Source organism: Arthrobacter sp. TJ-270 (assembly GCF_058269075.1).
The window spans coordinates 56,900-113,044 of the sequence record NZ_JBZCNB010000009.1; the positions used below are offsets into that span (position 1 = coordinate 56,900).

The following is a 56,145-nucleotide window of genomic DNA, read 5'->3' on the forward strand; positions in this document are numbered from 1 at the left end:
ATTCTGGAGCAGCTCATCGCCCTTGAAATGCTCGGCAATTACGACGAACTTCTACGATTCCGGGAGGTACAGCTTGCCGAGGGACGCCGCCGCCTTGAGGGTATGCTGCGGGAACGGCTGCCGCAGTGGGACGTGCCGCACGTCTCAGGAGGACTCACGACTTGGGTCAATATTGGACAACCGGTCAGCTCGCAGCTCGCCCTGGCAGCCCGTGACCGCGGCCTCCTGCTGGGTGCCGGCCCCCGGTTCGGCATAGGCGGCGTCTTCGAGCGCTTCCTGCGTCTCCCTTTCAGCTACCCGGAGGAGGAAACGCGCCGGGCGGTGAATATCCTCACGGAATCGTGGCGCTTGGTAGAACCAGACCGGAGGGTGAGCACAGATTTCGAACCGGCCCTCGTCTAGCCGGTCTATTCCCTTCCGGGCGGGCCACTCGTCTCGAATTGGCCCGCGAGAAGCAGGCCGATGCGGCCGTAGGATCTCCAATCATGGAGATCCTCACGTACCGCGCCTTCACCACGTCGGACTCGAATCCGCGTTCGGGCAACCCTGCCGGGGTCGTCGTCGACGCCGAAGCGCTCTCCCGGGCCGACATGCTGAGAATCGCGGCCGAACTTGGGTTCAGCGAAACTGCGTTTCTCACCGCGGTTACGTCTACATCAGCGAACATCCGTTACTTCACGCCTCGCGACGAGATCGCCTTTTGCGGACACGCGACCATCGCCTCAGGAGTCGCGCTTGCTCGGCGAGGCGCCGGACCCGCCGTGGCCCTCAAAACGAACGTTGGAGAGGTGCTCGTGAGGGTCTCGTCTGACTCCGCGACCCTCACTGCAGTTGACACAGTCGTCGACCCGCTAAGCGACGAGCTGTTGAACCAGTTGCTCGCCGCCCTCCGCCTCTCGAGTGACGACCTCGACCCCGCTTTACCAGCGGTGTTCGTGCGCGGAGGGAATCCGCATCCAATCGTCTTCGTGAAAGAAGGGGTTCTGGCCTTGCTCAACCACGATGACGAGGCGGTTCTGCGCATTCAGGACCGCGAGCGTTGGGACGGCACCATCCCTGTCGTCCACCGAGTCTCAACTGACCGGTTTATCTCCCGCAATCCGTTCCCCCGCGGCGGCATCCGAGAGGACCCTGCCACCGGGTCGGCTGCGGCAGGCCTCGGATTCTGTCTTCGGGCAGGTGGACACTTGGCGTTACCCGCCGTGATCCAAGTTGAACAGGGCGCGGAGGTGGGGCGGCCTTCGTTGATAAACGTCGAGATCCCGCTCGACGGTCGTGTTTGTGTGACGGGCAGCGCGTCAGAGCTGTAGCTACCCCCGCGCCGCCCGCTCAGCGCGAACTGCAGGCCCTCGACCATCGGTCAGAGCGGCGCTACCGTTGAGATGGAGGCTCGAATGCAGGAGTTCGATCAACTGCTGGCTGCTGCGCATACCGCGTATGCGCAGGGGGATTGGCGCGCTGCCTACGGAGACCTCTCGCAAGCCCGAGCGGTGGCGGAACTATCCGCTGAAGACCTGAGCTTGCTGGGCAGCGCCGCGTGGTGGCTGGGGCAGGTGAAGGAATCGCTGGAGCTCGCAGAAGACGTTTACCACAGGCTCGAAAACGACGGCGATGCCGCCGGTGCTGCCATGAAGGCGCTGGACCTCGGGCTGGTCTGGCTCATTCGCGGCGATGTTGTCATCTCGTCAGGCTGGATCAGCCGCGCGCGCCGGATCCTGCAGGAACTTCCGGAAGGACCGGAGCACGGATACCTCATCTACCTGGATGCCGCAATCGCCTGGGAGAGCGGGAATTTAGCGGCGGCCCGGGAAGCCGCGGTGAAACTACGGGATTTGGGGCGTCGGCTGCGCAACCCGGCATTGACTTCATTCAGTCTCGTTCTTGCCGGGCTCTCGGACATCAGCAACGGCAACACCGCGTCCGGTTTCGCTCAGCTGGACGAAGCCATGCTGCCTGTCCTTGCCGGCCAGGTCCTGCCGGAGTGGGCCGGAGGGATCTATTGCACCGTCATTCACGCCTGCCACAACCTCGGTGACCTTCACCGGATGCGTGCGTGGACCAGGGCAACCGAGCAGTGGTGCGAACAGTTCTCAGGTGACGTGGTGTATTCGGGGATCTGCCGTATCCATCGGCTCCAGTTGGCCAGCATCGAAGGTGATTGGGAAGCCGCGGAAGCTGCAATCGAGCAAAGCGGATCGGAGCTTGTGGGCCGCAACAATTGGGTAGCCGGTGAGGCCTTCTACCAATTGGGTGAACTGCGACGGCTCCGGGGGAACGTTACGGGAGCCTTCAAAGCCTATGCCAGGGCGCGAAGCCTGGGCACCGATCCACAGCCCGGGGAGTCGCTGCTTCAGCAGGCTTCCGGAGAGAAAGATGCCGCCTGGTCCGGACTATGCGAAGCATTGGCAGGGAGGGATCGACTGACCTGTGCACGGCTACTGCAGTCCGCCGTCGAGATCGCACTTGCCCGCGGGTTCATGGATGAGGCGAACCGCCTGTGCATACAGCTCGAAGAAACAGCAGAAGACTTCGCCACCACGGGATTTCGTGCCTGGGCCGGCCAGGCGCGGGCAGCACTGCTGATCGCACAGTCGCAGTATGGAGAAGCTCTGCCAATCCTGAAAGCCACCGCCGGAGAATACCGGGAGATGCATGCCCGCTACGAAACAGCCAGAACCTACGAACTGCTGAGCCAGGCACACCGCGGGTTGGGCCGGACGGGAGAAGCGGCCGCGGATTTGGCGGCGGCCCTTGCCATCTATCGTGAACTCGGCGCGCTGCCGGACATCCAGCGGCTCGACGGAGGACAGCTGCCCGGCGGCCTCACCCGGCGGGAGGCAGACGTGCTCGCACTCATTGCTGCAGGCGCAACCAACAAGGAGACAGCCGAGGCCCTGTTCATCAGCCAGAAAACTGTCGGCAGGCATCTGGCCAACATCTTCGTCAAGATAGGCGTATCTTCCCGCACGGCGGCGGCCGCCTGGGCGCACGGACATGGTTTGCATTCCAGTGCGCTCCCGGATGAAATCCGCGGCGCAAGTATGTAGCCCGCGCAGAACCTACCTCCTTGCGCGCGTTCATGCATAGTTTGCGCCATTGCTTCGCGGCGGAAACTGAGTATTCCGCCCGACGCCGGGGGTATCGCCTGCTTCGTAACGTGGGACACGCATCATCCCCACGAACGTCGAAGAAGGAACACGTCATGAATGCTGATTTAGCAATCCTGGCAGGAGGTATCTCCACCGTCATCTTTGCCTGCAGCGTCATGCCGATGATCCTGAAGGCGGTGCGGACCCGTGATCTTGCGTCCTACAGCCTGACCAATCTGCTGATGAGCAACACGGGCAATCTGATTCATTCCGTCTACGTCTACAGCTTGCCTGCCGGACCGATCTGGGTACTTCACGCCTTCTACCTCATCAGCACGGCTTTCATGCTCGCGATGTATCTGCGCCACGCGCTCCGGTGGGGTCACCGGGGTCGCTTCGGACAGAAGATCGCAGACGAGGCGTCCGGGCCGTCCGACGCCGCACTGATACCCGGGTATCAATCCCTATCAACACCGATTCGTATAGGAGAAAAATCATGACCATCGACCAGATGGAAGCGCGGGACGAAGCCGCGTTCGACGAGGCCTCCGCCGAGGCCTTCGCCGGACGCTTCGTCGGCATTCTGAACGACGCCGCGATCGCGGTGCTGACCAGCATCGGCCACCAGACCGGTTTGCTTGACATCCTCGCAACGCTACCGGCCGCCACCAGTGAGCAGATTGCAGACGCCAGCGACCTCAACGAACGTTATGTCCGTGAATGGCTGAACGGAATGACTGCGGCTCGGGTGGTTGAATACGACGCCGGTGCCGGGACGTACCGGCTCCCCAGGGAGCATGCAGCCGTGATCACCAGCGCTGCAGGTCCGGACAATCTGGCGATCCTGATGCAACACATCACGATGATGGGTGAAGTGGAGCAGAAGATCATTGAGCGGTTCCGCCGAGGAGGTGGGTTGGCCTATACGGAGTACACCCACTTCCACAGGAACATGGCTGAAACCAGTGCCGCGGTGCACGACGCAGTACTGGTGGAGGGAATACTTCCCCTCGTTCCAGGACTGGTTGGGCGGCTCGCGGACGGTATCGAGGTCGCGGACATCGGCTGCGGCCACGGCCATGCCATCAACCTGATGGCACAAGCGTTCCCCGCCAGCCGGTTCACCGGTTTCGACTTCTCGGAGAGTGCTATCAAGGCTGCCCGAGCGGAAGCGGAGCAAATGGGACTGGATAACGCGACATTTGAGGTGCTGGACGTTGCCACGATGGATGTCGAGTCCCGCTTTGATGCAGTGACCGCTTTCGACGCCATTCATGATCAGGCCCATCCCGCGGCTGTGCTGTGCAACGTACATCGTGCGTTGCGTGATGGCGGTTTGTTCCTGATGGCGGACATCAAGGCATCCAGCAACGTGGAGGACAATATCGAACTCCCGTGGGGCAGCTATTTGTACGCAATTTCGACCTTTCACTGCATGAGCGTCTCCCTGGGGCTGGACGGAGATGGCCTGGGCACCGTCTGGGGCACACAGCGGGCGTTGTCGATGCTGGCCGAAGCCGGATTCAGGGACATCGAGTGCAAGGATGTGGAGGAGGATCCCTTCAACTCCCACTTCATTGCCTGGAAGTAGCCAGTTAGGAAATTTCGGCTGGGGCTCTGCATGTCCAGGGCCCCATCCGTGCGGAGTCACAACCCGTGAGTAAAGGTGTCCTTCCGCTACCGTAAAAACCATGGATACCGGGACGCGAGGACGCGCCGAAACGACTGACCGCCCCAACCCGCATTCGGTGACGCTGCGCTTTCTCGCCGCGCCGACGGACCTCGGACACAGCGGTTCGGTGGACGCCGGAACAGTCCTCGAATGGGTCGACAAAGCGGCATACGCGGCCGCCGTCGGCTGGGCGAAAAGCTACTGCGTGACGGCGTACGTCGGCAATATTCACTTCGCCGACCCGGTGAACGTCGGTGACATGGTCGAGGTCGAAGCAACCATCGTCTACACCGGCAGGTCCTCGCTCCACATCCGCACCATCGTCTCCTCGGGGGACGTCAAAGGCGGAGAGGCGACGATGCGCAGCCAGTGTCTCGTGATCTTCGTGGCCGTGGGACCGGACGGCAAACCCGTACCGGTGCCGCAGTTCCAACCGGAGACGCCCGAAGAGATCGAACTGCGCGACCAGGCAATTGCCCGGATCGAGGTGCGCGATGCCATCGTCGCCGCCATGAACGGGCAGGAATACACCGACGCCGGCACCGCCGAACGCGTAACCCTCCGTTTCCTTGCCGCGCCCGCGGACGTGAACTGGGGCGGGAAGGTGCACGGCGGCACCGTCATGGACTGGATCGATGAAGCCGCCTACATCTGCGCCACGCGCTACTGCGGTCAGGACACAGTGGCCGTCTTCTCGGGCGGGGTGCGCTTCTACCGGCCGCTGCTGATCGGTGACCTGGTCGAGGTGGAGGCACGCCTGGTCTACACGGGCAACAAGGGCATGCACATCGCCGTCCATGTCCGTTCCGGTAAGCCCACCGGGCGGGACATGCAACTCACCACCTACTGCCTCACCGTGATGGTCGCGCGCGACGAGAGCGGCACCGCGGTGCCCGTTCCGCCGTGGATACCACGCTCCGACGAGGACGAGCGGCTCGCAGCGCACGCCCGTGAGCTGCTTGAGATCCGGGGTCGAGCGCCGGGGAGCAGCTTGCCAAGCCACCTCTCGGAGTAGCGTCGGGCAGGATTGGCTCATGGACATCCGGCACCTGAAGTATTTTCTCGGCGTCGTCGACCACGGCGGTTTCGCCAGGGCCGCAGCGGCGCTGCACGTCGCCCAGCCCTCGCTGTCCCAGGCAGTGCTGGCCCTTGAGCGGGAGCTGGGAGTGCAGCTCTTTCACCGCACGGGCCGCAGTGTCGTAGTGAGCGCCTCGGGCCGCGCGCTCATAGAACCCGCGCGGAGAACAGTCCGTGACCTCGATTCTTTCCGTTCCACGGTCGGCGCCCTCCGGGGCAAGGAGGCCGGACTGGTGGATCTCGCCCTCATGCCGTCGCAGTCGGTGGAGCCGTTCAGAACAATCGCAGTGCGTTTCGGGCAACTCCACCCCGGGATGACAATCAGCGCACACTCGGCGTACACAGGAGACGACGTCATGCGTCTTCTTGGTAGCGGCAAATGCGAACTTGGCCTCTTCGGCAGTGCCGGCTTCCGTCCACCTGCCGGCATTCAGCTGGAGCCGGTCGAGGAACAAGCCATGGTGCTGATTGGGCTTCACGGCCAACCCTTCAAAGACGGATCGGTGGTGCACTACCGGGAGCTGTCCGGGCAGAGGTTCATCACCTCCCAGGAGGGAAGTGTCATGAGGCTGGTTGTGGACGAGATCCTGGCCAGCGGCGTCGACGCCACCGTGGCGGTTGAAGTTGCCCACCGGACGGCGGTCCTGCCGCTCGTGCTCGCAGGAGCGGGAGTGGCAGTGCTCGCCGCCGCCTGGGCTGACTTCGCCCGAAAAAGCGGTGCCGCCGTCATGCACCTTGAACCCACACACACGCTCCAGGTGACGTTGGCCTACCGAACGGGGCCGCTCACTCCCGCAGCCGAGGCCTTCGCAGCCGTAGTCCGCCAGTATGTTGCTGACAAGGCGTTATAGGCTGAACCTATAGCCCGAAGAGGATCTAGGTCTGAGACATCTGTCACGATCTGGCCTAGTCTCGCACCATGACTCCACAGGCATTTCGCATTGCAGCCATACCCGCCGATGGCATCGGTCAGGAGGTCACCGCCGCGGGGCAGAAGGTACTCGACGCGATCGCTAAGAACTCCGATGGAGCCTTCTCCTTTGACTGGACGGAATTCCCCTGGGGCTCCGACTACTACGCGGAACACGGCGTCATGATGGCCGACGACGGCCTCGACCAGCTGAAGGATTTCGACGCAATTTACTTCGGTGCAGTTGGTTGGCCGACGGTGCCCGACCACGTCAGTCTTTGGGGTCTCCGACTGGCTATCTGCCAGGGATTCGACCAGTGGGCGAATGTCCGGCCAGTGCATTTTCTTCCCGGCGTTACCAGTCCCCTCCGCAAGGCGGATGACACTGAACTGGACTGGATCGTGGTGCGCGAGAACAGTGAAGGCGAGTACGCAGGACTTGGCGGACGCAATCTCGGTGCGCGGGGACAGGGCGGTGAGGTTGCGGTGCAGTCCTCGCTCTTCACTGAGGTTGGCTGCGAGCGGATCATCCGGTTCGCTTTTGAGATCGCTCGTACGCGTGACCGGAAGAAGCTCTCCAGCGTCACGAAGAGCAACGCCCAGCAATACGGGATGGTGCTCTGGGATGACGTCTTCAAGCGGGTTGCCAAGGATTACCCTGATGTTCAAACCGAGAGCGTCCTTGTCGACGCCATGGCAGCCAAATTCGTGCTGAAGCCTGAAGAGCTTTCAGTTGTGGTTGCGTCCAACCTGAACGCTGACATTCTTTCCGACCTTGGCAGTGCCCTCGCCGGTAGCCTTGGTCTTGCCAGTAGCGCAAATTACAACCCCGAGCGGCGTTTTCCCAGCATGTTCGAGCCTGTGCACGGCTCCGCACCGGATATCGCCGGCCAGGGCATTTCTAATCCCATCGGAGCCATCGCCAGTGCCGGCCTGATGCTGGAGCATTTCGGTCTGACCGATGAGGCGAGGAATCTCGCCGAGGCGATCCGCTCCACTACCGCCTCCGGGCTCCTGCCGAAGGACCTGGGCGGCTCGGCCACGACCGATGACGTCACCGACGCCATCATTGACTTCCTTAAGTAACAGGTCCACCGTGAACAGTATGTGCACCAAGGTGACGCACATCACAGTAGTGGCACAGCGTAGTACCGGCTAACCCATCCGAATCGAACCCGCACCACCAACGAAGCGCCAACTCTTACCAATGGAGGTAAAGATGAAAAGCCGCCGTATGCTCGCATCCATCGTCGGAACGATCGCCGTCGCACTCGCAGCGACCGGCTGTGGTGGAGGAGGTGGGGGAGGCGGTGAGGCCGGCGGAGGAGCGGCGGATGATTTCCCGCAGAAACGCCTCGAATACATCCTGCCCTTCGACGCCGGTGGAGAGTCCGACATCACGGCGCGCCTGCAGCAGGAGAAGCTGGCTGAGGTACTCGGGCAGACTGTTAACATCTCGTACAAGCCCGGCGGCGGCGGAGCGCTCGGCTGGTCCGAGCTCACGCGTATGGAGCCGGACGGCTACAAGTTCATGGGCAGCAACCTTCCGCACATCATTCTGCAGCCGATGCTGCGCGATGACGCCGGCTACGAGACCGAGGACCTCAAGCAGGTCTACATCTTCCAGAGCACCCCGAACGCGCTGCTGGTGCCGGCTGACAGCGACATCCAGACCCTGGACGACTTCATCGCGGCGGCCAAGGAGAACCCCGGCGCCATGTCCGTCGGCGGCAGCGGTGACTTCAGCGCCAACCACATTGGCACGCTCATGCTGAACGATATGGCCGGCATTGATGTCACGTACACACCGTTCTCCGGCACGGGCACCGCGGTGCCTGCCCTCCTCGGGGGGCACGTCGACGCACTGATGTCCTACACCCCGCAAATTTCCCAGCTTGGCGATCAGGTGCGTGCCATCGCGGTCGCCACCGAGGAGCGCATGCCGGGACTGCCGGATGTCCCGACGTTCGCTGAACAGGGCCATGACCTCGTCGACGGCGCCTACCGCGGCGTATCGGTACCCAAGGACACTCCTGATGACATCGTGCAGAAGCTGGCCGACGCGTTTGAAGAGGTGAACCAGGATCCCGAGCTCGTAGCGGCTTTCGAGGAGCAGGCCTTTGTTCTTGAGAATTTCGGCCCTGAAGAGGCTGTCGAACTCACCGAAGAGCGGACGGCGGTCTACGAAGACCTGCTGACCAGGCTGGATCTGGTCCCGTAAATGTTCGAGGTACTCGGGCAAGGGCTGCTCGCCAACCTTGCCCCGTCGATGCTGCTCCTGGTGCTGATCGGCACCTTGAGCGGCATGGCTCTCGGGGCAATGCCGGGATTGAGCGCCACCATGGGCGTGGCACTGCTGGTCCCCTTCACCTTCGCCATGGATCCAACCTCCGGTTTGGTCCTCCTCGGCGCCTTTTACATGGGCGCCATCTATGGTGGTGCGTTCACAGCCATCTTGGTCAACGCACCGGGAACACCGTCTTCGATCGCGACCGCCCTTGACGGGTATCCGCTCACCCGGAAGGGACGCAGCGAGTATGCAATTGTCGGCGCCACCATGGGGTCATTCGTCGGCGGCATCATCGGTGTCATCGCGCTGATTTTCCTCGCACCGCCCTTGGCGTCGTTCTCGCTGCGGTTCGGCCCGCAGGAATACTTCTGGGTAGCGGTCTTCGGCCTCACGATCATCGCCAGCCTCGCCTCCGGCTCCCTGCTCAAGGGACTCATCGGCGGACTCCTCGGACTGCTCCTGGCCACCGTCGGTATTGCACCGGTCGGCGGCGACGTCCGTTTCACTTTCGGTGAACCCATGCTGCAGGGAGGTATCCCGCTGGTGCCGGCGCTGATCGGGTTGTTCACCGTCCCCGAAGTCATTCGCCTTATCGCCCTGCGTACCCGCGACGCGCACATGGTGGACGAGACCCGGCAGAAAGACCGGCTGGGCGGCATGCTCAAGGACATCCTGAGCCGCCCCGTCAATCTTGTCCGGTCCGGCATCATCGGCACCCTCGTGGGAATCCTGCCGGGTGCCGGTGGCAGCGTCGCAAACCTCGTGGCTTATAACGAGGCGAAGCGCGCCTCCAAGCACCCGGAGACGTTCGGCGAGGGGGAGATCGACGGCGTCGTCGCATCCGAATCAGCCAACAACGGTACGGTCGGCGGCGGGTTCATCCCGACACTGACGCTGGGCGTTCCAGGTACGCCGCCGGATGCGATCATCCTCGGCGTCCTCCTCCTCCACGGTCTGCGGCCCGGTGCGGAGCTCTTCACAACCTCGGGGCCGCTGGTCTACACCTTCATCATCGCGCTGGCAGTATCCGCGGTCATGATGGTGCCGGTCGGGCTCGTTGCAGGCCGCGGTCTGCAACGCGGAGTGATGGCGCTCCCCGTGCGCTACCTCGCGCCGGGCATCACCGTGCTGACCATCATCGGCGCGTACGCCATTCGGAGCTCGGTAGTGGATGTGTTCATCATGCTCGCGCTCGGTATCTCCGCCTACCTGCTCCAGCGGGTCGGCATCGGTGGAGCTTCGATCGTGCTCGGCCTGGTCCTCGGTACCATCGCCGAGACGGGCCTGGTCCAGGGCCTCCTCACCTCGTCGGGCGCAGCTCTTCCGTGGACCACGTTCTTCACCAGGCCCATCAGCCTTGTGCTGATCGCCATGTGCCTCGTCTCGGTCCTCTGGCCCCTCCTGCAGAAGCGACGGGCAGCGAAGACGACGGCGGCGACAGGCGACAAGGCCGCCACGCCGGTCACGCAACGCCCCGACACTGGAGAGGGTGACTGATATGGGAAACATCATCGGCGGTGCCGTAGTCCTTCTGGTCTGCCTGATCTTCTGGGTCCAGCGCAGCTACTCCAGCGAATACGGCGGAATCTTCCCGGATGCTGTCCTGTTCGTCCTGGCCGTTCTTGGGCTGCTGCTCGTCGCGCGTGGAGTCCTTTGGCGCGACCGTGAAACCGGTTGGCACGACACCGGACGGCTCGGCTACAAAGACCTCGGCCGGGCGCTGGTGCTGCTGGTCGCCTGGGTGGCTTCCCTGCCGATTCTCGGCTACCTCTACGGCGGCATCCTGTTCTTTACCCTCGTAGCCGTGCTCATGCGGACTTCGCGTCCCACCTGGAAGAACGTCCTCCTCGACTTCGGCGTCGCCGTCGTTGTGGTGGTGCTGTTCTACCTCGCCTTCACGCAGGTCCTCTTCGTCAGCCTGCCTGAATTCTCCCTGTAAATTTCAAACCGAAGGATTTCATCGTGACAAATGCCAGCTACCGCATTGCCGTCATCCCGGGCGACGGCATCGGCACCGAGGTGATGCCGCCCGCGCAGAAGCTTCTCGAACTCGCAGGACAGCGTTACGGCTTCAGCTTCGACTGGCAGGAGTTCGAATGGGGGTGTGAGTACTACTCCCGCACCGGCAGGATGATGCCGGAGGACGGCATTGAGCAGCTTGCCGGGTGCGACCAGATTTTCCTCGGAGCGGTTGGTTTTCCAGGGGTACCGGACCATGTGTCGCTGTGGGGGTTGCTGATTCCCATCCGTCGTGCGTTCCGGCAGTACATCAACCTTCGCCCGGTCCGGCTGCTCGCCGGAATCGAAAGCCCGCTGCGGAAGGTGCCCGCCGGCGGCATCGACTTCCTGGTGGTCCGGGAGAACAACGAGGGCGAGTATTCCGAGAGCGGTGGCCGCCTGTACCGCGGCATGCCGCAGGAAATGGCCATCCAGGAATCCATCTTCACCCGGTTCGGGGTAGAGCGCGCAATGAACTACGCGATCAACCTCGCCGAACAGCGCAAGGGCATCCTGGCCTCGGCGACCAAGTCCAACGGCATCATCCACACCATGCCGTTCTGGGACGAGATCCTGCGCAATCTCGCGAAGGACCACCCGGACCTCACGGTGTCCGAGTACCACATCGATGCTCTCGCGGCGCTGTTCGTCCTCGACCCCGCCCGGTTCGACGTCGTCGTCGCCTCCAACCTCTTCGGTGACATCCTCACCGACCTCGGCGCAGCGATCATCGGCAGCATCGGCATTGCGCCGTCGGCCAACCTGAACCCGGAGAAGGAGTTTCCGTCGATGTTCGAGCCGGTCCACGGCTCGGCTCCGGACATCGCGGGGCAGGGGAAGGCCAATCCGCTGGGCCAGGTGTGGGCGGCGTCCATGATGCTTGACCACCTCGGTCACGAGGACGCCGGACGGGACCTGATTGCCGCCATGGAACATGTCCTCACCGAAACCGAAGTCCGAACCCCTGACCTCGGCGGAACGGCAACCACGGACGAGGTGTCCGATGCCCTGGTTTCCGCCTTCAAATCCCTGACCAATGCAGGAGTTGGAAAATGAGAATTGTAGAGATCCGCGAGGAGACCCTCCCGATCAGTTCCTCCATCCGGAACGCTTTCATCGACTTCACCAAGATGACGCTGAGCCTGGTCGCCGTGATCACCGACGTCGAGCGCGACGGGCAACCGGTGGTCGGTTACGGCTTCAACTCCAACGGCAGGTACGGGCAGGGCTCGTTGATGCGCGAGCGCATCATTCCCCGCATCATGGAAGCCCGTCCGGAAGACCTGCTCGACGAAACCGGTGACAACTTTGACCCCTCCCTCATCTGGGACGTCATGATGGCCAACGAGAAGCCGGGCGGACACGGTGAACGTTCCGTCGCCGTCGGGACTTTGGACATGGCAATCTGGGACGTCGTGGCCAAGATCGAAGGAAAGCCGCTCTTCCGTTTGCTGGCCGAGCGTTACGGGAACAACCAGGCTGACAACAGAGTGTTTGTTTACGCAGCGGGTGGCTATTACCAGCCCGGGCGCGGCATCCAGGGGCTGCGCGATGAGATGCAGAGCTACCTCGACCGCGGCTACACGACGGTCAAGGCGAAGATCGGCGGTGCCCCACTGGCCGAAGACCTGCAACGCATCGAGGCCGTGATGGGCATGCTCAGTCCCGGTCAGAGCCTTGCAGTTGACGCCAACGGCCGCTTTGATCAGAAGACGGCCATCGAGTACGCCGAAGCGCTTTCCGCCTACGATCTCTTCTGGTATGAAGAGCCCGTGGACCCACTGGACTATGAGGCCCAGTCAGAGGTCGCCGCCGCCTACGCGAAGCCGCTGGCAACCGGTGAGAACCTGTTCTCCATGCAGGATGCGCGCAACCTCATCCGCTACGGTGGGCTGCGACCGGACAAGGACTGGCTGCAGTTCGACTGTGCACTGAGCTACGGACTCGTCGAGTACCTGCGCACCCTTTCCATGCTCGAGGAGCACGGGTGGTCCCGGACACGCTGCGTCCCGCATGGGGGACACCAGATGTCGCTCAACATCGCGGCCGGCCTGGGGCTCGGCGGCAATGAGTCCTACCCGGATCTCTTCCAGCCCTTCGGCGGCTTCCCGGATGGAGTGGAGGTGGAGGACGGCTACATCACCATGCCGGACCTTCCCGGAATCGGCTTTGAGGGCAAGAGTGACCTTTACCAGGTCATGCGCTCGCTGAGCGACTGAATATGGTCGCTCCCCAGGCCTGTCCCCGTGTGGCCGTCACCCGTTCCTCCCTCCCGGGAGGGGGACTCGACCGGCTGCGTGAGTACGCCGACGTGGTCCTCTGGCCCGACGACGACGTGCCCGCCGCCGGCGAGGCGCTCCGCGAACTGGTCCGGGGTGCCGATGCTGTGTTGGCGCCTTATGCCAGAGTGGACAGGGACCTCCTTGAAGCGGTGCGCGGAAGCGTGCGGATCATCGCCCTGCCCAGCGCCGGGTACGACGCCGTCGACGTCGCCGCTGCACTGGACGCCGGGATCATGATCACCAACGCGCCCAACGTACTGCACGAGACGACGGCGGACACCACCTTCGCATTGATGTTTCTGGCGCGCCGGCTCCTGTTTCCGGCAGCCGAGGATTTGCGCGAAGGGCGGTGGAAGCGGTCACGGTTCGACGAACACCTGGGACTCGACGTCACCGGAGCGACCCTCGGCCTTGTGGGCTTCGGCCAGATTGCCCAGGCAGTCGCCCGCCGGGCGGCAGGCTTCGGTATGACGGTGCTCCACAGCCTTTCACGCACCGGGACCACCGAGCTGTCCTCGGCTGTGGAATGGACGGAACTGCTTGAGCGCTCCGACATCGTGTCCCTGCATGTGCCGCTCGTAACGGAAACGAAGGGGCTGATCGGTGCCGCGGAACTCGCCCGAATGAAACGCACGGCCACGCTCATCAACACCGCGCGCGGACCGGTGGTTGACACGCAGGCCCTGCTCCAGGCGCTTGACGACGGCGAGATCCACTCCGCAGGGCTGGACGTCTTCGATGTAGAACCTGTCCGGGACCCGGACAATCCGCTACTGCGCCACCCGCGCATTGCTGCGCTGCCGCACGTAGGGTCGGCGACCGAGGCCACACGTGCTCGAATGGTCGATCACGCCGTTGACAATATCCTGGCTGTACTCGACGGCCAGCCGCCACTCACACCGATCCCGGAGATGGCGGATCGCTAGCGACGTCAGCTCGCGTACGGATCGGCGAGTCCGATGTATTGGGTGGTGGTGTATTCGGTGATTCCTTCGGTGCCGCCTTCGCGGCCGAGGCCGGAGTGTTTGACGCCGCCGAAGGGGGCGGCGGCGTTGGAGATGACGCCGGCGTTGAATCCGATCATGCCGAATTCGATTTGTTCGGCTACGCGCAGGAGGCGGTTGAAGTCTTTGCTGTATAGGTAGGAGGCCAGGCCGTATTCGGTGGCGTTGGCGAGGCGGATGGCGTCTTCTTCGGTGGTGAAGGTTGTGACGGGGGCTACGGGTCCGAAGATTTCCTGACGGAGGATGTCGGCGTTGTTGGGCACGTCAGCGAGGACCGTTGGTGGGTAGAAGTAGCCGGCCCCGTCCAGGGGTGAGCCGCCGGTGACGGCTGTGGCTCCGGCGTCGACAGCAGCGGTGACGAGGGCGTGTATGTCGTCCCGGGCGTTTCCGTCGATGAGGGGGCCGACCTGGGTTCCGGGTTCGGTGCCGCGCCCGGTGGTCAGTGTCTCCATGGCGGCGGCGAACCTGGCGGTGAATTCCTTGGCGATGGATTCGTGGACGAGGAAGCGGTTCGCGGCGGTGCAGGCTTCGCCCATGTTCCGCATTTTCGCGGCCATGGCCCCTTCGACGGCCTTGTCGAGGTCCGCGTCGTCGAACACGATGAACGGCGCATTTCCGCCCAGTTCCATGGAGGTGCGCAGTACGTTCTGTGCGGCATCGGCGATGAGGCGTTTGCCCACCGGTGTTGAGCCGGTGAAGGAGATCTTGCGCAGCCTGGAATCTTTTAAGAGCGGCCCGGAGATGCCGGAAGCGCTGGAGGAGGCGACGACGTTGAGCACTCCGGCGGGCAGTCCGGCCTCGAGCATTGTCTGGGCGAACAGCTGAGCTGTCAGCGGGGTGAGCTTGGCGGGCTTGAGCACCATGGTGCAGCCGGCTGCGACGGCGGGTGCAACTTTGCGGGTGGCCATTGCCAGGGGGAAGTTCCACGGTGTGATGAGCAGGCACGGGCCGACTGGTTTGTGCTGGACGAGGATTTTGTTCTTGCCCTCGGGGGTGGTGAGGTAGCGGCCGTGGTCGCGGACGGCTTCCTCCGAGAACCAGCGCAGGAATTCGGCGCCGTAGGTCACTTCGCCGCGTGCTTCGGCCAGCGGCTTGCCCATTTCCAGTGTCATCAGCAGTGCGAAGTCCTCGGCGCGCTCGGTGACCAGGTCGAAGGCGCGGCGCAGGATCTCGGCGCGTTCGCGTGGGGCGGTCCGCGCCCAGGACGTCTGCGCTGCGTCGGCGGCGTCGAGTGCTGCTACTGCGTCCTGGCTGGTCGCGGAAGCGAGAGTCGCAAGTACCTCGCCGGTGGCGGGGTCGTGCACGTCGAAGGTGCCGGCGTCGGACGCGTCCCGCCACTGGCCATTGATGAGCAGGCCGGTGGGCACGGTGGAGAGAAGCTGGGCTTCGCGTTCAGAGGAGATGGCGGGGGAGTGCGCTGGAGAAACTGTCATGGGTTGCCCTTCGGAAGGTCAGTAGCTGGCGGGGGTATCGCCGTCGGGTGCCGGGATGTACTGGGCGGCGAGGGCTTCGGAGCCCCGAGCCAGGAGTGCGACGTCGGCACCGACCAGGATGAAGCCGGCCCCGGCGTCCAGGTAGTGGTGGGCGGTATCGGGGTTGAAGGCGTTCACGCCCGCCGGTTTGCCGGCGGCTTTGGCAGCCGATAGGCATTGTTCGACGGCGGCGCGGACCTCGGGGTGCTCCTGCTGGCCGAGCACGCCCATGGACGCGGCGAGGTCGGAGGGGCCGATGAAGATGGCGTCCACGCCGTCGACCTTGAGGATGTCCTCCACGGCGTCGACGGCGGCCGCGGATTCGATCTGCACTGTCACGGTGATGGTGTCGGAGGCTTGGGCCAGGTAGTCCGGTACCCGGTTCCAGCGGGCCGCGCGGGCCAGTGCCGAGCCGACCCCGCGCACGCCTTCCGGTGGGTACCGTGTGGCGGCCACGGCGGCCTCGGCTTCCGCGACAGAGTGGACCATGGGGATGAGCAGGTTCTGCACACCGAGGTCCAGGTACTGCTTGATCAGCACGGTGTCGTTCACGGGCGGGCGGACCAGGGTGGAGACGGGGTAGCCGTGGGTGGCTTGGAGTTGGGCGAGGATGGACTCGAGTCCGTTGGGGCTGTGCTCGGCGTCAACGAGGAGCCAGTCCAGGCCGGCGCCCGCGCAGAGTTCTGCGATCAGCGGGCTGCCGGAGCACACCCACATTCCCGCCAGCGGCCGGTCGGCTGCGGCCAGCGCGTCGCCGAAGGTGGTCTCTAGTGGAAGTGGCATGTCACAGCTCCGAGTGGTCCGTAGTCGGCGTGGATGGTGTCGCCCTTGGAAACCCAGAGGGGACGGGTGAAGGAACCGGCGAGGATGATGTCCCCGGCCTTGAGGCTGTCCCCGTGGGCGGCGATCTTGTTGGCCAGCCAGTGGACGCCGGCTGCCGGGTGGTCCAGCACACCGGCTGCCACGCCGGTTTCCTCCACGGTCTGGTTCTTGTAGAGGATGGCGGCGACCCAGCGGAGGTCGACGGCGTCGGGCTTCACCGGGCGGCCGCCCACCACCATGGCGCCCATCGCGGCGTTGTCCGAGATGGTGTCCACGATGGTCCGGCCCTCCATCTCGATCCTCGAATCCAGGATCTCGAGGGCCGGAACCACGTAATCCGTCGCGTTCAGGACGTCGAAGATGGTGCAGCCCGGGCCCTTCAACCCGTCCTTCAGCACGAACGCCAGCTCCACCTCGACCCGCGGGTGGGTGTACTTGTCCCACTCCACCGAGCAGCCCGTTTCCAGCACCATGTCATCGAAGATGGCACCGTAGTCGGGCTCGGTGATCCCGGTGGCTGCCTGCATGGCCTTGGACGTGAGACCGATCTTGCGTCCCACCAGGGTGCGCCCGGCTTCCTCGTTGCGGCGGCGCCACAACTGCTGGACAGCGTAGGAATCCTCAACGGTCATGTCCGGGTAGCGGGCGGTCAGCCGCGCAATGGGGGTCCGGCTGCGGCCGGCCTCCACCAGTTCGTCTGCAATGGCCTCAATCGTCGCATCATCCAGCATGACTACAGCTGCGCTCCCAGCTTGAAACCGTGCTGCTCGCCGTTTGCGCCGTCGTCGTCCTGCTTCCGGGTGTAGGAGAAGCCGTCAGCACCGACCGTGACGGCCATCTCGCTCTTCTCCTCACGCTCGATGACCGGCTGCGGGTTGCCGTCGAGGTCCAGGACCAGGGATGCCTCGGTGTACCAGGACGGCACAACCGGGTTGCCCCACCAGTCGCGGCGCTGGTTGTCGTGAACGTCCCAGGTGATGGTGGGGTTGTCCGGATCGCCGGTGTAGTAGTCCTGCGTGTAGATTTCGATGCGGTGACCATCCGGGTCCAGGATGTACAGGTAGAACGCGTTGGACACCCCGTGACGTCCCGGGCCGCGCTCAATGCGGTCACTGATGCGCAGCGCGCCCATCTTGTCGCAGATCTGGATGATGTTGTGCTTCTCATGGGTGGCGAACGCGACGTGGTGCATGCGCGGGCCGTTACCGCCGGTCAGTGCGGTGTCATGCACGGTCTGCTTGCGGTGCATCCACGCAGCGTAGGTGACGCCGTCGGAATCCTGGATGTCCTCGGAAACCCGGAAGCCCAGGTCCTCGAGGTACTTCCGGCCGCGGGGCACGTCCGGGGTGACCTGGTTGAAGTGGTCCAGGCGCACCAGCTCGCCGGCGGAGTAGAGGTCGTAGCGCTGGGTGAGGCGCTCGACGTGCTCCACCTCGTAGAAGAACTCGTAGGGGAAGCCCAGCGGGTCCTCGACGCGGACGGAATCGCCGATGCCCTTGGTGAAACCTTCCTTGCGGCGCTCGGTGCGGCAGCCCAGTTCCTTGTAGTAGGCCTCGGCGGCGTCCACCTCGGCGGGAGACTTCACCCGGTACGCGAAGGCCGCCACGGCGGCGACCGGTCCCTTGCGCAGCACCAGGTTGTGGTGGATGAACTCCTCAAGGGGTCGCAGGTAAATGTTGTTCTCGTCTTCCTCGGTGACGTGCAGGCCGAGGACGTCGACGTAGAACTCACGCGACTTGGCGAGGTCGGTGACCACAATCTCCATGTAGGCGCAGCGGACAATGTCCGGAGCCGGGAGTGAAGGGGTAGGTACGAAGTTGGTCATGATGTTCTCTCTTCTTTGAGCAGGAAAAGGTGTTTTAGCCCTCGTTGGCAGCGGAGTCTTCCACGCTGCCGAACTTCGGGGTATGAACAGGGCCGAGCGTGATGTGCACGGCCTGCTGGTCGGTGTAGAAGTCGATGGAGCGGTAACCGCCCTCATGGCCCAGGCCGGAGGCCTTCACTCCACCGAACGGGGTACGGAGGTCCCGGACGTTGTGGCTGTTGAGCCACACCATGCCGGCTTCGACGTTCTGCGCGAAGTTGTGCGCGCGGGTCAGGTTCTGCGTCCAGATGTAAGCCGCCAGGCCGTACCTGGTGTTGTTCGCCAGGGCCAACGCTTCGTCGTCGTTCTCAAACGGGGTGATCGCGACAACGGGACCGAAGATCTCCTCCTGGAAAATCCGCGCCTCAGGCGCGACGTCGGCAAAAACAGTCGGCGCGATGTAGTTGCCCTCCGGGAGGTGCTCGGGGCGGCCGCCGCCGGCAAGGAGCCGGCCCTCGGACTTGCCGATCTCCACGTAGGAGGCAACCTTCTCGTAGTGCTCGGGGTGGACCAGTGCGCCGACCTGGGTCTTCGGGTCGTGGGGATCGCCGACGACGATGGTCTTCGCGCGGGCGGCGTATTTTTCGCAGAACTCGTTGTACACGGCCCGCTCCACGAGGATGCGTGAACCCGCGGTGCAGCGCTCGCCGTTGAGGGAGAAGACGCCGAAGAGCGCGGAGTCAATCGCTGCGTCGAGGTCCGCATCGGCGAACACCACGCAGGGTGACTTCCCGCCGAGTTCCATCGAGAGGCCCTTGAGGTTGGCGGCTGCATTGCGGAAGATCGTCTGGCCGGTAGTGGTCTCGCCGGTAAACGAGATCAGCGGAACGTCCGGGTGCTTCACCAGGGCGTCGCCTGCTTCCTCGCCGAGGCCGTTGACCAGGTTGAAGACGCCGTCGGGGAGCCCTGCGTCCTTGAAGATCTGCGCCCACAGGGACGCCGAAAGCGGGGTGAATTCGGCGGGCTTGAGGACCACCGTGTTGCCCGTCGCCAGCGCGGGGGCGAGCTTCCACGATTCGAGCATGAAGGGGGTGTTCCACGGCGTGATCAGCCCGGCCACGCCGATCGGCTTCCGGTTCACGTAGTTGATCTGTGAGCCGGGGACCTTCATGGCGTCGTCGAACTGGGCGACGATCAAATCCGCGAAGAAGCGGAAGTTCTCCGCCGCGCGCAGGGCCTGGCCCTTGGCCTGGGTAATGGGCAGGCCGGTGTCGAAGGTTTCGAGTTCGGCGAGCCGGGATTCCTGGGCCTCGACGGCGTCGGCGATCCTGTTCAGGACGCGGGCGCGCTCGCGGGGCTTCATCTTCGGCCACGGACCGTTGGTGAAGGCTTCGCGCGCGGCGGCGACTGCGAGATCGATGTCTTCCTTCTGGCCTGCTGCCGCGGTGGCGTAGTTCTTGTTGGACACCGGGTCCAGAACATCGAAGGTCTTGCCGCCGACGGAGTCGACGAACTTCCCGTTGATGTAGTGCTGGATGTGCGTGGGCAGGTCCTTGGGCACGTAGTGGCTGGTTTCAGGGACGGTGGACGTCATTGTTTCTCTTCCTGACTGCTGGGATTTATTCAGTGGTGGCGGGCGCTTGCGCGAGGTAAGCGTCGAGGGTGGCGGCGCGGTGCTGCCGGGCGGCGCGCTCGATGGTGTCGGCGTCGGCATTGGATTCGATGAGCTGAAGCAGGGCTTCGTGTTCGCGCACGGATTCATGGGCGCGGCCGGGGACAAACCGGAAGGTTGAGGACCGCAGCGATGCCAGCCGGTTCCAGCCGCGGTGGACCAAATCGAGGATGTGCGGATTGGGACACTGCTCGAAGAGGACGTTGTGGAAGTCCTGGTTGAGCGAGGTGAAGCGGACCGGGTCGAAGTGCTCGAGGCAGTCCCGCATCTCCTCGTTCACGGCTCGGGCGCGGGCAATGGCCGTGGAGTCGATCAGCGGTGCTGACAGTGCGGTGGCCGCTCCCTCCACGATGCTGAGCGTTTGCATCGTGTAGAGGTACTCCGTCGGGTCGATCCCGGAGACTGTGGCGCCGACGTTGCGCTCGAACTTCACGAGCCCTTCGGCTTCCAGACGCCGGATCGCTTCGCGTACGGGCACCACGCTGAAGCCGAGGTCTTCGGCGATTTTCGCGAGCACCAGACGGTAGCCGGGGGAGAAGGTCCCCTCCACAATGCGCGCTTTGATAGAGGTATAGGCCTGCTCTGACTTGCTGCCCGCCTTGGTCTCGCCGGCTTCCTGCACGACGGCGGAACGTGCGACGGCGGTTTCACTCACCGGCTGCTCCTTCCGCCGAAGCCCACTCCTGGTACTTCGCCTTCCAGTCCGCGTTCATCGGGTAGAGCCCGTCAACGCTGTTGCCCTGCTTGACCATTTCGAAGATGAAGGTCTCCTCCTTCTCCTGCTGGATGCAGTCCTCCACGAGTTCCTCGGCGATGGCGGGCGGGATCACCAGGATGCCGTCGGAGTCGGCCACGATGATGTCGCCGGGCTGGACGGTGGTTCCGCCGCACGCGATGGTGATGTCGGTGTCCCACGGGACGTGGCGGCGGCCGAGCACCGCGGGATGGGGGTTGGCGAAGTAGGTGGGCATGTCGAGGTCAGCGACGGCCGAGTAGTCGCGGACGCCGCCGTCGGTGATGATCGCGGCCGCTCCCCGTACCTGGGCGCGCATGGCGAGGATGTCGCCCACTGTTCCTGTGCCCTTCTCGCCGCGTGCCTCCATGACGAGGATTTCGCCGTCGTTCACTGAATCAATGGCGCGCTTCTGGGCGTTGAATCCGCCGCCGTGGGTCTTGAAGAGGTCTTCCCGATTGGGGACGTAACGCAGGGTGCGTGCCAGGCCGACCACGCGGCGGTCCGGGCGGGTAGCCTGCAGGCCGTCGATGCTGACGTTGTTCAGCCCCCGCTTGCGCAGTTGGGAGGAGAGGGTGGCGGTGGCGACGCTCTCCAGTTTCTTCTTCAGCTCCGGTGACAGTGCCTGCGTGGCGGGCTCCAGGCCGGCGGCCTCACGGGATCCGTAGGCTTCTTCGCGCTGGGAGTCGTCGGTCTTGGGCTGCGCGCCGAAGTCAGCGAACGGCGTCGTTCCCTCCAACACGCGGGTGGTGAGCTTGCCGCTGCTGTAACTGCCGGCGGTGACTTCGATTTCGACGACGTCGCCCGGCTTGGCCACGGACGCGCCCGCTGGCGTGCCGGTGAGAATCATGTCGCCTTCCTCGAGGGTGAGGAGCTGAGACAGGTCAGCGACGAGCTGCGCAAACGGGAAGAGGAGTTCTTCAGTGGTGTCGTCCTGCACGAGTTCACCGTTGTGCCAGGTCTGTACCCGCATCGCCGCGGGATCGACGTCCCCGGCCGGGATCAGCTCCGGCCCGACCGGCGTGAAGCCGTCCCCTCCCTTGGATCGGACGTTTGAGCCCTTGTCCGCGTAGCGCAGATCATAAATCCCGAGGTCATTGCTGGCGGTAACCCAGGCGACATGGCCCCAGGCGTCTTCCAGGCTCACCCGCCGTGCAGGCTTGCCCATGATAAGCGCGATTTCGCCCTCATACCCAAGCAGCTCACATCCGAGGGGACGCTCGATGGTGCCCGGTGCGTCAATTGATCCCAAGGCGAGCGACGACGGCGGCTTGAGGAAGTAGGACGGCTGCTGCGGCGATCGGCCCCGCTGGGCGGCGCGGCTCGGGTAGTTGATGTGGACGGCGATGACCTTGCGGGTGCGGGCAAGCAATTCTGCACTCGCTGTCCGGGTCTGGGACTCCATGGTCATGCGGTTCTCTCCTCAGCGATGAACTCGTTTTACTGATGTACGAAATCGTATACGATGAGTATGGCTTGTGACGCGAAGCACGTCAACCCCTTTCTGGCAAAGCAGAAAGTGTTGTGTTGCGCATCATATCCGTCGTACAGTTTTGACACCGCCATTCGATTATTGAATTACCTGTTCAGATAACGAACAGCCGAAGAGGCGGTCGACCCGAAAAGTTCCACAAAGATGGTCGACCCGAAAAGTTCCACAAAGATGGTCGACCCGAAAAGTTCCATAAAGATGTGAGTGAGGAAAGCCCGTGCAGTTTCACCATCACGGCTACGTATCCGGTGACCCGCGAATCCAGGCTGCTGCCGGCGTCGGTGTCGACAGGCCCGAAGAGCTGCCCGACGAGGTCGACGTTCTGATTGTGGGCAGTGGCCCTGCGGGCATGCTCGCCGCCGCGCAGTTGTCCCAATTTCCGAATATCACCACCCGCATCGTGGAGCGCCGACCTGTGCGGCTCGCCATCGGTCAGGCGGACGGCATCCAGGCGCGAAGCGTTGAGACCTTCCAGGCATTCGGGTTCGCCGAGCGCATCATTGCCGAGGCATACCGGATCACAGAAATGGCCTTCTGGAAGCCGGATCCCGCTGACCCATCCCGCATCATCCGGACCGCCCGGCCGCTCGATGACCCCACCGGGATCAGCGAGTTCCCGCACCTCATCGTGAACCAGGCGCGTGTCCTTGACTACTTCGCCGAGTTCATGGCGAATGCCCCTACGCGGATGAAGCCGGATTACGGGCTGGAATTCCAGAGTCTCGAGGTTTCCGACGAGGGGGAGTATCCCGTCAGCGTCACGCTGCTCCACACGGCCGGGCCGCGCGAGGGCCAGGAACGGACGGTTCGCGCCAAGTACGTGGTCGGCGGGGACGGAGCCCGCAGCAAGGTCCGTAAGGCGATCGGGTGCACGCTGGCCGGTGATGCGGCCAACCATGCGTGGGGGGTCATGGATGTCCTCGCTGTCACGGACTTCCCCGATATCCGGCTGAAGTGCGCCATCCAGTCCGGTGAGGGCGGAAGCATCCTGCTCATCCCGCGCGAGGGCGGCCACCTGTTCCGCATGTACGTGGACCTCGGTGAAGTCGAGGCGCACACCAAGGGTGATATCCGCAGCACTACCATCGACGAGATCATCGAGAAGGCCAACGCGATCCTTTCCCCGTACACGCTTGACGTGCGCAACGTTGCATGGCACAGCGTGTATGAGGTTGGCCACCGCCTCACTGACCGGTTCGACGACGTCCGTCCGGAAGAGCTGGGAACCCGCACCCCGCGCGTCTTCATTACCGGTGACGCGTGCCATACGCACAGTGCGAAGGCCGGCCAGGGGATGAACGTCTCCATGCAGGACGGTTTCAATATCGCCTGGAAGCTCGGCCATGTTTTGGAGGGCCGCAGCCCGAAGAGTCTGCTGTCCACGTACTCCGCTGAACGTCAGGTGGTTGCGAAGAACCTGATCGATTTCGATAAGCAGTGGTCATCACTCATGGCGAAGAAGCCCGAAGAGTTCGAAGACCCCACGGAACTCGAGAACTTCTACGTCCGCACCATGGAGTTTCCCGCGGGGTTCATGACGCAGTACTCCCCGTCAATGATCGTGGGGGAGGCGACGCACCAGGAGCTTGCCACCGGTTTCCCGGTTGGGAAGCGCTTCAAGTCGGCGCCCGTCGTCCGGGTCTGCGACACCAATCCGCTTCACCTCGGCCACCACGCGACGGCGGACGGACGCTGGCGGATCTACGTCTTTGCGGATGAGCCGCTACCGGGCAACCCGTCGAAGGTCACCAACTTCGCTGATTGGCTGACGAACTCGGCCGAGTCACCGCTGGCCGCAACGCCCGACGGTGCGGATATCGACGCCTGGTTCGACGTCAAGGTGATCTACCAGCAGGATCACCACACCATCGATATCAATGCCGTGCCCGCGGTCTTCAAGCCCGAAGTTGGGCCGTTCAGGCTCAACTATCTGGAGAAGGTCTTTGGCGCTGATCCGGAAGCGGACATCTTCGAAGCTCGTGGTCTGGACCGGGGAGGCGTCGTCGTCGTCGTCCGTCCGGACCAGTACGTGGCCAACGTGTTGCCGCTGACGGCCACGTCAGAACTCGGCGCCTTCTTCGCGGGGATGCGGACAGGGCACGGGCTGGTCAGCAACCAGGTATAGCGGTTCACCAGGTGGCCGGGGAACGAGGGTTCCCCGGCCACTTTTTCGTTTTCTTGGGACGCTGCAGGCCTCTCGAGGGCCGTATGCCGGGACCGGTTACGGCGCTGAATCGTTCTGGTGTCTAATTGAAAACGATTATCATTACCTATAGTCTTCCTGGTGCCCTTACGGCCAACCACTTCCGCTGATTCAAGGACTGCGCCATGCCCCTACGCTCTTTCATGCTCTCCACTACCGCTATGGCGGCCATCGTCGCGGCTACGCTCACCGGTTGTGCCAGTAGTAACCCGGCGTCAGTCAGCGCCCCCGATGCCGGAGGTGGAGACGGGGTGCTCGACGTGATCGGCCCATATGAGGTCCACGGCCTCGACCCCACCACCGCCGAGGGAATCTTCACGCGCCTGCAGGTCGCCGAGACGCTCGTGGATGCGGATGAATCGGGGCAGTTGCGGCCCGGACTTGCGTCTGAGTGGAGTGCATCCGAGGACGGGCTGGAGTGGATATTCACCCTGCGTGAGGGCGCTGTATTCCATGACAACACACCAGTAGACGCCGAAGCCGTAGTCGCCGCTTTGGAGGCAGCACGTACCTCCGAGGCGAACACCATCGCCGTTGCTCCGATAACCGGGGTACGCGCGCAGGAGGGCGCCGTCGTCATTGCACTGTCCGAACCGTTCGCGCCGCTGCCGGCGGTTCTGGCAGCGACAAGCACACAGATTTTGGCGTCCTCTTCCTACGCCGAGGACGGAACGGTTTCCGAAGTCGTTGGTTCCGGGCCGTACCAGGTGGTCGAGGTGGCACCACCGTCGAGAATTGAGCTGGAAGCCTTCGAGGACTATGACGGGCAAGCTCCGGCGGTGGACCGCGTGATTTACGAGACCGTCGGACGGGCAGAAAACCGCGCCCTGATGGCCGAGAGCGGACAGGCCGACCTTACCTTCGGGATGGATCCGACCAGCCTGCAGCGGGTCGAAGGTAAGTCGGGGTTGCACGTGGAGTCTGCGCTGCTTCCGCGCACCATAGTGCTCAAGCTCAACGCCGAGCACCCAGCCCTTTCGGATCAGCGCGTGCGGCAGGCCCTGTCGATGGCTCTGGACCGCTCGGCGATGGCTACAGCCGTACTGCGGGATCCCGAGATCAGCGCCACCCAGATGTTCCCTCCTGCCCTTGCGTCGTGGCACAACGAGGGGCTGGACCCGTTGACGTATGACCCTGAGCGGGCAGCCGCGTTACTCGACGAGTCCGGCTGGGTGATGGGCGCCGGCGGCGTGCGCGAGAAGGACGGGCAGCCCTTGCGGGTGGAACTGCTGACGTTCCCTGACCGTCCGGAGCTGCCGACAATGGCAGCCGCTATCCAGGCAGCACTGCTGGAGGTGGGCGTTGACGTTGGGGTGCGGGTAGACAATTCGAGCGAGATTCCAGCCGGCCACGCCAACAACACACTGGAAATGGCGCTCTTCACCCGCAACTTTGCACTGGTCCCGGATCCGATTGTGACGCTCCTAAAGGACTACCCGGCTGAAGGCGGCGACTGGGGTTCAATGAACTGGAGCGATCCAGACATGCTCAAGGCCCTGGACCAGGTGGTCACCGACACGGAGCACACGGATACTGAGGCAGAGACCGCCCGCGAGCAGATCGCGAGCACTTTGCAGGAGCAGCTGCCCGTCATACCTGTGTCCTGGTACCGCCAGAGCGTGATCGTCAACGAAGCCGTTGAAGGTTTCGTCCTCGATCCACTCGAGCGCAACTGGAACCTGGCCGACGCCTCCATCCAGGACTAGCCATGAGCACCCTTTCAGCCCCTTCGGTGAAACATGTTCCGCCCGGGCGAACTGACCGCGAACACAGCCTGGCAGGAGCCGTTGGCAGGATCCTTGTCCGCCGCGCCGCCCAGGCACTCGGCGTCGCGCTCGCAGTGACTCTCACCTGCTTTGTCATCGTCCAGCACTTGCCCGGCGACATTGCCTTTCGCATTGCCGCCGGCCGCTACGGATACGACAAGGTGGATGCCGCAGCCGCCGCGGAAGTCCGCGCCGACGTCGGTCTTGATGCCCCGGCCTGGCAGCAGCTCGGCGGGTGGATCCTCGACGCTCTTCGCCTGGACTTCGGCACCTCCCTGGTCACCGGCGCCTCAGTCACTGAGGAGCTGACCCACCACTTATCCGCAACCCTGCAATTGGCCGCGGTGGCGCTCATGCTCTCGATTACCCTCGGGACGACCATCGGCCTGCTGGCCGCCCGGAGCCGCGGCGGTGTGATCGATCGACTCACCGACGCTTGGGTAGCGCTGGTCAGGGCCCTGCCGCCGTTCGTGTTGGGACTTGTCCTGATCATTGTCTTCTCCGTCCAGCTTGGTTGGGTGCCGGCGTTCGGGCACGGGGAGCGGGGAAACATCGTGCTTCCCGCGCTGACCCTGGCAGTCGGTCTTTCCGGGTTGTTCGCACGCGTAACCAGGGACACCGTGGCGCAAATCCTGGAGTCCGAACACGTGCATTTCGCGAGGACCAAAGGGCTCGCGGGCCACGTTGTGCTGGTCCGCCATGTGTTGCGCAACGCCGGTGTAACGCTGGTGGCCTACATCGGCGTCCAGGTACTGATCCTCGTCGAGGGAGTGGTGGTGGTAGAAAGCCTTTTCGCCTGGCCGGGGCTCGGTCACGCCCTCGTGCATGCGGTGTTCTGGCGTGACATCCCGGCCATGCAGGCTACCGTCCTGGCGCTTGCCCTGATCGTCGTCGTCGTTTCGACCATAGTGGACCTGGCCGTTCTTGCACTTGACCCGCGTACCAGGGAAGCCTCATGAGCGCCACACCTCCGAAAATCGATAGCGCGAACGCGGAGAGCCCGGTAGCGATTGCGGGTTCCCGGCCAACGCAGTTGTGGGGAATGACCGGACGAGCGGCCAGGCGCACCACCTGGGCACGCCTTGCATCCGCAGGCCTGCTGGCCGCCCTTGTGGTTTTCGCTCTCATTGGCCCGCTCGTCTGGCGCCAATACGCAGGCCAGGACCTGAGCCAATTCCTCCAGCCTCCTTCGCTGACAGAGCCGTTCGGCCATGATCACCTCGGGCGCAGCGTCATCGCACGACTGGCCCACGCCACCCGCCTGTCGCTCGGCCTGGCCATACTTTGTGTGGTCACCGCCGCTGCTTCCGGCGTCGCTCTCGGCTTGCTGGCCGCCTGGCGCCGCGGGTGGGTGGATCAGGTGCTGCTCGGAGTCTCCGAGGTCTTCCTTGCCATACCCGCCCTGCTGATTGTTCTGATTTTCACAGCTCTTGCTTCCGGGGAGATGTGGACGATTTATGTCGGGATCGCGCTTGCCCAGTGGGTGGAATATTTCAGGGTTGTCCGCGCCCGGTCGGTCAGCGTGCTGACCAGCTCCGCGGTCGAAGCGGCGAACCTGTTGCGGTTGGGTCCGCTGCACGTGCTGCGGCGTCACCTGTGGCCGGAGTTGGCGCCGGTGCTGCTGACCATGGGCTCGCTCGGCATGGCCTCGGCGGTGCTCGCCATGTCCACTCTCAGCTACGTCGGGGTAGGGCTCAAGCCCCCCACCGCTGAGCTGGGACTCCTTATCACCGAATCCCTGCCCTACTACTACGAGGCACCCTGGATGGTGATGGCGCCCGTCGCGGTGCTGCTCCTCCTGCTCGTAGGACTGCTTGGGCTGCGCTACCAGGAGGGTCACCGATGACCATCGAACTGCTCGACGTCCGGGTCACACATGAAGGCCGCACCCTCGTCGATGTGCCCCGACTCAACCTTGAACCCGGCCGGGCGGTGACGATCGTCGGCGAAAGCGGGAGCGGCAAGTCCCTCCTTGCCCATGCACTGATGGGTAGCCTTCCCCGGAGCCTGCGGGCCGAGGGAGAGATCCTGTTTGGCGCGGACCGTTCTTCCCTGTCCGACGCCGGCGCCAGGCGCAAACTTTGGGGTCACCGGCTGGCCTTGCTTCCGCAGGAGCCTGTGCTGGCTCTGGATCCCACCATGCGAGTTGCCCAGCAGGTAGCAGAAGGCCATCCAAGCTTCTTCCGAGGGCGGCGGGGACGCCTGAACGCGTTGCAACAGGCGAGCGGTCACCTTGCTGGACTGGGCCTTCACGGAGTGCACCATACCTACCCGCACACGCTTTCCGGAGGAATGGCGCAACGGGTGGCATTCGCGGCAGCAACGATCGGCGGGGCGCAGGTTCTCATCGCGGACGAGCCGTCAAAAGGGTTGGATTCGGTTGCGCGGGACTCCCTGGCGAGGTTGCTCGCGCAGCATGTCGAACAGGGTGGATCGCTTCTGACGATCACACATGACCTGGACCTGGCGAGGGCTTTGGGTGGAGATCTGCTGGTCATGCAGCGGGCAAGCATCGTCGAACAGGACCCCGCCGAGCGCGTGCTTGCTGCCCCCACGCATCCGTGGACGCGACGGTTGCTTGCTGCGGAGCCGAGCCGATGGGATCCGTCGTGGCGCACACCGGACACGAATAGTGCGCGCGTAACACCGCTCATCGAAGCCAGTGGACTGAGCAAGGCGTACGGGGGCAGTCAACTCTTCACTGGATTGAACGTGAGCATCGGCTCGGGGGAGCGGCTGTCGCTCACCGGTCCGAGTGGCTGCGGCAAGACCACGCTGGGCGGGATCCTTCTGAAACTTGTGCGCCCTGACGCCGGAGAAGTGCGCCACCATGACGGTCTGACCAATGGCCAGTTGCAGAAGCTCTACCAGGATCCGACTGTTGCCTTCCCTGCTCGCGTGCCGATCCGGGCGGGTCTTCGCGATGTAATCCATCGTCATCGGGTCGGACCGAACCGGGTCAGTGTGCTGATGGATCACCTGCGGCTGGACTCCTCGTTGCTGGTCCGACGTCCGGGTGAGGTGTCCGGCGGGGAGCTTCAACGGCTCGCGATCATCCGCGCCATGCTCCTGGAGCCGAAGGTGATCTTTGCGGACGAACCCACCTCACGTCTCGATCTGCTCACCCAGCAGGAAACAATGGACTGTCTCATGGATCAGGTCACTGAGCAGGACTCGGCGCTTGTTCTGGTGACACACGACGTCGGTCTCGCCACCGCGGTGACGGACCGCCGTCTGTCGCTGGGGAACGCCGGTGACGCCGCCTCGGTCGTGCCGGCGAGCGTTCGCTGACGGCGGCGAGGTTCGCGATGACTATGAGCGCAATTCCCAACACCTCAGTGGGGTTCAGCAGCTGCTTCAGGGCGACTACTCCGATGATTGCCGCGAATACGGGGTTAATGCTCATAAGAATCCCGAAGAGGCTTGCGGGGATACGCCGGAGTGCCAGGAGATCCGCAACATAGGGAACGATCGAGGAAAGGATTCCGGCGGCAACCGCATAGAGCAGAACGGTGGCACTGGGCCGGGCCTCCAGAATGATGAGGCAGGCGATGGGAGCAAAGGCCAGCGCAGACAGCCCGGCGGCGACGGCTGTTCCTTCGACGCCGGGCACACGCGTTCCCACCGTCCGGTTGAGCAGGATGTAAGCAGCCCACGACAACGCCGCGAGCAGTGCATAGCCGATGCCGACGTAATCGGAAGTCGCTTCCGGTTGGGCGATCGCGACGACGCCGGCCGCAGCGATAGCGCCGCAGGCCGCACTCCTCCTGCTGCGGCGCGTGAAGATCGCGACTGCAAGGGGGCCCAGAAACTCCAGCGTCACGGCGAGTCCCAAGCCGATACGTTCCACGGCCGAGTAGAGCCCAAGATTCATCGTTCCAAAGACAATGGCGAGGAGGATGATCGGCCACCATTGTGCCCGGGTGAGTTCCCGGATGCGGGGCCGGACAAGCGGGAGCAGAACGGCGGCCGCAATGAGCTGGCGTATAGCGACAACGCCGACAGATCCGAGGACGGGGAATGCTAGCGATCCGGTGGCGGCACCGAGTTGGTTCGATGCGGCGCTGCCCGCGAGCGTGGTGATCCCTGCGGCTCTGCCCTTGCCGGACTGCATGTTCATGGAGAAATCGTGGGCCACCCTCCGGCTATGCTCACAATTCACTTCACGCTCTATTGATGCGTGAACTGCATCAATAGACTGCTGTCATGAACATCGAGCTGCGCCAGTTGCGATCCTTCCTGGCTGTGATTGAAGCCGGCAGCTTTACGGACGCTGCGATCGACCTTGGCATCTCACAAACAACAGTGACGCGGAATGTCGCAGCGTTGGAGGCAGCTCTCGGGGTCCGGCTTCTACAGCGCACCACCAGATGGGTAGACCTCACTGCTGCGGGAGAACTTGCGGTGAGGCATGCTCGCCGGGCGCTTGACGCCGTGGATGACCTTCAGGAGGAAATTCTCACGGGGAGCCGGGTGGTGCGAATCGGTTATCCCTGGTCCGCATTGGGCCAGCACACAGCCGAATTCCAGCACAGATGGCCCGCGTCCTTCCCGAACATGACACTGCAACTGGTCAAGACGAACACGCCCACCGCCGGTCTGGCCGAAGGAAAGACGGACCTCGGCATTCTGCGTTACTGCCCGGATTCGAAGGCACTGCGTTATGCAGTCGTCGGTGAAGAGGCACGGTATTGCGCCATGGTCAGTGGCGACCCGCTCGCCCGGCGGAAAAGTGTCACGCTCGCTCAGGCGGCGACGCTGCCGCTCGCTGTGGACCTGCGCACCGGCAGCACCCGGTTATCGTTGTGGCCGCAGGACGCCCAGCCGAAGATCATTCAAACTGACGACGTCGACGACTGGCTCACAGCCATCGGATCCGGCAGCGCCCGCGGGGTCACGGCTGCATCCACGACACATCAATACCGCCGCCCGGGGATCGTCTACCGACCCATCAGGGACGCGCCGCCGGTGCTTGTCTACGCTGCCTGGGTTGCGTCGGATCCACCTGCCGGCTGCGAGAAGATCGTCGCTCTCATGGCAACCCTCTACGGGTACAACCCCGAAGGATGAGGGCACAACGCCATACGGCGCGTACCTAGTAGCTGATTGCCTGGGGGGCTCCGAGGTGCTTGAGGCCCTCGACGCCGAACTCAAGGCCGTAACCGGATGTTTTCATTCCTCCGAAGGGGACGCGTGGGTCAACTGTCCCGTGCTTGTTGGTCCAGACAGTGCCGGCCTCAATGCGGGCAGCCACCTTGAGTGCCGACTCTATGTTCGAGGACCAGACGGAAGCGCCGAGACCGACGTCCAATCCGTTCGCCATCGCGACCGCCTCATCCACGCTGGAGTACTTGATGGTTCAGGACGACGGTTTTGCCCATGCCTCGAGGACCGCTGATGAGCATGGTTCGACCTGGGGATCCGGGCCCTTCGTCCAGAGCGATCTGGAATTCCTCGATCACATCAGTTCGTCCGGCCAGGACGGTGGGGACGCTCCGAACGCGGGGCGGAAGGGGTTCCTTGGTAGCTCGGTGTCCATGACATCCTTTATAAGTTTTATACAGGTAGCAACCGTTTATAAAGTTTATACAGCGCGAAGGTCTTTGCACCTTTTATAAGCGGCCTGCTATTCATGGTCCTCATCCAGGTCCACACCGCCATAACCCTGCCCACCCGAACGACGACCGTCAGCGCGAAGGGTCGATCATCGTCATGCCGGCGGGTTTGGCCCTGTCGAACCCTGGCAACAGGGAAGCCGCCTCCGCGAGTCCAATTGTGCGCTCGATCAGCAGATCGGGCAGCAGAGACCCCTGCTCGATGAGCGCCATCATTCCCGGGTAGTCTGCTGCCGCCATGCCGTGGCTGCCCAGTACATCGAGTTCCCACGCAATCACCCGGTCCATCGGCATCCGAGGATGGCCATCGACCGGCGGCAGCAGCCCAATCTGCAGATGCCGCCCCCGGCGCCGAAGGCTCAGTAGCGCGTCGGCAGAGGTCTGCTCGCTGCCGACCGCATCGACGGCGACGTGACTGCCGCCGTCGGTAATGTCCATGACGGCAGCAGGAATGTCCGTCGCGCCGTCGGCCGGTAGCGTGTGTTCCGCACCGAGCCGTGCCGCCGCTGCCAGCGCTTCCGAGTTCCGGTCCACGGCTATGACCCGGGCGCCCATGGCGTGGGCGATCATCACAGCGCTCAGTCCTACACCCCCGGCGCCGACAACGGTCACCCACTCGCCCTGAACGACTTGTGCGCGGCCGATCAGCGCTCGGTAGGCGGTGGCGAACCGGCAGCCCAGGCTGGCCGCCGTCGCGAAGTCGACCGCCTCAGGAATAGCCACCAGATTGGTGTCGGCAGCGTGCAGGGCGACGTACTCGGCAAACGATCCCCAGTGCGTGAAACCGGGCTGCTGCTGATTCGGGCAGACCTGCGCATTTCCGGCCAGGCACCATTCACACTCACCGCAGCCGCACACGAAGGGCACGGTCACCCGGTCACCGGTCTGCCAGCGCACGACGTCGGCTCCCACCTCCGTGACGACGCCGGCGAGTTCGTGGCCGGGTATGTGGGGGAAGGCAATGTCGTCGTGCCCGGCCCAGGCGTGCCAATCGCTGCGGCATAAACCCGTCGCCATCACCTTGACCACTACGCCGCCCGGCGCCGCCGTCGGTTGGGGTAATTCCCGGACCTCTGGCGTCCCCTGAACCTGATCCAGAACTACTGCGCGCATTGCTGGAGTCTAAGCTGTTGCGAAGCTACGGACCATGTCCGTGAGTCTGGGCTTTTGTGGGTTTGGGCGGGATGACACTCCAGGACGCATTCGTGCCGGGATTCTGGTTGGAAGGGAATCCCAAAGGCCAGGGCGAAGACGCCGCTGATCACCCCCGCGGTGAGGGCCACTCGACCCGCGATTCGACCCAAGGACGCGCCCACCGCTCCAGTTTAGCTGTCGGACCCTGTAGTCGGGATACCGGCAGCTGGTTCCTGTTATTGGAATGTGATTGTAATTGCAAGATTGCATTACTTCTCATTTTCGGTAAGCTACAAATTCCTTGAAGCGGTCCGTGCCTTTGGAGGAGTTGTGATGAATAGCAAATTCAGATTGACGCCGAGCGACCAGTTCCCAGAGGATCTGGAGGGCTTGGGAGACGAGGCCCTGCACGTTCTGCACAGCAGGCTGCGGCGCCAGATGGACGCGGAATACTCCGCAGGGTGGTTTCCATCCGAGACCGAGGTGCGCCTTGACGAGGTTCGGGTAGAACTGGATCGCCGCGAAAACGGGGAGCCTTCCCGCATCGAGTGGAACCGGCGGGCAGATGTCCGGAAGGCAAGCTGACCACAAGAAAGCGCTTGGCAACAGTTTGCTAAGGCTTTGAATCATGGTTGCCAGGGGGAAGCAGCCCAGACAAATAGCGGCGCCGCTCAAGGGGCGGCAGTGGGGATGATTATGGATCTTGCCCAATGGCCAACTAACCGACTTCTGAATACCGCTGCACGACTGACTGAAAATACCGAAAGCGATAACTTTCGCAGCCTGGGTATCACGCAGGCCGGGTTCACCGTGCTTCGGCTCTTGTCTCAGAGGCGCACTATGAGTCAGGCCGAGCTCGGACGGAAGCTTCGTGTTCGTCCGGAAACCCTCGGCAAGGTGATTGACCGGCTTGGAAGAAGTGCGTTGCTCGTCCAGAGCGGAAGCGCCGCCAGCGAACGTGACGTCCGGTTGATCACGCAGGAGGGGCGCAAAGTGCTGGACCGCGCCTACGCACTTGAAGAGGAACAAGAGCGCACTTTGGGATCGGATGAACAGCTTCGCGCTGAACTCATCAACCGGATCAGGGCTCTCGGTCTGGACAGCGAAGCGGGGAGCGCACGCCCGTCCTTGAAACTGGTGCCCAGGGGCGGCCCCGAAGACGGTGACGCTTCTTCCTCATCGGCGACCGGCTGACCGGTCCTCGTGTTCGGATAGCGCTTCGGCCATCCGATAGCGGCGGAACGCTATCGGATGGCCGAACTGCTATTACTTGGCGGGAGCGGTCTCTCCCGGAACTAGACCGCCGGTCCGCCTACCAGAATCCAGAGAAGGAAAGTCAGGACGAACCCGGCGACACCCAGGATGGTGGTCAGCACCGTCCAGGTCCGCAGCCCGTCCGCAACGGAGAGTCCGAGGAAGCGGGTGACAATCCAGAAGCCCGAGTCATTCACGTGGCTGAGGCCGAAGGCGCCGAAACCGATCGCGATGAGGATGAGCGCGGTCTGCACGGGGGAGTAACCGCCGGCGGCCACCGAAGCGGCCAGGAGGCCCGCCGTCGTAATGATGGCTACGGTCGCGGAGCCCTGCGAGGCACGCAGCACCGCGGCGAGAAGGAACGCCATGACGATCACCGGAAGGCCGATCGCGGCAAGTCCCTCAGCCAGCGCGGTTCCGATGCCGGAGACGGTGAGCACCTTGCCGAAGACGCCGCCTGCGCCGGTGACCAGGATGACGATGGCGGTGGGGGCCAAAGCGGAGTCCATGACTTCACCGGTCTGCTGGGAAGACCAGCCGCGACGGATACCCAGGAAGTAGTAGGCGAGGCCAAGAGCGGTGAGCAACGCGATCAGGGGCGAACCGACAAAGCTGGCGAGGTCGCGGCCGAACGTCTCCTCGGGCAGGATGACGGCGCCGACGGTACCGATCATGATCATCAGGATGGGGAGCACGATCAGGGAGATGATCATCGCAGGGCTGGGTGCGGTGCGAACCTTCGTGTCCACGGCGGTGCTGCCGCCGGTGCCGCCAGCGCCGGCGTCGCGCTCGACGTCGGACTTGCCGCTACCGAAGAGCCGGAACTGCTCAGCGGTGGCGGGGAGCATGTCGTATTCGCGGCGGTTCAGCTTCTGCGCGACGAAGTAGCCCAGAATGCCGACGGGGATGCAGAGCAGCAGGCCGAGGATGGTGGTCCATCCGATGTCGGCGCCGAGGATTCCGGCTCCGCCCACAACGCCCGGGTGCGGCGGAACAACCACGTGGATGGCGAGCATGATCGCGCCCACCGGAAGTCCTACCTTGACGGGGTTGACGCCGGCGGCCTTCGCGAATCCGTAGATGATGGGGACGAGGATGATGAATCCGACGTCGAAGAAGACCGGGATCGCCAGCAGGAACGCCGCCGAGGTCAGGGCAGCGACCACGCGGCGTGGGCCGAGCACCTGGGTGAACTTGCCAGCCAGCGCCTGGGCGCCTCCGGAAATCTCGATCATCTTGCCGAGCATCGCGCCGAGGCCCACGAGGATGGCGACGTTGCCGAGCGTCCCGCCCATGCCTTCAGTGACGGTACTGACGATCTCCCCGAGCGGAATGCCGGCGGTCAGCGCAACGCCCACGCTCACCACGAGCAGGGCGAGGAACGCTGGAATCTTGAACTTGATGACGGCCACCAGCAGCAGGGCAACGCCTGCTGCTGCGATGGCCAGAAGAGCGAGGGGGCTCATGGGTGTGTCTCCTATGACAAAGGAGCCTCGAGTCGAGGCTGCCAACAAAATAACGACGACGGCGGGAGCCGCCTGACGCTGCGAACGGGAAAGTCAGGCGTTGCGCCTGGTGGGGGCAACGACACGGATGACGGCGGAATCGTCCGCAGCGGCAAGGCCCTGCGCCTGGCCGAGGAGGTACAGCTGTTCGGCGGCTGCAGCGACCGGCGTGGCAAGTCCGGCGTCCCGGGTGGCCTTGCCGACGATCCCCATGTCCTTGACGAAGATGTCGAGCCGGCTGAGAACTTCGGCGCCGTCTTCGCTGTACGCCTCGAGGATGCGCGGCCCGCGGTTGGAAAGCATGAAGGAACCGGCGGCTCCGGCCTCAAGGGCGGCGAGGGTCTTCTTCTGGTCGAGGCCGAGCGCATCGGCCAGCGCCATCGCTTCGGCGGCGGCCGCGATGTGGACTCCGCACAGCAACTGGTTCACCGTCTTGAGCGCCTGGCCGTCACCGGGCTTGTCGCCGACGATGCTCAGCGTGGAGGCCAGCAGCTCGAGCACCGGGCGGGCAGCCTCCACGGCGGAAGGCTCGGCACCGACGACGATGAGCAGGTCGCCCTCACCGGCGCGCTTCGGACCGCCGGACAGCGGGGCGTCGACCAGGGTCACACCGTACTCCGCGAGCCGTGCAACGGTGCCGGCGATCGCTTCGGTGCCGACGGTGCTGGTGAGGATGACGACGGCGCCGGGCTTCAGCGCGGCGGCCACGCCGTTCTCTCCGAACAGAACGTCAGTAAGCTGCTCGCCGTTTCGGACTGCCAACAGCAGGGCGTCGGCGCCATGGGTCGCGTCGCGGCCGGAGGTGAAGGTGCGCACACCGGCGTCGTTCGCCAGCTTCAGCCGCTCCTCGGCGATGTCGAAGCCGTGGACGGTCAGTTTGGTCGCGAGGCGCGAAGCCATCGGCAGGCCCATCGCGCCGAGGCCGAGGACGGTGACTTGGTAATCGGTGCTGCTCATCTGTATCTCCATTGAAACGTGCTGAATTAGAAGGTGGTGCTGAGTTTGCGGGTTACATCCGCGAGGGAACGGTCATCGCCGACGTTGCCCGCGAAGACGATGTAGGGAATGCCCTTGGCAGGACCGTCCACGGGTGCCCAGAGGCTGACGATGCCCGGCAGCATGGGTCCACGCACGATCGCGTGGCGAATCTCCAGGCCGTGAGCCGCGACATCGGACGAAGTGATTCCGCCCTTGGCGATGACAAACCGTGGCGGGAACGCCTTCAGCGTCCGGTTGACGACGTCGACGACGGCGGCTGAGACAGTCCGCGCGATGCGCAGGCTTTCCACCGGGTCATTGGTGCGCACCAGGAGGCGGCTTGTGTGCACGATGACATCCGCGCCGTCCAGGGCTGTGGTGACGTCGTCGACCACTTCGTCCAAATAGCGGTCCGCATCATCGGTGAGCAGGCGTTCGACGTCGATCTCCACGATGCGCGCCGCGCTGTGCTCGCTGGTCAGGACATTCAGCTGGCGTGTGGTCACGCCGACATGCGAGCCGACAACGATCAGGCCGCCCGCTGTGTTCGGGGTGGTCCCGGCGAAGGCTTCCTCACCGGTCAGCGGCTCCCGGACGTCCTGGCCGATGCGGCCGCGCATGAACGGGGGGCCGACGCGGTACAGCAGGCGCTTGCCGCGGCGTTCGGCCTCTGCAAGACCGAGGGAGAGGGCGCGCAGGTCGTTTTCGGTGACAATATCGGCGACGATCGGCGTCGAGTCCGTGGCGCCGTCGATCGCGTCGGCGATGGACGTGGCGGAGAGTGCGGGGTTCTTGGTCTCGCTGCCCGCGCGGATGACGTTGAGGTCGAGAACGATGACGTCACCGGCGGAGAACCGTCCGCCCGACTTCTCCTCCACATACTTCGGCAGTTCCGAGTTGCTGAAGCCGAAGGTGGCATCCTTGGCGAACTCTGTCTCGGCGACCGGGATGAGTTCGTCCTCGCCCCCGCGCATGTAATGGACGCCGCCGATCGTGATGCGGCCGGCATCGGGGAAGGCGGGGATGATGACGACGCCGTCAGTGGTCTCGCCGGAGGTGTCGGCAACCGTGGCAGCGATGACGTCGGGCTCCAGCGGGTAGTGCCCGCGGAGGGTGGAGTCGCTGCGGCTGACGAAGCTGACGCGCAGGTCCGATCCGAACCGGGCGGCGGCGTCGAGCGCGTTGCGCACCACTTCCTCGTTGCGGGAAGCGGCCTCAGCCGGATCGAGGCTGCGGGTGTTCGTGAGTACGTACACGGCGGGCTTGCCCTCACCGTAGGCCCAGGTGAAGTCCTCGGTTTCCCAGCGGGTCAGCACCGGCAGGTCCGCAAGGGACTGTGTTCCGGTGGGATCGTCGTCGAGCACTACGAACATGCGGTTCTCGAGTGTTTCAGCCACTGCTTCGGCTGGGACGGCAAGCTCGGCGGGGTAACCGGCGAGGAGGGATGTCTCTGTGGGCACTGCGCACTCCATCGTGTGAAAGTTGCTTTTCGACTGAATGTAAGATGTCAGACATCTTGCATTTGAAATAGTGTGACAGAGGACATTCGGACGCGCAAGTAAACTTGGCTGATCAGCGGAAGAGGGGGAGCATGGCACGCAAATCGCTCGTCGATGTCGTTGCTGATGAATTGCTCGACCGCATTGTTGCCGGTGAGTTCCCGCCCGGATCAGGCGTGCCCGGGGAGCTGGAGCTGAGCGCGCGGCACGAGGTGAGCCGCATGACTGTCCGCGAGGCGATGAAGACGCTGGTGGCTCGCCGGATCCTGCGGGTGGAGCGCGGTCGCGGGACGTTTGTGAACCCGTTGAACCAGTGGTCATCTCTTGAAGCGGTCCTGCGAGCCGCCTCGGAGGGCCAGGATGACGCAGCCGTGGCCGTCCAGCTGATCGAGCTGCGGCGCATGCTCGAAACCGGCGCTGCGGAACTGGCCGCGCGTCGCATCACCGTCGAGGAACTCGACGAGATGGACCAGCAGCTTGCGCAGATGCGCGCCGCTCACGAAGCGAACGACGTCGACCGCTTCGTCGCTGCCGACCTCGCCTTCCATGACCTCATCCTGCACGCGTCCGGGAACGTGTTTGTCGCGGTGCTCTTTGAGCCGCTGACCCGGATCCTCGCCTCCCGGCGGGCGCAGACTTCAAAAGTGGTTCAGATACAGATCAACGCCATCGCCGAGCACGCCAACATCATGAACGCGATGCGCTCGCAGGATCCCGAGCGCTCAAGGCTGGCGATGGACCGGCACATGGAGCAGACGCTGGGTGACCTGTTGACCTACGTCCTGGAACCCTAGGCGGTCCTGGCCCCGTCCCGGGAAGACGCTTACCGTCGAGGTCATGCCTCCTCTGAAGATCAGCCACCGCGGCTGGGATGCTCCCGAGACCCGCCCCCGGATGGCCAATGACGTCGACCCTCGGCCCGGACTCGGCCTCACGAACCGCAGCATTCTGCGAAACGGCCAACCGTGGATCCCGGTGACCGGCGAAATGCACTACAGCCGCCAGCCGCGCGAACGCTGGGCCGAGGCGCTGCGGCTCATGAAGGCCGGCGGTATCAACGTCGTTGCGTCGTACATCTTCTGGATCCATCACCAGCCGACCGAGGAAGAGCCGAACTTCGAGGGGAACCTGGACCTGGCCGCCTTCGTGGAGCTCTGCGCGGAGATAGGACTGGAGGTCATACTTCGGCTCGGCCCGTGGTGCCATGGCGAGGTTCGGAACGGCGGCCATCCCGACTGGGTGGTTGATGCCGATTACATCGAACGCACCAACGATCCCCGCTATCTCGAGGCAGTCCGGACCTGGTTCGGCTTCATCGGCCGCGAGGTCGCTGGGCTGTGCGGGAGCAACGGTCCGGTGATCGGCATCCAGCTCGAGAACGAACTGTACGACCAGCCTGACCACATCCTCGCGCTCAAGGACCTCGCTCGTGATGCCGGGCTCCACGCGCCGCTGTGGACGGCGACGGCCTGGGGGAGCGCGGACATTCCGGTCGGTGAGGTCTTCCCGCTCTACGGCGGGTACTCGGACGGCTTCTGGGTGGATACAGACCAGGGCTGGGACGAGAGTTTCCAGGCCCACTTCACCTTCTCGCACCAGTGGGACGACCCGGGAATCGGCAGGGATCTCGCTGGGGAGAGCTGGACCGGCGTCGTCGGTGCCAAGCACCCCGACTTCCCGGCCGCCACCTGCGAACTCGGCGGCGGGATGGCCACCGCCTACCACCGCCGTCCGTCGCCGACCGCCCGGGATATCGCTGCCGTCGCACTCTGCAAGCTGGGGAGCGGGTCCACCTGGCAGGGTTACTACATGTATGTCGGCGGGACGAACCCGCGCGGCGGGCTGCAGGAGTCGCACGCGACGGGCTACCCGAACGATCTGCCCGAGCTCAACTACGACTTCGGCGCGCCCGTCGGTGCGCACCTCCAAACCCGCGAGAGCTTCCACCGCCTGCGGAACCAACACTCATTCCTGGAGGCTTTCGGCCCGCGCCTCGCGGCGATGAATGCCACCATTCCGGAAAACGACGACGACGGCGGCCTGCGCTGGTCACTGCGCAGCGACGGCAGAAGCGGATTCGTGTTCATCAACAATCACCGGCCCTTCGAATCTTTGCCCGCTCACGCAGACACCCAGTTCGAGATCACTCTCGCTGACGAGGTGGTCCGCTTCCCGCACCGGCCGGTGACGATCCCGCCGGGTGAGTTCATGTCGTGGCCCGTGAAGCTGGAGGTGGGCGGCGTCGTCGTGCGCTGGGCGACTTTGAACGTCCTGACGCTTCTTGAGCCGGAGAGCGAACCTCCCGTCCTGGTGCTCACAACCAACGACGGCGTCGACGCCCACCTCGCCGTGCCGGCCGGTTACCAGGTGGAAGGACATCCCTGCGTGGAGAGGGACGGGGAGCTGGTCCTGGAGGATCTTCGACCGGGCCTCCTTACCCTCATCAGCAAAGACAGTGCACGGCTGCGCTTGCTGGTCCTTTCGGCTGCGCAGGCGCTGGAAGCATGGACGCCCGTGGTCGGGGGACCCCGGAGGCTGGTGCTCTCAGCGAGTGACGTCATCGAGAAGGACGGCGGTCTGGCCGTGATTGCATCGGAGCCGGTCGAGGCGTCCATCTTCCCTCCGCTCGGTGACCGGAACGACGGCGGCTTCTCCCGGCACGCTGTTCGCCCGCCGGAGCAGGAGATCCGCGTGGCAATCGAGAAAATCTCGCCCTGTTCCCCGCCACCGCCTGCGGCCATCGGCGTACCCGGCCGCGCGTCCGCGCCGTCGGCCGAGCAGTTCAGCCGCCATGCCGCGCGCTTCCGAATCACGGTTGATGGGGAAGCGGCGGCGGGTGTCCGCTCGCTGCTGAGGTTGGGGCTGGTAGGCGACGTGGCGTCGTCGTTCTTTGAGGGGCGGACTGAGGACGTGTTCTGGAACGGATCGAGCTGGGACATCGACGTCACGCCGAGCGGGGACACCAGCCGCCGGGAGGTGGAGGTGCTCATCTACCCGCTGAGCGCTGACACGCCCGTCTGGCTTCCGGAGGCTGCGGAGGGCGTCAAGTCGTTTTTGAGGAAGCCGACGGCGGAAATCACCCGTGCCTCGGTCGCCGCCTTCGAAACCGTCCAGCTCGCGGAGCGCTCCTGACCTAGCGGTTCTTCATGGGGTTCCCCTGGTGCCGGGTATTCACGACGTGTCCACAGGCTTCATGGTCCTGCCTGTGAAACCTCTCATGGAGCGCTCTATTGACATGTGACGTACATCATCTGTAGATTGGCTGAACCGCCGATGGAGCGCTCCATCAACTCTTCCGCACCAAGCCGTCCCGCTCGTTGACAACGCCCTCTTGCGAAGGTCATACGGTGCGAATCCCCATGCCCCTTTCCGATCAAGCACGCACACAAAGGAGTGACCGTGATCCTTTCACGACGCACCAGAATGATTACCGCCCTCACCGGCACTGTTGCACTGGCATTCGCAGCCACCGGCTGCGGCAGCAATAGCGCCGAACCCGCCAGCGCCGAGAACCCTGTTGAACTGACCGTCACCACCTTCGGCAACTTCGGTTATGACGACCTGTACGCCGAGTACGAAGAAGCAAACCCCGGCGTAACCATCGAGGCGACCAACATTGACGGCAGCGCCAATGCCCGAACGGACGCATTCACCAAGCTCGCAGCCGGGTCAGGCCTGAGCGACGTCGTTGCGGTCGAAGAGGGCTGGCTAGGCTCCATCATGGAAGTTTCCGACCAGTTCGTGGACCTCAACGAGTACGGTGCGCAGGACATCAAGGACAACTGGGTGGACTGGAAGTTTGAGCAGGGAACGGACCCCAACGGCCGTGTCATCGGCTATGGCACCGACATCGGCCCGCAGGCGCTGTGCTTCAATCGGGAACTCTTCGAAGCAGCAGGCTTTCCCACCGACCGCGAGGAAGTTGCTGAACTCTTCGGCGGCGACGACGCCACCTGGGAAACCTACTTTGACCTCGGTCGCCAGTACAACGAGGCCACGGGCAGAGCCTGGTACGACCAGTCGTCATTCGTCTGGAACTCCATGGTGAACCAGATGGAGGAGGGCTACTACACCGCCGACGGCGAGCTGAACGTCGAGGGCAACCAAGCCATGCGCGAAAAGTTTGATCTCCTGGCTGCCGGCACAGCCGACGGACTGTCCGCCAACCAGAAGCAGTTCGACTGGGGCAAGGGCAAGGCGTTCGTGGACGGCTCCTTCGCTGTCCATGTGTGCCCCGCCTGGATGCTCGGAACCATCCAGGAACAGCTGGAATCCGCCGGCGGCGGACCGGAGAGCGGTTGGGACGTCGCCGACGTCTTCCCGGGCGGTGCCTCGAACTGGGGTGGAGCCTTCCTTTCCGTCCCGGAGAGCTCAGAGCACCCCGCCGAGGCAGCGAAGCTGGCAGCCTGGCTGACAGCCCCCGAGCAGCAGGTCAAGCAGTCTGCCGCCGCGAACAATTTCCCGAGCACCATTGAGGCCCAGCAGAAGATTGTGGAGGATGCAGTGCCCAACGAGCTCTTCAATGACGCTCCTTACGGTGCCATCTTCTCCTCCCGCGCCGAGGGCGTCGTCGCACAGTTCAAGGGTCCGCATGACTCGGTGATTCAGGAGAACGTCTTCGCGCCCGCACTGAAGATGCTCGACACCGGTACCGGAACGGCCGACGAGGCCTGGAACGAAGCCGTCAAGCTCCTCAACGAGCTCGTCGTCAACAACTAGCACACCGGCCGTGGGGCCTCCGGGAGTACCGGAGGCCCCCTCATGGACTGGAACCGTCAATGACCACGACACTGAATCGCCCGGCAGCCGGCAGCCCAGCTGCCAGCAAACCTGCACCGACCTTCCGCCAGCGCCTGAACGTCCTCGATGTGAAGGCGTCTCCGTACCTCTATATAGCCCCGTTCTTCCTCCTGTTCGGCCTCGTGGGACTCTTCCCGCTCGGCTACACCTTCGTTGTCTCCCTCTTCGACTGGCACCTGCTGAAGGGGCAGGGCGAGTTCGTGGGTCTCCGGAACTTCAGCGAGGTACTCCAGGACAGGTTCTTCTGGAACTCGCTGTTCAACACGGTGAGCATCTTCCTGCTCTCCACCATCCCGCAGCTGGTTGTCGCAACAGCCATCGCGGCGGTCCTCGACCAGAACCTGCGTGCCAGGACGTTCTGGCGCATGAGCATTCTGCTCCCGTACATCGTCACCCCGGTTGCCGTTGCCATGATCTTCACGAACATGTTCGGAGAGCAGTACGGGCTCATCAACAACATCCTGGCCAGCGCAGGCATCGACCGCATCATGTGGATGAACGAAACCCTGCCCAGCCACATCGCGATCGCCACGATGGTGAACTGGCGATGGACCGGATACAACGCACTGATCCTCCTGGCGGCCATGCAGGCCGTGCCGCGGGACATCTATGAATCCGCCGCGATTGACGGTGCCGGCCCCTTGCGCCGCTTCTTCAGCATCACCCTGCCGAGCATCCGCCCCACCATGATCTTCGTGGTGATCACCGCCACCATCGGCGGCCTGCAGATCTTCACGGAACCGAAGCTCTACGACCCCAGGACAGCCGGTGGAACCGCACGCCAGTTCCAGACCACCGTCCTCTACCTGTGGGAGATGGCGTTCCAGCGCCAGAACTTCGGGAAGGCTGCGACCATCGCATGGCTCCTGTTCCTTCTCATCGTTCTCTTCGGCATCGTGAACTGGCTGATCTCGCGACGCATCGCGACCACCGGTGACGCACGTACACCCAGGCGAGGTGCAGGAAGCCGGCGCAGGAAGAAGTCCCCGGTTCCCGCCGTCGTACTTCCCGCCACTGGAACCCAGCCGCCGGCACCTTCGGGGGAATCAACGGCCGGGAACCCAGCCGCCGCAGAAGACACGACCACGAGGAGAGGGCAATGACTGTCATCGACGCCAGGACGCAGTCCACCACCCGCAATGGGAGCGCGCGCCCGCCCGTCCTGCGGCGGAAGCTGTTCGGCAACGGGCACCGTCCCGGGTTCCTGACCTACGGGCTGCTGTGTGCCTTCTTCCTTGCCTCGGCGTACCCCCTCTGGTGGTCAGTCATCATCGGCAGCCGGTCCAATTCGGCGCTCGCCGGAACCTGGCCGCCGCTGCTTCCCGGTGGGAATTTCTGGACCAACGCCGGGGAAGTGCTGGATACCATCCCGTTCTGGCTGGCACTGGGAAACAGTGTCTTGATTTCCGGCATCATCACGGTGTCCGTCGTGACCTTCTCAACGCTTGCCGGCTACTCCTTCGCGAAGCTTCGCTTCAAGGGGCGGAACGGACTGATGGTCGCGGTAATCGCCACAATGGCAATTCCCACCCAGCTGGGCATCATCCCGCTGTTCATGATGATGCGGACGCTGGGCTGGACCGGTGAGATCGGCGCCGTCGTCGTTCCTACGCTGGTGACTGCCTTCGGCGTGTTCTTCATGCGTCAGTACCTCGTGGACGTCATCCCCGACGAGCTGATTGAATCCGCCCGCATGGACGGCGCCTCCATGATCTCGACCTTCTGGCATGTGGCGCTTCCCGCTGCACGGCCGGCCATGGCGATCCTGGGCTTGTTCACGTTCATGACGGCATGGACCGATTTCCTCTGGCCCCTGTTGGTGCTCGACGCAGGCAACCCGACCCTGCAGACGGCTCTGAGCCAACTGCAGGCTGCCCGCTACGTCGACTACTCGATCGTGCTCACGGGAGCAATACTCGCAACACTTCCCCTGCTGGTGCTCTTCGCCGTCGCAGGCAAACAACTCATTTCAGGAATCATGCAAGGAGCAGTGAAGGGCTAATGCCACTCGACGCAGTACATCGTGAAATAACGGCCGGGAACCCGACCAGAACCTGGCCGAAGGGCTTCCTCTGGGGCTCAGCCACCGCGGCTGCCCAGGTCGAGGGAGCCAGTCATGAAGGCGGCAAGGAGGATTCCGTCTGGGACGCTTTCGCCCGGGTGCCGGGAGCCATCGCCAACGGCGACACCCTTAAGGACGCTGTCCAGCACTACGATCGCATGCCGGAGGACGTGCGGATCATGAAGGAGCTCGGACTTGGCTCGTACCGCTTCTCCACGAGCTGGGCGCGGGTTCGGCCGGGAGACCGCGCACCCAACCGGGAAGGACTGGACTTCTACTCGCGGCTGGTCGATGAGCTTCTCGACGCCGGCATCCTCCCCTGGTTGACCCTGTACCACTGGGACCTGCCGCAGGCACTCGAGGAGAAGGGCGGCTGGGCAAACCGGGACACTGCCTACCGGTTCGTGGACTACACCAATGACGTCTACTCGGCGCTCGGCGACCGGGTGCACCACTGGACGACCTTCAACGAACCGTTCTGCTCCTCGTTGCTTGGCTACGCTGCCGGAGTGCATGCCCCCGGCCGGCAGGAGCCCCGCGCAGCGGTTGCCGCGATCCACCATCAGCACCTCGCCCACGGCCTGGCAGTCAACGCACTCCGGTCCCGGGGTGCGGAGCACATCGGCATCACGCTCAACCTCAGCAACTCGATACCACGGGACCCCGCAGACCCGATCGACCTCGACGCCGCACGCAGATTCGATTCACTTCAGAACCGCATCTTCCTCGACCCGATCCTGCGCGGCTCCTATCCGGAAGACACCCTGGCTGACCTCGAGCAGTTCGGCATCCGGGAAGTCATCCAGTTCGGTGACCTCGAAATCATCGGTACACCGATCGATTTCCTCGGCGTCAACCACTACCACGACGACCTCATCAGCGGTCACCCGGACCACGAGGGCGGTGACGGCCACTCCGGTGGAACAACCCGCAAGACCTCCTCGTGCTGGATCGGGTCGGAGGATATTGCCTTCCCGAGCCGCGGACTGCCGCGGACCGCGATGAACTGGGAAGTGAACCCGGACGGGCTCCGGAAGCTGCTGATCCGCCTCGGAGAGGAGTACCCCGCCCTGCCACCGCTCTACGTTACGGAGAACGGCGCAGCGTACGACGACGTCGTCAGCTCCGACGGAGCGGTCCACGACAGTGAGCGAACGGCCTTTGTGCTCAACCACATCGCCGCGGTTGGCGAAGCTATCGACGCCGGCGCCGACGTGCGCGGCTACTTCGTGTGGTCGTTGCTCGACAACTTCGAGTGGTCCTGGGGCTACGGCAAGCGTTTCGGGATTGTCCGAGTGGATTACGACTCCTTCGAGCGAACCATCAAGGACAGTGGACACGCGTACCGGCAGCTCATCAGCCAGGCCAGGGCAAACGGGGAGGTGGAACCAACCGGTGAGCAGATACTGACGGCGGCCGGGGCCTGAGCCGACCTAGACTGGACACACTCGTTCCAGCACCATGCACGGAGAAAATTGTGAAGACAGACGCCAGCCGGTCGCGGCCCGCGCCAACCCTGGAAATGGTGGCCGCGCTGGCCGGCGTCTCACGATCTACAGTGTCCAGGGTGGTCAACGATGCGCCGAACGTGGATCCGGACATTGTGAAAGCCGTGCAAAGCGCCATCTCGACCCTCAACTACATACCGAACCGCGCCGCGCGCTCACTTGCGAGCAGGCGCACCAATTCAGTGGCCGTAGTTGTACCGGAGTCCACGTCGAAGGTGTTCGCCGACCCGTTCTTCGCCACCCTCGTGGAAAGCATCGCGCAAACACTGGTGGAGACGAAATACACGCTCAACCTGATCGTTTCCTCCGAGGCCAGGCCCGAAAAGACCAGGAGTTACCTTCTCGGAGGAAACGTTGATGGTGCGCTGGTGGTCTCCCACCACAGCGGGGACCACTCCTGGACCAGGATCAGCGATTCCCTTCCGGTGGTCTTCGCTGGACGCCCCTTTCAGGGGGAACGCGAAAGCTACTTCGTTGAGGTCGACAACCTTGCCGCTGCATCCCGGGCCACACAGCACCTGATCGGAGCCGGACGGACGTCGATTGCCACCATTGCCGGTCCGCAGGACATGTATGCGGGTATCGACCGGTTGCGTGGCTGGGAAGCGGCGTTGCGGTCGGCCCGGCTCGACACCTCACTCGTGGAAGTCGGCGACTTCACGCAGGCATCGGGCAAGGAGGCGATGCGCAGGCTGCTTGACCGCGGCCAGAAGATTGATGGGCTGTTCGCTGCCAATGACCAGATGGCCGCCGGAGCCTATGAAGTGCTGGCTGAACGCAACGTCAGCATCCCGGCCGATATCGCCGTCGTCGGCTTCGATGACGACTCGTTTGCCACCTCGCTGACTCCTGAACTGACTACTATTCACCACCCCATCGTTGAGATGGGACACCGAATGGCCGAGATTCTCCTCTCACTAATCGAGGGCGGTCCGGCCGAGCAAGCAACCCTGCTGCCCACCTCTCTGGTGGTCCGCGGTTCCGCCTGAGCCTTGAAGGAAGACCATGCGCCAACACCTACTGCCTGTACCGCCGTGCGCCGAACCCGGAGCTGACCCTCTGGCCCCGACCGGGAAGAACCTGCGCTGGGGCGTCGTAGCCCCGGGGCAAATAGCCCGCCGGGTCACCGCCGACCTCGCGCTGCTCGAGGATTCCGTGCTCCAGGCGGTGAGTTCGCGCAGTGAAGCGAACGCTGCGGCCTTTGCCGATGAGTTCGGTTTCGTGTCCAGCTACCATGACGCGCACGGCCTGACCGGGTACGAGCGGCTGTTCGCCGACCCGGAGGTGGACGTGGTTTATATCGCGACGCCCCACAGCCGGCACCGGGAGGTAGCGGAAGCAGCCCTCACCGCGGGCAAGCACGTGTTGTGCGAGAAGCCGTTCACTGTGAACGCTGCAGAAGCCCGGGCGTTGGCTGAGGTTGCGCAAGCCAATGGTGTCTTCCTGATGGAAGCGGTCTGGACCCGTTTCCTTCCGAGCATCAACCGGGCGTGGGACATCATCGCCTCGGGGGAGCTGGGAGAGATCCAGTGGGTCCAGGCGGATTTGGGTTTCGTTGCCGCCTATGATCCGCGCTCCCGCCTGTGGGACCCGGCGGCGGGCGGTGGCGCCCTGCTGGATCTTGCGGTCTATCCCCTGACGTGGGCCTTTGGCGCGCTTGGTTTCCCTGCCGACGTGGTGGCACAGGCCACGCTGACTGACGAGGGCGTCGATATGCGCAATGCTTTGACGCTTACCTACGAAAACGGAGCGCACGCCCAGCTGATCACGTCGATCGTGGCCGCTTGCCCGGGTACTGCAACGGTAAGCGGCAATGCGGGATGGCTGACGGCGTCCACCCCGCAGTGCAACCCGTCAGAACTCACCATCACAACGAACGACGGCGGTTCCCGGGTTGAAGCCTTTGGTCAGGTCGGAAGCAATTACGTTTACCAGCTTCGTGAAGTTACACGTTGCATCCAGGAGGGACTGATTGAAAGCCCTACTATGCCGTGGGCGGACTCGATTGCGACTATGGCCCTTCTCGATGACATCCGGAGACAGGTTGGTATCCGGTACGTGAGCGACCAGTTGACGGTTTAGCGAGCGCTTAGCTGAGGCGGTGTTCCTGATTGACTGGCCGGCGTTCCAGCTCCTCCCTCGCACGTGTCAGCGCCGGGGCATTCGCTCCCGCTGCTTCCAGAGCCAGCAGCCCCGCTCCCACAATGGGGGGCGCAGTCACCAGATGGATGTGCGCCTGAGGTGCTCGTTGCCTCAGGCCCGAGCGGATCCGGGAGAGGAGCCGGGTGTCATTCGATGCCAGTATTCCGCCGCCCAGGACCACGGGGACATCGGCGTGCAGCAGGTCGAGGCGCTCCAGCGCGGTGGCAGCCAGCACCACGATTTCGTCGGCCTGGCGGTCAATCAATGATGCGGCGACTTCGTCCCCGGCCGCTGAGGCTTCGAAGAGCACCGGAGCCAGGTCGGTAATCGAGCGCAGAGGTAGGCGCTTGAGGTGGATGCCCTCAATGACGTCCCGCACGGTGGTTAGGCCGTAGGCCTCCGGGACCATTCTCGCCAGCAACGTTGTGGGTCCCCGTCCGTCCTCCGACCTGGCTGCATGCCACAGCGCGTGTGCGCCGAGGTCACTCCCACCGCCCCAGTCTCCCGAGATCATGCCGAGGGCGGGGAACCGTGCGGTTCGGCCGTCGGCCCGCATGCCGACAGCGTTGATTCCGGTCCCACAGACTACGGCTACAGCATCGGGCCTGTTTGTTCCTGCCCTGAGGAGAGCGAAGAGGTCATTGTCGACGAGCGCCTGCCCTCCGTTTACTCCCACTGCCCACGCGTCGTCGGAAATAGCGGAGGAGAACTCCTCGATCTCAACGGGAAGGTCCATTCCGGCAAGGTACACGCTGGTCTGTAGCAGGGGTCGGCCGCCGATAGCGTCCAGCGCTTCGGCGGCGAGCCCGCGGATCACTGTCACCGACCTGTCGAGGCCAACGAGCTGTGGGTTCGCTCCAGTGCCCCGCGAACGGAAGAGCACCTCGCCCTCCAGCGAGAGGACCACGAAGTCTGTCTTTGATCCGCCTCCGTCGATGCCGATAACAACGGGGGTACGCTGCTCGTTCATCCGGCCCACGCCAGATGGTCCCGGTTGGCGGCGAGCAAGGCATCCGTCAGCTTCTCCGCCCTGTCGAACTGGCCCACCAGCGGGTGGGCGAGCATTGCTTTGAGGACACGGTCCCGACCCCCGTGCAGTGCGGCGTCGAGGGCAAGCCGCTCGTAGGAGGCGACGTGGCTGATCAACCCCACCATCTCCTCAGGCAGTGCTCCGATCGGGGGCACCGTCAACCGGTCGGCTCCGATGACCGCGGGAACTTCGATCACGTGGTCATCAGGCAGGAACGGGAGAGTGCCGTCGTTGCGGACATTGACGACCTGTTTGTCCCCGAGCCCCGATGTGAGGGAGGACATCAGGTCAACGGCAGCTTCGGAGTAGAACGCACCACCGCGCTGGGACAGTTCTTCGGGCTTGGCGTCCAGGGTCTGATCGGCGTACTTTCTGAGCAATGCAGCTTCGACTTCCATGACGGACTGCGCGCGGGAGGGCTGTTCCCGTTGAGATTCAAGCACCACGTCGTGCGCGTAGAAGTAGCGAAGGTAGTAGGACGGCACGGCACGCTGCATCGCTAACAGCGACGGCGGGAGCTGTACTTCCCGGGCCACTTCCTCGAGATGGTCCGCAAGGATCCGGGGGAGGAGGTCCACGGAGCCCTCGTCCGTCTTCACGTTTACCCCGAGCTCCCAGGTGAGGTGGTTGAGGCCCACGTGGTCCAGGGAAATATCGTTATGGTCAGCACCGATGAGCGCAGCGAACCTGCGCTGGAAACCGATGGCTACGTTGCACAGACCGACCGCCCGGTGGTCCGCTTGAAGGAGAGCGCGGGTGACAATTCCGACAGGGTTCGTGAAGTCGATGATCCAGGCGTTCGGCTTCGCCTTGCGCCGGATGACCTCAGCGATGTCCAGCACCACCGGCACAGTTCGCAGCGCTTTCGCGAAGCCTCCAGGGCCGGTCGTCTCTTGTCCGACACAGCACACCTCATGGGGAAAGGTTTCGTCACCGTGGCGCGCAGCCTGCCCGCCAACGCGCAACTGCAGGAGGACGACGTCGGCGTCGCTGACTCCCTGCTCGACGCTGGACGTGGTCATGATCCTGCCGGGGTGGCCCGCCCTGGAGAAGATTCGCCGGGACAGGCCGGAAACCAGTTCCAGCCTGGAGGCATCGGGGTCGACGAGCCACAGCTCTTCGATGGGCAGCATCTTCCTGAGGCGGGCGAATCCGTCCACCAGTTCCGGCGTGTAGGTAGATCCGCCACCTACGACAGCTACTTTCATGCTTGTCCCTTCTACCTTGGGTACTGCGCGAGAGCCCGGATCCCATCCTCGCATCGCGGTCAGCAAGGTAGAGGGGTGATTCCCTCCGGCCGCGGATCCGTGGCCAGACGCGCGTGGGTCTCGACGTCATAGCGGTCAGTGCCGTATCGGAGCTTTCCGCGCTCAATTCCCTCCGCCTGGAAGCCCGCCCTCAGCGCGACTTTGCACGAGGCCGGATTGTTGACCCGGTGGCCGAGCTCCAGTCGGAAGAGACCTTCGGAAAAAGCCCATTCCGACGCCGCCGCGAGTCCCCTCGTAATGAGCCCACGGCCGCGGAACCCGGCGCCCATCCAGTAGGACACCGAGGCCGTGCCGTGATTGAACTCCATCGAGCTGATGCCGATGTCGCCGACAGCAACTCCGTCGACGGCCACGGCAAAGTGGCGTGCCGAAGCGCTTTCCGCTCCCAGCTGGTTCTCGATGTACTGCCTGCACGCTTCGAGGGTGGTGAGGTTCTGCTGTCCGAACTGGATGCGCAGGTCCTCGCTGTCGGCCTCTGCACGACGGAGGGCTTCGGCATCGTCCGGCGTCCACCGGCGGAGGACTGCAGCGTCGGTATTCTGCACGTTTCGGCACTCCTTGCGTGGGGTCTTTCCGGCCTGGTCGCGGCGCGTCCGCCAGACGCCAGACGCCTCTTCACAAAGATAGCAAGCTTGCTTATGATCGTAGTCACAGGTCCAGCTCATCCTGCAGGACCTGTTTCATCCCTACATCAATCACGCAGGAAAGGGGACTGATCATGACAACCGCTCGCGACATCATGACCGGCGGCGCAGAATGCGTCGGCGAGAACGAAACCCTGGAAGAAGCGGCGCGAAAGATGAAGGACCTGGATGTGGGCTCGCTTCCCATCTGCGGGGAGGATAACCGGCTCAAAGGCATGGTCACGGACCGCGACATAGTGGTCAAGTGCCTTGCTGAAGGGTCCGATCCACGCCAAGTGAAGGCCGGTGAGCTCGGGCAGGGAAAACCCGTGACCATCGGTGCCGATGACAGCGTCGAGGAGGCCATCAAGACCATGGCCGACCACCAGGTCCGCCGGCTTCCGGTGATTGACGGACACGATCTGATCGGCATGCTGAGCCAGGCAGATATTGCCCGCAACTGCCCCGAAGACAGGGTCGGTGAGCTCGTTGAACTGATCTCCTACTGATCCGCTTTTCTCCTGCACGGTCCGAGGAGGAACTGAAAGACGAGGAGGGTAGTAATGAGCACAGAGGGGAATGACCTTTTTACCGCGAATGACGCTGACCGGCTGGAGCAACAGGCAGAGGTCAGCGAGGAACCCGCTGGGGACGAGCTGGAGGAGCCGGTGAACGCGGAAACGCGGGAAGCAAATGAAGCCGACGTCGTCGAGCAGGCACGTCCGGTCTACGGCGACGACGATTACCCCCGCGGCCCTATCGACGAAGAGCCCGTTTAATCGCGGCTGCCTCGGCCCGCCTGTTGGTTCCGCCCGCGGACGGGCGGTCTGAAGGGCGGGCCGACGCGCGTCCGCTGGGGCCGATGGCATACCGTCAGCACCGAGCGGTGAAAAAGAAGCTCCCCGCAATACCTACCCGTGAGTAACCGTGGCGGTATGATGAAGTGCTCAACTGCCCCGGCGACCGCCGCGGGCCTTTTCAGGAACCGGTTCTCATTCGCTTGTTCGGCCGTTCCATGCACGCGAAGGGTGACCCGTTGGAGATTTTTCCTGGAGCGCACAAACCTCTGTACGAGGTCAAGGCGAATCTCTTCAAGGGCATGGCGCATCCGGTGCGTGTTCGGGTTCTCGAGATCCTCTCCGCTTCACCCGATGTCTCGGTGACCGATCTCATCTCGGACATGAACGTCGAAGCCTCCCGCCTGTCGCAGCACCTCTCCGTCCTGCGGACCCATCACCTCGTGGTGTCAGAGCGGCGCGGCAGCCAGGTCTTTTACAGCCTCGCGTACCCACGCGTCGCCGAGCTGCTTGCTTCCGCCAAGATGCTCCTGGGCGAAGTTCTCGAGTCGACGCAACAGCAGTTGCTCACCTCCGAATGGGCCGCGCCGGATGGGTCCGAAGCTTCTCCGGACACGCGACCGGCACCTGGGCCGTAATGTTCAACCCCAGGTTGCTCACCCGTAACACTGGTCATTGATGTGGCCGGTGGCGGCGTTCTCGCGTACGGCGGTGATGGCCGTGACTGCCTCTACCTTTCGGCGGTACCCGGCAGAGGTCACGAGGACCCCGCCGTGCTCATCCATGAGACGGAAGCGATACAGCGCATCGGCGCCTCTGAAAATCTCGAAGTTCCCGGGCATATGTTCTCCCCACAAAATGCCGGCGCCACATTGCGCCTGAGGACTTTAGGTTTTCATCAATTGGTCGCGCAGGGAAGATTGTGACGCCAGCCTACGTTCGACTGCGCAGTACGAAGGCTCCGAGGCCTCAGCTGGTCCAGCCCTGCCTGGTCAACCACTTCGCGCAGAGGGCGGTCCACTCATCCGGCCCGGTCTCACCGTCGGCCAGTCCAAGCCCGTGCGGGCCGTGCGGAAACACGTGAACCTCCGTGGGCACCCCGTGCTGAACCAGGGCGCCCGCATAGGCAAACGTGTTCTGCACGGGCACGGCATCATCGTCGGCTGTGTGCCATAGGAACGCCGGTGGCGTTGCGTCGGTGACGTTCAATTCCGGTGACATTCTTCGAAGCAGGGCCGACGACGGCGACTGGCCGAGCAGGTTATCGATGCTTCCCTGGTGGACGGCGTCCGTAAACGAGACCACCGGGTAGCACAGAATGGATAGGGCCGGGATGGCAGCGGCGACGTCCAGCTTCGGGTCATCACAGGATGTGGCGGTGGAAAGGGTGGCGGCGAGATGCCCGCCGGCGGAGAATCCGAGTACTCCCACCCGCCCGGTATCTACAGCGACACCGTGGTCGCCGCCCCGGATCCAGAGCATCGCCTCCTTAGCATCGCTCAGCGGTGCCGGGTGCTGGTGCGGGGCAACCCGGTACCGGAGCACAAATGCGTGCAGTCCGAGGCCCGCGAGCCACTCTGCGACCGGTTCGGCTTCGTGGGGCGACGTCTTGCCGTATCCTCCTCCGGGCAGAACCAGCACGGCCGGTCGTGGCGTGTTGGCGCCGTCGGCGGCGGGGATGACAGTCAGGTTTGTGGGAGCGGGGCTCAGCATACCTTCACCGTACCCATTCGCCGCCTTGCCTAACCATTGCGTGCAACATACGACGCCACGGCAGGGGCGAGGGATGCGCCGATTTCCTGTGAACTCCGCTTGGTGCCTTTGATCGCGAAGGAGTGATCGGCGTCGGGCACTGGCTGGAGGGTTGCCCGCGTTCCGAGTTTTGCGACAACTGCGTCCAGGAGGTGCTTTTGGGCGAAGGGGTCGTTACTCCCCTGGAGGAACAGCATCGGAGCGTCGACGGCGTCCAGGTGCGCGTCGCGGATTTTTTCCGGCTTGCCCGGCGGGTGCAGGGGGTAACCGAGGAAGACGAGGCCGGCGGCCTTCATCCCCTCCGCGACAGCCATGGACGCCATGCGCCCACCGAACGATTTTCCACATGCCCACACGGTTTTGCCGCCGGAACGGTCCTGCGCCTCTTCCATGACCCGGCGCCAGACCGCGATGGCCTTCGGAGGACGGTCCGGGAAACGTTTGCCCTGGTCCATGTAGGGGAAGTTGAACCTGAGCGTTGCGAAGCCCGACTCGTTCAGCGCATCGCTGAAACCGACAAGGAAGGGGTGGTCCATCCCCGCACCGGCTCCGTGGGCAATGACAAACGTCGCCGCAGGGTCATCCGGGCAACTGTACGCGCAGGTGAAACTGGCGTCGTCAGCGTGCAGGGTGAAACGCTCGGAGAAAGCCATCTGCCCATCATGCCGTAGGTTCCCCTCCGGCTCGACGCATACTGTAGCCATGGGAACACCCATCACCCGTGATCACATGTTGGAGCGCCGGCTTGCCGCTCACTTCCCGGAGAACGACGACGGACCCGGCGGCGGAGTGAATGTCGTCCGCAGGATGCTGGCAGTCCAGGCGCAGGAGTTTGGTCAGGCGCTGTGGGCGCTCGGCTTGCGGGCCCCGGGAACAACCCGGGATGACATCCTTGCCGTCCTGGACAGCGCCGAGGTAGTGCGCTCCTATCCGATCCGCGGCACGTTGCATTTCGTGCGTCCGTCCGACCTCCGCTGGATGCTGGGATTGACCGCGGGTCGGATGATCAAATCTGCAGCCCGGCGCCTGAACGAGCTGGGCCTGGATCAGCGGACACTCGATCGGGCCCGGGACGCGGCAGGGGAGGCGCTGGCGGGTGGCATGGCACTGAGCCGCGACGAGTTTCTGGAGGCGCTGAACCGTGCCGGCGTCTCCACCCTTGGCCAGCGGGGATACCACATCATCTGGTACCTCGCGCAGGTGGAACTGGTGTGCTGGGGGCCGCCGGACGGTGCCCAGCAGGCTCTTGTGCTGCTTGATGAATGGGCGCCGGGGGAGCCCGATCTCGATCGGGAAGAGGCTCTGAGACGGTTCGTTCTCGGGTATTTCGCGGGACATGGCCCGGCAACCCTGCAGGACTTCGTTTGGTGGTCGAAGCTCACGGTCACTGACGCCAAGATTGGGTTGGCGCTCGCCCGCAGTGAGCTTACGGAGTATGTCCATGACGGGGTAGGTTACTGGGCGCTCTCTGCGGCAGCTGACCAAAGATCGGTGGCTGCTGAAGGACTGCTCCTGCCCGGATACGACGAATACATCCTTGGCTACCAGGACCGGTCATTGATGCTCCCCGGCGAATACGCATCGCGCATCATGCTCGCCAAAAACGGGGTCTTCAAGCCCTCGCTCGTGCTGGACGGCCGGGCTGTGGGAACGTGGCGGAGGAGCCCGCGCGAACGTTCAGTAACAGTCACGCCGTTTCCGGAATCGAGCATCAGTGACACTCATGCTTTCGACGGCGCCGTCACGGCTTACGAACGGTTCCTCGCTTCGTAGGCGTTCATCCTCAGCCCTCCTGCTCGCGTCGGTTCAACTCCAGGTTGACCTCCTCGAGGCGTGCCTCAGTTTCCGGCTCCGGAAGCCCTTCCGCATACTCAGCTTCAAGCTCCCGGTGA

Annotated in this window: 52 protein-coding genes and 2 pseudogenes (2 of these 54 only partly in view); 34 read left to right on the forward strand and 20 right to left on the reverse strand. The window is 64.0% G+C overall.

The features are described from left to right. The 14 genes from yczR to AC4D2M_RS14990 form a co-directional block, all read left to right on the forward strand. A protein-coding gene (gene yczR, locus AC4D2M_RS14925; protein ID WP_490892678.1) for a MocR-like transcription factor YczR crosses the window boundary here: on the forward strand, positions 1-402 show its 3' portion. It extends 1,014 nt beyond the left edge of the window; 402 of the gene's 1,416 nt are visible here — the last part of the coding sequence; the start codon falls outside the window, past its left edge; its stop codon occupies positions 400-402. A gap of 83 nt (positions 403-485) precedes the next feature. Further along, complete coding sequence (locus AC4D2M_RS14930; protein ID WP_490892679.1) at positions 486-1,310, forward strand: PhzF family phenazine biosynthesis protein; 825 nt, start codon at positions 486-488, stop codon at positions 1,308-1,310. Between the two features lie 84 nt (positions 1,311-1,394). Beyond that, complete coding sequence (locus tag AC4D2M_RS14935) at positions 1,395-3,047, forward strand: helix-turn-helix transcriptional regulator (protein ID WP_490892680.1); 1,653 nt, start codon at positions 1,395-1,397, stop codon at positions 3,045-3,047. A gap of 155 nt (positions 3,048-3,202) precedes the next feature. Then, positions 3,203-3,589, forward strand: coding sequence for a hypothetical protein (locus tag AC4D2M_RS14940; RefSeq protein ID WP_490892681.1), 387 nt, complete (start codon positions 3,203-3,205; stop codon positions 3,587-3,589). Then, positions 3,586-4,680: a class I SAM-dependent methyltransferase gene (locus AC4D2M_RS14945; RefSeq protein ID WP_490892682.1), complete on the forward strand. Its 1,095-nt coding sequence runs from the start codon at positions 3,586-3,588 to the stop codon at positions 4,678-4,680. The genes AC4D2M_RS14940 and AC4D2M_RS14945 overlap by 4 nt, the downstream gene beginning before the upstream one ends. A 100-nt stretch (positions 4,681-4,780) precedes the next feature. Continuing rightward, positions 4,781-5,776: an acyl-CoA thioesterase gene (locus tag AC4D2M_RS14950; RefSeq protein ID WP_490892683.1), complete on the forward strand. Its 996-nt coding sequence runs from the start codon at positions 4,781-4,783 to the stop codon at positions 5,774-5,776. A gap of 19 nt (positions 5,777-5,795) precedes the next feature. After that, positions 5,796-6,689, forward strand: coding sequence for a LysR family transcriptional regulator (locus AC4D2M_RS14955; protein ID WP_490892684.1), 894 nt, complete (start codon positions 5,796-5,798; stop codon positions 6,687-6,689). Positions 6,690-6,757: 68 nt separating this feature from the next. Beyond that, positions 6,758-7,834 (forward strand): tartrate dehydrogenase, encoded by a 1,077-nt coding sequence (locus tag AC4D2M_RS14960; RefSeq protein ID WP_490892685.1) that lies wholly within the window; start codon positions 6,758-6,760, stop codon positions 7,832-7,834. 133 nt (positions 7,835-7,967) lie between these two features. Further along, positions 7,968-8,969, forward strand: a complete 1,002-nt coding sequence (locus tag AC4D2M_RS14965; RefSeq protein WP_490892686.1) for a tripartite tricarboxylate transporter substrate binding protein — start codon at positions 7,968-7,970, stop codon at positions 8,967-8,969. Continuing rightward, the gene (locus AC4D2M_RS14970) at positions 8,970-10,535 is read left to right on the forward strand and encodes a tripartite tricarboxylate transporter permease (protein ID WP_490892687.1); all 1,566 of its coding nucleotides are present in this window, start codon (positions 8,970-8,972) and stop codon (positions 10,533-10,535) included. Between the two features lies 1 nt (position 10,536). After that, entirely contained in the window at positions 10,537-10,977 is a 441-nt protein-coding gene (locus AC4D2M_RS14975) for a tripartite tricarboxylate transporter TctB family protein (RefSeq protein ID WP_490892780.1), read from the forward strand. A 23-nt stretch (positions 10,978-11,000) separates the two neighbouring features. Beyond that, on the forward strand, positions 11,001-12,092 hold the full coding sequence (locus AC4D2M_RS14980) for a tartrate dehydrogenase (protein ID WP_490892688.1): 1,092 nt from the start codon (positions 11,001-11,003) through the stop codon (positions 12,090-12,092). Beyond that, entirely contained in the window at positions 12,089-13,255 is a 1,167-nt protein-coding gene (locus AC4D2M_RS14985) for a mandelate racemase/muconate lactonizing enzyme family protein (protein WP_490892689.1), read from the forward strand. The genes AC4D2M_RS14980 and AC4D2M_RS14985 overlap by 4 nt, the downstream gene beginning before the upstream one ends. Before the next feature lie 2 nt (positions 13,256-13,257). Then, positions 13,258-14,244, forward strand: a complete 987-nt coding sequence (locus AC4D2M_RS14990; RefSeq protein ID WP_490892690.1) for a 2-hydroxyacid dehydrogenase — start codon at positions 13,258-13,260, stop codon at positions 14,242-14,244. Positions 14,245-14,249: 5 nt separating this feature from the next. Here AC4D2M_RS14990 and AC4D2M_RS14995 read toward each other — a convergent pair whose 3' ends face one another. From AC4D2M_RS14995 to AC4D2M_RS15025, 7 genes are read right to left on the reverse strand one after another with little or no spacing between them, the layout of a single operon-like run. After that, positions 14,250-15,755 (reverse strand): NAD-dependent succinate-semialdehyde dehydrogenase, encoded by a 1,506-nt coding sequence (locus AC4D2M_RS14995; RefSeq protein WP_490892691.1) that lies wholly within the window; start codon positions 15,753-15,755, stop codon positions 14,250-14,252. A gap of 18 nt (positions 15,756-15,773) precedes the next feature. Next, positions 15,774-16,577, reverse strand: coding sequence for an HpcH/HpaI aldolase family protein (locus tag AC4D2M_RS15000; protein ID WP_490892692.1), 804 nt, complete (start codon positions 16,575-16,577; stop codon positions 15,774-15,776). After that, entirely contained in the window at positions 16,562-17,347 is a 786-nt protein-coding gene (gene hpaH / locus AC4D2M_RS15005) for a 2-oxo-hept-4-ene-1,7-dioate hydratase (protein WP_490892693.1), read from the reverse strand. Before hpaH ends, AC4D2M_RS15000 begins: the two co-directional genes overlap by 16 nt. A 2-nt stretch (positions 17,348-17,349) precedes the next feature. Then, positions 17,350-18,441 carry a 3,4-dihydroxyphenylacetate 2,3-dioxygenase gene (gene hpaD, locus AC4D2M_RS15010; protein WP_490892694.1) on the reverse strand — a complete coding sequence of 364 codons (1,092 nt, stop codon included), beginning with the start codon at positions 18,439-18,441 and terminating at the stop codon, positions 17,350-17,352. A 34-nt stretch (positions 18,442-18,475) separates the two neighbouring features. Beyond that, positions 18,476-20,014 (reverse strand): 5-carboxymethyl-2-hydroxymuconate semialdehyde dehydrogenase, encoded by a 1,539-nt coding sequence (gene hpaE, locus AC4D2M_RS15015; protein WP_490892695.1) that lies wholly within the window; start codon positions 20,012-20,014, stop codon positions 18,476-18,478. 25 nt (positions 20,015-20,039) lie between these two features. Then, entirely contained in the window at positions 20,040-20,747 is a 708-nt protein-coding gene (locus AC4D2M_RS15020) for a GntR family transcriptional regulator (protein WP_490892696.1), read from the reverse strand. After that, positions 20,740-22,236 (reverse strand): fumarylacetoacetate hydrolase family protein, encoded by a 1,497-nt coding sequence (locus AC4D2M_RS15025; RefSeq protein ID WP_490892697.1) that lies wholly within the window; start codon positions 22,234-22,236, stop codon positions 20,740-20,742. The genes AC4D2M_RS15020 and AC4D2M_RS15025 overlap by 8 nt, the downstream gene beginning before the upstream one ends. 298 nt (positions 22,237-22,534) lie before the next feature. On the opposite strand from AC4D2M_RS15025, the gene AC4D2M_RS15030 reads away from it, so the two are divergent. The 5 genes and pseudogenes from AC4D2M_RS15030 to AC4D2M_RS15050 form a co-directional block, all read left to right on the forward strand. Beyond that, a complete protein-coding gene (locus tag AC4D2M_RS15030; protein WP_490892698.1) occupies positions 22,535-24,442 on the forward strand; it encodes an FAD-binding monooxygenase in 1,908 nt (635 codons plus the stop codon). A 203-nt stretch (positions 24,443-24,645) separates the two neighbouring features. Beyond that, a complete protein-coding gene (locus AC4D2M_RS15035; RefSeq protein WP_490892699.1) occupies positions 24,646-26,226 on the forward strand; it encodes an ABC transporter substrate-binding protein in 1,581 nt (526 codons plus the stop codon). Between the two features lie 2 nt (positions 26,227-26,228). Then, a complete protein-coding gene (locus AC4D2M_RS15040; protein ID WP_490892700.1) occupies positions 26,229-27,245 on the forward strand; it encodes an ABC transporter permease in 1,017 nt (338 codons plus the stop codon). Beyond that, a complete protein-coding gene (locus AC4D2M_RS15045) occupies positions 27,242-28,132 on the forward strand; it encodes an ABC transporter permease (protein WP_490892701.1) in 891 nt (296 codons plus the stop codon). The genes AC4D2M_RS15040 and AC4D2M_RS15045 overlap by 4 nt, the downstream gene beginning before the upstream one ends. After that, a pseudogene (locus AC4D2M_RS15050) lies at positions 28,129-29,382 on the forward strand (ABC transporter ATP-binding protein); the annotation flags it as partial. The gene AC4D2M_RS15045 and the pseudogene AC4D2M_RS15050, both read left to right, overlap by 4 nt. A 64-nt stretch (positions 29,383-29,446) precedes the next feature. Here the strand turns inward: AC4D2M_RS15050 and AC4D2M_RS15055 are convergent. Beyond that, positions 29,447-30,406, reverse strand: a complete 960-nt coding sequence (locus tag AC4D2M_RS15055; protein ID WP_490892702.1) for an EamA family transporter — start codon at positions 30,404-30,406, stop codon at positions 29,447-29,449. A gap of 86 nt (positions 30,407-30,492) precedes the next feature. Here AC4D2M_RS15055 and AC4D2M_RS15060 point away from each other — a divergent pair, with 86 nt between their 5' ends. Further along, positions 30,493-31,356, forward strand: a complete 864-nt coding sequence (locus AC4D2M_RS15060) for a LysR family transcriptional regulator (RefSeq protein WP_490892703.1) — start codon at positions 30,493-30,495, stop codon at positions 31,354-31,356. Between the two features lie 25 nt (positions 31,357-31,381). Here AC4D2M_RS15060 and AC4D2M_RS15065 read toward each other — a convergent pair. Both AC4D2M_RS15065 and AC4D2M_RS15070 read right to left on the reverse strand, forming a co-directional pair. Further along, positions 31,382-31,642 (reverse strand): annotated as a pseudogene (locus AC4D2M_RS15065) (aldehyde dehydrogenase family protein); the annotation flags it as partial. Positions 31,643-31,973: 331 nt separating this feature from the next. Continuing rightward, positions 31,974-33,014 carry a zinc-dependent alcohol dehydrogenase family protein gene (locus AC4D2M_RS15070; protein ID WP_490892704.1) on the reverse strand — a complete coding sequence of 347 codons (1,041 nt, stop codon included), beginning with the start codon at positions 33,012-33,014 and terminating at the stop codon, positions 31,974-31,976. A 354-nt stretch (positions 33,015-33,368) separates the two neighbouring features. On the opposite strand from AC4D2M_RS15070, the gene AC4D2M_RS15075 reads away from it, so the two are divergent. Beyond that, positions 33,369-33,620 carry a hypothetical protein gene (locus AC4D2M_RS15075; protein WP_490892705.1) on the forward strand — a complete coding sequence of 84 codons (252 nt, stop codon included), beginning with the start codon at positions 33,369-33,371 and terminating at the stop codon, positions 33,618-33,620. A 111-nt stretch (positions 33,621-33,731) separates the two neighbouring features. Next, positions 33,732-34,229 carry a MarR family transcriptional regulator gene (locus AC4D2M_RS15080; protein ID WP_490892706.1) on the forward strand — a complete coding sequence of 166 codons (498 nt, stop codon included), beginning with the start codon at positions 33,732-33,734 and terminating at the stop codon, positions 34,227-34,229. 101 nt (positions 34,230-34,330) lie between these two features. Here the strand turns inward: AC4D2M_RS15080 and AC4D2M_RS15085 are convergent, their stop codons facing one another. The 3 genes from AC4D2M_RS15085 to AC4D2M_RS15095 form a co-directional block, all read right to left on the reverse strand. After that, positions 34,331-35,755 carry a GntP family transporter gene (locus AC4D2M_RS15085; RefSeq protein WP_490892707.1) on the reverse strand — a complete coding sequence of 475 codons (1,425 nt, stop codon included), beginning with the start codon at positions 35,753-35,755 and terminating at the stop codon, positions 34,331-34,333. A gap of 93 nt (positions 35,756-35,848) precedes the next feature. Next, positions 35,849-36,751, reverse strand: a complete 903-nt coding sequence (locus tag AC4D2M_RS15090; RefSeq protein ID WP_490892708.1) for an NAD(P)-dependent oxidoreductase — start codon at positions 36,749-36,751, stop codon at positions 35,849-35,851. Between the two features lie 26 nt (positions 36,752-36,777). Next, positions 36,778-38,244, reverse strand: a complete 1,467-nt coding sequence (locus AC4D2M_RS15095; RefSeq protein ID WP_490892709.1) for a four-carbon acid sugar kinase family protein — start codon at positions 38,242-38,244, stop codon at positions 36,778-36,780. Between the two features lie 119 nt (positions 38,245-38,363). Between AC4D2M_RS15095 and AC4D2M_RS15100 the strand changes: the two genes are divergently transcribed. The 8 genes from AC4D2M_RS15100 (at position 38,364) to AC4D2M_RS15135 (ending at position 48,723) form a co-directional block, all read left to right on the forward strand. Then, positions 38,364-39,065, forward strand: a complete 702-nt coding sequence (locus AC4D2M_RS15100) for a FadR/GntR family transcriptional regulator (protein ID WP_490892710.1) — start codon at positions 38,364-38,366, stop codon at positions 39,063-39,065. A gap of 43 nt (positions 39,066-39,108) precedes the next feature. Continuing rightward, positions 39,109-41,403 (forward strand): beta-galactosidase, encoded by a 2,295-nt coding sequence (locus tag AC4D2M_RS15105; protein ID WP_490892711.1) that lies wholly within the window; start codon positions 39,109-39,111, stop codon positions 41,401-41,403. A 291-nt stretch (positions 41,404-41,694) separates the two neighbouring features. Further along, a complete protein-coding gene (locus tag AC4D2M_RS15110; RefSeq protein WP_490892781.1) occupies positions 41,695-42,990 on the forward strand; it encodes an ABC transporter substrate-binding protein in 1,296 nt (431 codons plus the stop codon). A 59-nt stretch (positions 42,991-43,049) separates the two neighbouring features. Further along, positions 43,050-44,174, forward strand: a complete 1,125-nt coding sequence (locus AC4D2M_RS15115) for a carbohydrate ABC transporter permease (protein WP_490892712.1) — start codon at positions 43,050-43,052, stop codon at positions 44,172-44,174. Continuing rightward, positions 44,171-45,073: a carbohydrate ABC transporter permease gene (locus tag AC4D2M_RS15120; protein WP_490892713.1), complete on the forward strand. Its 903-nt coding sequence runs from the start codon at positions 44,171-44,173 to the stop codon at positions 45,071-45,073. The genes AC4D2M_RS15115 and AC4D2M_RS15120 overlap by 4 nt, the downstream gene beginning before the upstream one ends. Beyond that, positions 45,073-46,560, forward strand: a complete 1,488-nt coding sequence (locus AC4D2M_RS15125) for a GH1 family beta-glucosidase (RefSeq protein WP_490892714.1) — start codon at positions 45,073-45,075, stop codon at positions 46,558-46,560. Before AC4D2M_RS15120 ends, AC4D2M_RS15125 begins: the two co-directional genes overlap by 1 nt. A gap of 50 nt (positions 46,561-46,610) precedes the next feature. Further along, the gene (locus AC4D2M_RS15130; RefSeq protein ID WP_490892715.1) at positions 46,611-47,630 is read left to right on the forward strand and encodes a LacI family DNA-binding transcriptional regulator; all 1,020 of its coding nucleotides are present in this window, start codon (positions 46,611-46,613) and stop codon (positions 47,628-47,630) included. A gap of 16 nt (positions 47,631-47,646) precedes the next feature. Continuing rightward, positions 47,647-48,723 carry a Gfo/Idh/MocA family protein gene (locus AC4D2M_RS15135; protein ID WP_490892716.1) on the forward strand — a complete coding sequence of 359 codons (1,077 nt, stop codon included), beginning with the start codon at positions 47,647-47,649 and terminating at the stop codon, positions 48,721-48,723. A gap of 7 nt (positions 48,724-48,730) precedes the next feature. Here the strand turns inward: AC4D2M_RS15135 and AC4D2M_RS15140 are convergent, their stop codons facing one another. Genes AC4D2M_RS15140 through AC4D2M_RS15150 form a run of 3 tightly spaced genes read right to left on the reverse strand, consistent with a single transcriptional unit; the run spans position 48,731 to position 51,626 of the window. Then, positions 48,731-49,753 (reverse strand): N-acetylglucosamine kinase, encoded by a 1,023-nt coding sequence (locus tag AC4D2M_RS15140; protein WP_490892717.1) that lies wholly within the window; start codon positions 49,751-49,753, stop codon positions 48,731-48,733. Continuing rightward, positions 49,750-51,021 carry a 6-phospho-beta-glucosidase gene (locus tag AC4D2M_RS15145; RefSeq protein ID WP_490892718.1) on the reverse strand — a complete coding sequence of 424 codons (1,272 nt, stop codon included), beginning with the start codon at positions 51,019-51,021 and terminating at the stop codon, positions 49,750-49,752. Before AC4D2M_RS15145 ends, AC4D2M_RS15140 begins: the two co-directional genes overlap by 4 nt. Before the next feature lie 59 nt (positions 51,022-51,080). Further along, entirely contained in the window at positions 51,081-51,626 is a 546-nt protein-coding gene (locus AC4D2M_RS15150) for a GNAT family N-acetyltransferase (RefSeq protein WP_490892719.1), read from the reverse strand. Positions 51,627-51,799: 173 nt separating this feature from the next. Between AC4D2M_RS15150 and AC4D2M_RS15155 the strand changes: the two genes are divergently transcribed. From AC4D2M_RS15155 to AC4D2M_RS15165, 3 genes are all read left to right on the forward strand, one after another. Beyond that, the gene (locus tag AC4D2M_RS15155) at positions 51,800-52,213 is read left to right on the forward strand and encodes a CBS domain-containing protein (protein ID WP_490892720.1); all 414 of its coding nucleotides are present in this window, start codon (positions 51,800-51,802) and stop codon (positions 52,211-52,213) included. Positions 52,214-52,267: 54 nt separating this feature from the next. Beyond that, on the forward strand, positions 52,268-52,483 hold the full coding sequence (locus tag AC4D2M_RS15160; RefSeq protein ID WP_490892721.1) for an Rv3202a family protein: 216 nt from the start codon (positions 52,268-52,270) through the stop codon (positions 52,481-52,483). Positions 52,484-52,740: 257 nt separating this feature from the next. Further along, positions 52,741-53,139, forward strand: coding sequence for an ArsR/SmtB family transcription factor (locus tag AC4D2M_RS15165; RefSeq protein WP_490892722.1), 399 nt, complete (start codon positions 52,741-52,743; stop codon positions 53,137-53,139). Between the two features lie 18 nt (positions 53,140-53,157). On the opposite strand, the gene AC4D2M_RS15170 is transcribed toward AC4D2M_RS15165, so the two are convergent. The 3 genes from AC4D2M_RS15170 to AC4D2M_RS15180 form a co-directional block, all read right to left on the reverse strand. Next, the gene (locus AC4D2M_RS15170) at positions 53,158-53,343 is read right to left on the reverse strand and encodes a YegP family protein (RefSeq protein WP_490892723.1); all 186 of its coding nucleotides are present in this window, start codon (positions 53,341-53,343) and stop codon (positions 53,158-53,160) included. A gap of 127 nt (positions 53,344-53,470) precedes the next feature. Continuing rightward, entirely contained in the window at positions 53,471-54,214 is a 744-nt protein-coding gene (locus tag AC4D2M_RS15175) for an alpha/beta hydrolase (protein WP_490892724.1), read from the reverse strand. Positions 54,215-54,243: 29 nt separating this feature from the next. Beyond that, positions 54,244-54,906: an alpha/beta hydrolase family protein gene (locus AC4D2M_RS15180; RefSeq protein WP_490892782.1), complete on the reverse strand. Its 663-nt coding sequence runs from the start codon at positions 54,904-54,906 to the stop codon at positions 54,244-54,246. 49 nt (positions 54,907-54,955) lie between these two features. Here AC4D2M_RS15180 and AC4D2M_RS15185 point away from each other — a divergent pair, with 49 nt between their 5' ends. Next, the gene (locus AC4D2M_RS15185) at positions 54,956-56,026 is read left to right on the forward strand and encodes a winged helix DNA-binding domain-containing protein (protein ID WP_490892725.1); all 1,071 of its coding nucleotides are present in this window, start codon (positions 54,956-54,958) and stop codon (positions 56,024-56,026) included. A 10-nt stretch (positions 56,027-56,036) separates the two neighbouring features. Here AC4D2M_RS15185 and AC4D2M_RS15190 read toward each other — a convergent pair whose 3' ends face one another. Next, positions 56,037-56,145, reverse strand: the 3' portion of a protein-coding gene (locus tag AC4D2M_RS15190) for a hypothetical protein (RefSeq protein ID WP_490892726.1). The gene runs 95 nt beyond the window's last position; the window shows 109 of its 204 coding nt (coding positions 96-204); the start codon falls outside the window, past its right edge — the gene reads right to left on this strand; it ends in the stop codon at positions 56,037-56,039.

Excerpts from the sequence above, each read along its gene's own strand:
- AC4D2M_RS15125 (WP_490892714.1), top strand. The coding sequence starts at position 45,073 with ATGCCACTCGACGCAGTACATCGTGAAATAACGGCCGGGAACCCGACC.
- AC4D2M_RS15140 (WP_490892717.1), bottom strand. The coding sequence starts at position 49,753 with ATGAACGAGCAGCGTACCCCCGTTGTTATCGGCATCGACGGAGGCGGA.
- AC4D2M_RS14935 (WP_490892680.1), top strand. The coding sequence starts at position 1,395 with ATGCAGGAGTTCGATCAACTGCTGGCTGCTGCGCATACCGCGTATGCG.
- AC4D2M_RS14955 (WP_490892684.1), top strand. The coding sequence starts at position 5,796 with ATGGACATCCGGCACCTGAAGTATTTTCTCGGCGTCGTCGACCACGGC.
- AC4D2M_RS15180 (WP_490892782.1), bottom strand. The coding sequence starts at position 54,906 with ATGGCTTTCTCCGAGCGTTTCACCCTGCACGCTGACGACGCCAGTTTC.
- AC4D2M_RS14960 (WP_490892685.1), top strand. The coding sequence starts at position 6,758 with ATGACTCCACAGGCATTTCGCATTGCAGCCATACCCGCCGATGGCATC.
- AC4D2M_RS15135 (WP_490892716.1), top strand. The coding sequence starts at position 47,647 with ATGCGCCAACACCTACTGCCTGTACCGCCGTGCGCCGAACCCGGAGCT.
- AC4D2M_RS15055 (WP_490892702.1), bottom strand. The coding sequence starts at position 30,406 with ATGAACATGCAGTCCGGCAAGGGCAGAGCCGCAGGGATCACCACGCTC.
- AC4D2M_RS15090 (WP_490892708.1), bottom strand. The coding sequence starts at position 36,751 with ATGAGCAGCACCGATTACCAAGTCACCGTCCTCGGCCTCGGCGCGATG.
- AC4D2M_RS14995 (WP_490892691.1), bottom strand. The coding sequence starts at position 15,755 with ATGACAGTTTCTCCAGCGCACTCCCCCGCCATCTCCTCTGAACGCGAA.
- AC4D2M_RS15080 (WP_490892706.1), top strand. The coding sequence starts at position 33,732 with ATGGATCTTGCCCAATGGCCAACTAACCGACTTCTGAATACCGCTGCA.
- AC4D2M_RS15085 (WP_490892707.1), bottom strand. The coding sequence starts at position 35,755 with ATGAGCCCCCTCGCTCTTCTGGCCATCGCAGCAGCAGGCGTTGCCCTG.
- AC4D2M_RS15170 (WP_490892723.1), bottom strand. The coding sequence starts at position 53,343 with ATGCCCGGGAACTTCGAGATTTTCAGAGGCGCCGATGCGCTGTATCGC.
- AC4D2M_RS14975 (WP_490892780.1), top strand. The coding sequence starts at position 10,537 with ATGGGAAACATCATCGGCGGTGCCGTAGTCCTTCTGGTCTGCCTGATC.
- AC4D2M_RS14945 (WP_490892682.1), top strand. The coding sequence starts at position 3,586 with ATGACCATCGACCAGATGGAAGCGCGGGACGAAGCCGCGTTCGACGAG.
- AC4D2M_RS15035 (WP_490892699.1), top strand. The coding sequence starts at position 24,646 with ATGCCCCTACGCTCTTTCATGCTCTCCACTACCGCTATGGCGGCCATC.
- AC4D2M_RS14930 (WP_490892679.1), top strand. The coding sequence starts at position 486 with ATGGAGATCCTCACGTACCGCGCCTTCACCACGTCGGACTCGAATCCG.
- AC4D2M_RS15070 (WP_490892704.1), bottom strand. The coding sequence starts at position 33,014 with ATGCGCGCAGTAGTTCTGGATCAGGTTCAGGGGACGCCAGAGGTCCGG.
- AC4D2M_RS15060 (WP_490892703.1), top strand. The coding sequence starts at position 30,493 with ATGAACATCGAGCTGCGCCAGTTGCGATCCTTCCTGGCTGTGATTGAA.
- AC4D2M_RS15155 (WP_490892720.1), top strand. The coding sequence starts at position 51,800 with ATGACAACCGCTCGCGACATCATGACCGGCGGCGCAGAATGCGTCGGC.
- AC4D2M_RS15075 (WP_490892705.1), top strand. The coding sequence starts at position 33,369 with ATGAATAGCAAATTCAGATTGACGCCGAGCGACCAGTTCCCAGAGGAT.
- AC4D2M_RS14940 (WP_490892681.1), top strand. The coding sequence starts at position 3,203 with ATGAATGCTGATTTAGCAATCCTGGCAGGAGGTATCTCCACCGTCATC.
- AC4D2M_RS14985 (WP_490892689.1), top strand. The coding sequence starts at position 12,089 with ATGAGAATTGTAGAGATCCGCGAGGAGACCCTCCCGATCAGTTCCTCC.
- AC4D2M_RS15105 (WP_490892711.1), top strand. The coding sequence starts at position 39,109 with ATGCCTCCTCTGAAGATCAGCCACCGCGGCTGGGATGCTCCCGAGACC.
- AC4D2M_RS15160 (WP_490892721.1), top strand. The coding sequence starts at position 52,268 with ATGAGCACAGAGGGGAATGACCTTTTTACCGCGAATGACGCTGACCGG.
- AC4D2M_RS14950 (WP_490892683.1), top strand. The coding sequence starts at position 4,781 with ATGGATACCGGGACGCGAGGACGCGCCGAAACGACTGACCGCCCCAAC.
- AC4D2M_RS14965 (WP_490892686.1), top strand. The coding sequence starts at position 7,968 with ATGAAAAGCCGCCGTATGCTCGCATCCATCGTCGGAACGATCGCCGTC.
- AC4D2M_RS15120 (WP_490892713.1), top strand. The coding sequence starts at position 44,171 with ATGACTGTCATCGACGCCAGGACGCAGTCCACCACCCGCAATGGGAGC.
- AC4D2M_RS15045 (WP_490892701.1), top strand. The coding sequence starts at position 27,242 with ATGAGCGCCACACCTCCGAAAATCGATAGCGCGAACGCGGAGAGCCCG.
- AC4D2M_RS14970 (WP_490892687.1), top strand. The coding sequence starts at position 8,970 with ATGTTCGAGGTACTCGGGCAAGGGCTGCTCGCCAACCTTGCCCCGTCG.
- hpaH (WP_490892693.1), bottom strand. The coding sequence starts at position 17,347 with ATGCTGGATGATGCGACGATTGAGGCCATTGCAGACGAACTGGTGGAG.
- AC4D2M_RS15040 (WP_490892700.1), top strand. The coding sequence starts at position 26,229 with ATGAGCACCCTTTCAGCCCCTTCGGTGAAACATGTTCCGCCCGGGCGA.
- AC4D2M_RS15100 (WP_490892710.1), top strand. The coding sequence starts at position 38,364 with ATGGCACGCAAATCGCTCGTCGATGTCGTTGCTGATGAATTGCTCGAC.
- AC4D2M_RS15145 (WP_490892718.1), bottom strand. The coding sequence starts at position 51,021 with ATGAAAGTAGCTGTCGTAGGTGGCGGATCTACCTACACGCCGGAACTG.
- AC4D2M_RS15000 (WP_490892692.1), bottom strand. The coding sequence starts at position 16,577 with ATGCCACTTCCACTAGAGACCACCTTCGGCGACGCGCTGGCCGCAGCC.
- AC4D2M_RS15175 (WP_490892724.1), bottom strand. The coding sequence starts at position 54,214 with ATGCTGAGCCCCGCTCCCACAAACCTGACTGTCATCCCCGCCGCCGAC.
- hpaD (WP_490892694.1), bottom strand. The coding sequence starts at position 18,441 with ATGACCAACTTCGTACCTACCCCTTCACTCCCGGCTCCGGACATTGTC.
- AC4D2M_RS15185 (WP_490892725.1), top strand. The coding sequence starts at position 54,956 with ATGGGAACACCCATCACCCGTGATCACATGTTGGAGCGCCGGCTTGCC.
- AC4D2M_RS15025 (WP_490892697.1), bottom strand. The coding sequence starts at position 22,236 with ATGACCATGGAGTCCCAGACCCGGACAGCGAGTGCAGAATTGCTTGCC.
- AC4D2M_RS15110 (WP_490892781.1), top strand. The coding sequence starts at position 41,695 with ATGATTACCGCCCTCACCGGCACTGTTGCACTGGCATTCGCAGCCACC.
- AC4D2M_RS14990 (WP_490892690.1), top strand. The coding sequence starts at position 13,258 with ATGGTCGCTCCCCAGGCCTGTCCCCGTGTGGCCGTCACCCGTTCCTCC.
- hpaE (WP_490892695.1), bottom strand. The coding sequence starts at position 20,014 with ATGACGTCCACCGTCCCTGAAACCAGCCACTACGTGCCCAAGGACCTG.
- AC4D2M_RS15095 (WP_490892709.1), bottom strand. The coding sequence starts at position 38,244 with ATGGAGTGCGCAGTGCCCACAGAGACATCCCTCCTCGCCGGTTACCCC.
- AC4D2M_RS15115 (WP_490892712.1), top strand. The coding sequence starts at position 43,050 with ATGACCACGACACTGAATCGCCCGGCAGCCGGCAGCCCAGCTGCCAGC.